Annotated in this window: 64 protein-coding genes and 6 pseudogenes (2 of these 70 only partly in view); 57 read left to right on the top strand and 13 right to left on the bottom strand. The window is 39.2% G+C overall.

Annotation, left to right across the window (positions count from 1 at the left end):
- Positions 1-501: the 3' portion of a poly-gamma-glutamate hydrolase family protein gene (locus tag BK049_RS18600; protein WP_071169166.1), read on the top strand. Its footprint begins 249 nt before the window's first position; 501 of the gene's 750 nt are visible here — the last part of the coding sequence; its start codon lies beyond the left edge, outside the window; it ends in the stop codon at positions 499-501.
- A gap of 164 nt (positions 502-665) precedes the next feature.
- Positions 666-1,814: a Rap family tetratricopeptide repeat protein gene (locus tag BK049_RS18595; RefSeq protein ID WP_008360407.1), complete on the top strand. Its 1,149-nt coding sequence runs from the start codon at positions 666-668 to the stop codon at positions 1,812-1,814.
- Between the two features lie 91 nt (positions 1,815-1,905).
- Here the strand turns inward: BK049_RS18595 and BK049_RS18590 are convergent, their stop codons facing one another.
- Positions 1,906-3,228 carry a S8 family peptidase gene (locus BK049_RS18590; RefSeq protein ID WP_071169165.1) on the bottom strand — a complete coding sequence of 441 codons (1,323 nt, stop codon included), beginning with the start codon at positions 3,226-3,228 and terminating at the stop codon, positions 1,906-1,908.
- A gap of 582 nt (positions 3,229-3,810) precedes the next feature.
- On the opposite strand from BK049_RS18590, the gene BK049_RS18585 reads away from it, so the two are divergent.
- The gene (locus BK049_RS18585) at positions 3,811-4,545 is read left to right on the top strand and encodes a poly-gamma-glutamate hydrolase family protein (RefSeq protein ID WP_008360402.1); all 735 of its coding nucleotides are present in this window, start codon (positions 3,811-3,813) and stop codon (positions 4,543-4,545) included.
- A 76-nt stretch (positions 4,546-4,621) separates the two neighbouring features.
- Positions 4,622-5,071, top strand: a complete 450-nt coding sequence (locus BK049_RS18580; protein ID WP_008360399.1) for an OsmC family protein — start codon at positions 4,622-4,624, stop codon at positions 5,069-5,071.
- Positions 5,072-5,117: 46 nt separating this feature from the next.
- Here BK049_RS18580 and erbB read toward each other — a convergent pair whose 3' ends face one another.
- The 4 genes from erbB to BK049_RS18560 all read right to left on the bottom strand — a co-directional run bounded on the left by erbB (position 5,118) and on the right by BK049_RS18560 (position 6,717).
- Complete coding sequence (gene erbB, locus BK049_RS18575) at positions 5,118-5,486, bottom strand: SMR family multidrug efflux transporter EbrB (RefSeq protein WP_071169252.1); 369 nt, start codon at positions 5,484-5,486, stop codon at positions 5,118-5,120.
- Positions 5,487-5,502: 16 nt separating this feature from the next.
- Positions 5,503-5,820 (bottom strand): SMR family multidrug efflux transporter EbrA, encoded by a 318-nt coding sequence (gene erbA, locus BK049_RS18570; RefSeq protein ID WP_071169164.1) that lies wholly within the window; start codon positions 5,818-5,820, stop codon positions 5,503-5,505.
- 2 nt (positions 5,821-5,822) lie between these two features.
- Complete coding sequence (locus BK049_RS18565; RefSeq protein WP_071169163.1) at positions 5,823-6,365, bottom strand: TetR/AcrR family transcriptional regulator; 543 nt, start codon at positions 6,363-6,365, stop codon at positions 5,823-5,825.
- Positions 6,366-6,477: 112 nt separating this feature from the next.
- A complete protein-coding gene (locus BK049_RS18560) occupies positions 6,478-6,717 on the bottom strand; it encodes a hypothetical protein (protein WP_008360390.1) in 240 nt (79 codons plus the stop codon).
- Between the two features lie 104 nt (positions 6,718-6,821).
- Here BK049_RS18560 and BK049_RS18555 point away from each other — a divergent pair, with 104 nt between their 5' ends.
- The 9 genes from BK049_RS18555 to BK049_RS18515 all read left to right on the top strand — a co-directional run bounded on the left by BK049_RS18555 (position 6,822) and on the right by BK049_RS18515 (position 13,693).
- Entirely contained in the window at positions 6,822-7,223 is a 402-nt protein-coding gene (locus tag BK049_RS18555; RefSeq protein ID WP_008360388.1) for a YmaF family protein, read from the top strand.
- A gap of 69 nt (positions 7,224-7,292) precedes the next feature.
- A complete protein-coding gene (gene miaA, locus BK049_RS18550) occupies positions 7,293-8,249 on the top strand; it encodes a tRNA (adenosine(37)-N6)-dimethylallyltransferase MiaA (protein ID WP_071169162.1) in 957 nt (318 codons plus the stop codon).
- Positions 8,250-8,274: 25 nt separating this feature from the next.
- Positions 8,275-8,496, top strand: coding sequence for an RNA chaperone Hfq (gene hfq / locus BK049_RS18545; RefSeq protein ID WP_003211269.1), 222 nt, complete (start codon positions 8,275-8,277; stop codon positions 8,494-8,496).
- Between the two features lie 160 nt (positions 8,497-8,656).
- Positions 8,657-8,980, top strand: a complete 324-nt coding sequence (locus tag BK049_RS18540; protein ID WP_071169161.1) for a YmzC family protein — start codon at positions 8,657-8,659, stop codon at positions 8,978-8,980.
- A 79-nt stretch (positions 8,981-9,059) separates the two neighbouring features.
- Positions 9,060-9,272, top strand: a complete 213-nt coding sequence (locus tag BK049_RS18535) for a hypothetical protein (protein ID WP_003212415.1) — start codon at positions 9,060-9,062, stop codon at positions 9,270-9,272.
- 265 nt (positions 9,273-9,537) lie between these two features.
- Positions 9,538-9,930 carry a class Ib ribonucleoside-diphosphate reductase assembly flavoprotein NrdI gene (gene nrdI / locus BK049_RS18530; RefSeq protein WP_008360380.1) on the top strand — a complete coding sequence of 131 codons (393 nt, stop codon included), beginning with the start codon at positions 9,538-9,540 and terminating at the stop codon, positions 9,928-9,930.
- Complete coding sequence (gene nrdE / locus BK049_RS18525; RefSeq protein ID WP_071169160.1) at positions 9,890-11,992, top strand: class 1b ribonucleoside-diphosphate reductase subunit alpha; 2,103 nt, start codon at positions 9,890-9,892, stop codon at positions 11,990-11,992. Before nrdI ends, nrdE begins: the two co-directional genes overlap by 41 nt.
- Positions 11,993-12,009: 17 nt before the next feature.
- Positions 12,010-12,990 (top strand): class 1b ribonucleoside-diphosphate reductase subunit beta, encoded by a 981-nt coding sequence (gene nrdF, locus BK049_RS18520; protein ID WP_008360375.1) that lies wholly within the window; start codon positions 12,010-12,012, stop codon positions 12,988-12,990.
- Positions 12,991-13,075: 85 nt separating this feature from the next.
- On the top strand, positions 13,076-13,693 hold the full coding sequence (locus BK049_RS18515; RefSeq protein ID WP_071169159.1) for a hypothetical protein: 618 nt from the start codon (positions 13,076-13,078) through the stop codon (positions 13,691-13,693).
- Between the two features lie 67 nt (positions 13,694-13,760).
- On the opposite strand, the gene BK049_RS18510 is transcribed toward BK049_RS18515, so the two are convergent.
- Positions 13,761-14,519, bottom strand: a complete 759-nt coding sequence (locus tag BK049_RS18510; protein ID WP_008360371.1) for an N-acetylmuramoyl-L-alanine amidase — start codon at positions 14,517-14,519, stop codon at positions 13,761-13,763.
- 320 nt (positions 14,520-14,839) lie between these two features.
- Between BK049_RS18510 and spoVK the strand changes: the two genes are divergently transcribed.
- From spoVK to BK049_RS19225, 25 genes and pseudogenes are all read left to right on the top strand, one after another.
- Positions 14,840-15,799 (top strand): stage V sporulation protein K, encoded by a 960-nt coding sequence (gene spoVK / locus BK049_RS18505; RefSeq protein WP_008360369.1) that lies wholly within the window; start codon positions 14,840-14,842, stop codon positions 15,797-15,799.
- A gap of 121 nt (positions 15,800-15,920) precedes the next feature.
- Complete coding sequence (gene hflX / locus BK049_RS18500; RefSeq protein ID WP_071169158.1) at positions 15,921-17,183, top strand: GTPase HflX; 1,263 nt, start codon at positions 15,921-15,923, stop codon at positions 17,181-17,183.
- Between the two features lie 18 nt (positions 17,184-17,201).
- Positions 17,202-18,482: a methionine gamma-lyase family protein gene (locus BK049_RS18495; protein WP_008360365.1), complete on the top strand. Its 1,281-nt coding sequence runs from the start codon at positions 17,202-17,204 to the stop codon at positions 18,480-18,482.
- A 91-nt stretch (positions 18,483-18,573) separates the two neighbouring features.
- A complete protein-coding gene (locus BK049_RS18490; RefSeq protein WP_007499423.1) occupies positions 18,574-18,984 on the top strand; it encodes a MerR family transcriptional regulator in 411 nt (136 codons plus the stop codon).
- Between the two features lie 60 nt (positions 18,985-19,044).
- Positions 19,045-20,379, top strand: a complete 1,335-nt coding sequence (gene glnA, locus BK049_RS18485) for a type I glutamate--ammonia ligase (protein WP_071169157.1) — start codon at positions 19,045-19,047, stop codon at positions 20,377-20,379.
- A gap of 424 nt (positions 20,380-20,803) precedes the next feature.
- Positions 20,804-21,010 (top strand): XtrA/YqaO family protein, encoded by a 207-nt coding sequence (locus tag BK049_RS18480; protein ID WP_008362239.1) that lies wholly within the window; start codon positions 20,804-20,806, stop codon positions 21,008-21,010.
- Positions 21,011-21,090: 80 nt separating this feature from the next.
- Positions 21,091-21,930, top strand: coding sequence for a hypothetical protein (locus tag BK049_RS18475; protein WP_071169156.1), 840 nt, complete (start codon positions 21,091-21,093; stop codon positions 21,928-21,930).
- Positions 21,931-21,974: 44 nt separating this feature from the next.
- Entirely contained in the window at positions 21,975-22,358 is a 384-nt protein-coding gene (locus BK049_RS18470; protein ID WP_071169155.1) for an ArpU family phage packaging/lysis transcriptional regulator, read from the top strand.
- Positions 22,359-22,458: 100 nt separating this feature from the next.
- Positions 22,459-23,427, top strand: coding sequence for an HNH endonuclease signature motif containing protein (locus tag BK049_RS19230; RefSeq protein WP_083381149.1), 969 nt, complete (start codon positions 22,459-22,461; stop codon positions 23,425-23,427).
- An 11-nt stretch (positions 23,428-23,438) separates the two neighbouring features.
- Positions 23,439-23,924 (top strand): SMI1/KNR4 family protein, encoded by a 486-nt coding sequence (locus BK049_RS18460; protein WP_071169154.1) that lies wholly within the window; start codon positions 23,439-23,441, stop codon positions 23,922-23,924.
- 277 nt (positions 23,925-24,201) lie between these two features.
- The gene (locus BK049_RS18455; RefSeq protein ID WP_244887360.1) at positions 24,202-25,797 is read left to right on the top strand and encodes a ribonuclease YeeF family protein; all 1,596 of its coding nucleotides are present in this window, start codon (positions 24,202-24,204) and stop codon (positions 25,795-25,797) included.
- Between the two features lie 21 nt (positions 25,798-25,818).
- Positions 25,819-26,280, top strand: a complete 462-nt coding sequence (locus tag BK049_RS18450; protein WP_046343238.1) for an Imm30 family immunity protein — start codon at positions 25,819-25,821, stop codon at positions 26,278-26,280.
- 763 nt (positions 26,281-27,043) lie between these two features.
- A complete protein-coding gene (locus BK049_RS18440; RefSeq protein WP_071169152.1) occupies positions 27,044-27,388 on the top strand; it encodes a structural protein in 345 nt (114 codons plus the stop codon).
- A gap of 133 nt (positions 27,389-27,521) precedes the next feature.
- Positions 27,522-28,220, top strand: a complete 699-nt coding sequence (locus tag BK049_RS18435) for a hypothetical protein (protein WP_071169151.1) — start codon at positions 27,522-27,524, stop codon at positions 28,218-28,220.
- Between the two features lie 251 nt (positions 28,221-28,471).
- Positions 28,472-29,182: a hypothetical protein gene (locus BK049_RS18430; protein WP_145939422.1), complete on the top strand. Its 711-nt coding sequence runs from the start codon at positions 28,472-28,474 to the stop codon at positions 29,180-29,182.
- Between the two features lie 152 nt (positions 29,183-29,334).
- Complete coding sequence (locus BK049_RS18425) at positions 29,335-29,736, top strand: hypothetical protein (protein ID WP_071169149.1); 402 nt, start codon at positions 29,335-29,337, stop codon at positions 29,734-29,736.
- 171 nt (positions 29,737-29,907) lie between these two features.
- Positions 29,908-30,627 carry a phage terminase small subunit gene (gene terS, locus BK049_RS18420; protein WP_008362206.1) on the top strand — a complete coding sequence of 240 codons (720 nt, stop codon included), beginning with the start codon at positions 29,908-29,910 and terminating at the stop codon, positions 30,625-30,627.
- Complete coding sequence (locus BK049_RS18415) at positions 30,627-31,931, top strand: PBSX family phage terminase large subunit (RefSeq protein WP_071169148.1); 1,305 nt, start codon at positions 30,627-30,629, stop codon at positions 31,929-31,931. The genes terS and BK049_RS18415 overlap by 1 nt, the downstream gene beginning before the upstream one ends.
- Positions 31,928-33,457 (top strand): phage portal protein, encoded by a 1,530-nt coding sequence (locus tag BK049_RS18410; protein ID WP_071169147.1) that lies wholly within the window; start codon positions 31,928-31,930, stop codon positions 33,455-33,457. The genes BK049_RS18415 and BK049_RS18410 overlap by 4 nt, the downstream gene beginning before the upstream one ends.
- A pseudogene (locus tag BK049_RS18405) lies at positions 33,454-34,372 on the top strand (phage minor head protein). The gene BK049_RS18410 and the pseudogene BK049_RS18405 overlap by 4 nt, the downstream one beginning before the upstream one ends.
- 42 nt (positions 34,373-34,414) lie before the next feature.
- Positions 34,415-34,996 carry a hypothetical protein gene (locus BK049_RS18400; protein WP_071169146.1) on the top strand — a complete coding sequence of 194 codons (582 nt, stop codon included), beginning with the start codon at positions 34,415-34,417 and terminating at the stop codon, positions 34,994-34,996.
- Between the two features lie 46 nt (positions 34,997-35,042).
- Positions 35,043-36,008 carry an XkdF-like putative serine protease domain-containing protein gene (locus tag BK049_RS18395; RefSeq protein ID WP_342341897.1) on the top strand — a complete coding sequence of 322 codons (966 nt, stop codon included), beginning with the start codon at positions 35,043-35,045 and terminating at the stop codon, positions 36,006-36,008.
- Between the two features lie 51 nt (positions 36,009-36,059).
- Positions 36,060-36,203 carry a hypothetical protein gene (locus BK049_RS20045; protein ID WP_155887886.1) on the top strand — a complete coding sequence of 48 codons (144 nt, stop codon included), beginning with the start codon at positions 36,060-36,062 and terminating at the stop codon, positions 36,201-36,203.
- A gap of 23 nt (positions 36,204-36,226) precedes the next feature.
- Positions 36,227-36,316: pseudogene (locus BK049_RS20210) on the top strand (hypothetical protein); the annotation flags it as partial.
- A pseudogene (locus BK049_RS19225) lies at positions 36,311-36,542 on the top strand (peptidoglycan-binding domain-containing protein); the annotation flags it as partial. The pseudogenes BK049_RS20210 and BK049_RS19225, both read left to right, overlap by 6 nt.
- A gap of 283 nt (positions 36,543-36,825) precedes the next feature.
- Here BK049_RS19225 and BK049_RS18390 read toward each other — a convergent pair.
- Together BK049_RS18390 and BK049_RS18385 are read right to left on the bottom strand one after the other, a co-directional pair.
- Entirely contained in the window at positions 36,826-37,470 is a 645-nt protein-coding gene (locus tag BK049_RS18390; protein WP_232532042.1) for a TetR/AcrR family transcriptional regulator, read from the bottom strand.
- Positions 37,471-37,556: 86 nt separating this feature from the next.
- Positions 37,557-38,375, bottom strand: coding sequence for an oxidoreductase (locus tag BK049_RS18385; RefSeq protein WP_071169144.1), 819 nt, complete (start codon positions 38,373-38,375; stop codon positions 37,557-37,559).
- A gap of 493 nt (positions 38,376-38,868) precedes the next feature.
- On the opposite strand from BK049_RS18385, the gene BK049_RS18380 reads away from it, so the two are divergent.
- From BK049_RS18380 to BK049_RS18365, 4 genes are all read left to right on the top strand, one after another.
- A complete protein-coding gene (locus BK049_RS18380) occupies positions 38,869-40,794 on the top strand; it encodes a T7SS effector LXG polymorphic toxin (RefSeq protein WP_071169143.1) in 1,926 nt (641 codons plus the stop codon).
- 5 nt (positions 40,795-40,799) lie between these two features.
- The gene (locus BK049_RS18375; protein WP_071169142.1) at positions 40,800-41,282 is read left to right on the top strand and encodes an immunity protein YezG family protein; all 483 of its coding nucleotides are present in this window, start codon (positions 40,800-40,802) and stop codon (positions 41,280-41,282) included.
- A 153-nt stretch (positions 41,283-41,435) separates the two neighbouring features.
- Positions 41,436-41,645, top strand: coding sequence for a hypothetical protein (locus tag BK049_RS18370; RefSeq protein WP_071169141.1), 210 nt, complete (start codon positions 41,436-41,438; stop codon positions 41,643-41,645).
- A gap of 32 nt (positions 41,646-41,677) precedes the next feature.
- Positions 41,678-42,025 carry an SMI1/KNR4 family protein gene (locus BK049_RS18365; protein WP_244887359.1) on the top strand — a complete coding sequence of 116 codons (348 nt, stop codon included), beginning with the start codon at positions 41,678-41,680 and terminating at the stop codon, positions 42,023-42,025.
- 9 nt (positions 42,026-42,034) lie between these two features.
- On the opposite strand, the gene BK049_RS18360 is transcribed toward BK049_RS18365, so the two are convergent.
- Complete coding sequence (locus BK049_RS18360) at positions 42,035-43,051, bottom strand: hypothetical protein (protein WP_071169139.1); 1,017 nt, start codon at positions 43,049-43,051, stop codon at positions 42,035-42,037.
- 50 nt (positions 43,052-43,101) lie between these two features.
- Here BK049_RS18360 and BK049_RS19620 point away from each other — a divergent pair, with 50 nt between their 5' ends.
- From BK049_RS19620 to BK049_RS18350, 5 genes and pseudogenes are all read left to right on the top strand, one after another.
- Positions 43,102-43,239, top strand: a complete 138-nt coding sequence (locus BK049_RS19620) for a hypothetical protein (RefSeq protein WP_167358867.1) — start codon at positions 43,102-43,104, stop codon at positions 43,237-43,239.
- Positions 43,240-43,300: 61 nt separating this feature from the next.
- A pseudogene (locus BK049_RS20205) lies at positions 43,301-43,489 on the top strand (YolD-like family protein); the annotation flags it as partial.
- A 41-nt stretch (positions 43,490-43,530) separates the two neighbouring features.
- Positions 43,531-43,662: pseudogene (locus BK049_RS19215) on the top strand (UV damage repair protein UvrX); the annotation flags it as partial.
- A gap of 259 nt (positions 43,663-43,921) precedes the next feature.
- Positions 43,922-44,326: pseudogene (locus BK049_RS18355) on the top strand (DNA/RNA non-specific endonuclease); the annotation flags it as partial.
- 5 nt (positions 44,327-44,331) lie between these two features.
- Entirely contained in the window at positions 44,332-44,817 is a 486-nt protein-coding gene (locus BK049_RS18350) for an immunity protein YezG family protein (RefSeq protein ID WP_071169137.1), read from the top strand.
- 235 nt (positions 44,818-45,052) lie between these two features.
- Here the strand turns inward: BK049_RS18350 and BK049_RS18345 are convergent, their stop codons facing one another.
- On the bottom strand, positions 45,053-45,424 hold the full coding sequence (locus BK049_RS18345; protein WP_071169136.1) for an iron chaperone: 372 nt from the start codon (positions 45,422-45,424) through the stop codon (positions 45,053-45,055).
- Between the two features lie 386 nt (positions 45,425-45,810).
- On the opposite strand from BK049_RS18345, the gene BK049_RS18340 reads away from it, so the two are divergent.
- The 5 genes from BK049_RS18340 (at position 45,811) to BK049_RS18320 (ending at position 49,558) form a co-directional block, all read left to right on the top strand.
- Positions 45,811-46,464: a CotZ-related putative spore coat protein gene (locus tag BK049_RS18340; RefSeq protein WP_071169135.1), complete on the top strand. Its 654-nt coding sequence runs from the start codon at positions 45,811-45,813 to the stop codon at positions 46,462-46,464.
- A 74-nt stretch (positions 46,465-46,538) separates the two neighbouring features.
- The gene (locus BK049_RS18335) at positions 46,539-46,883 is read left to right on the top strand and encodes a DUF3992 domain-containing protein (RefSeq protein ID WP_071169134.1); all 345 of its coding nucleotides are present in this window, start codon (positions 46,539-46,541) and stop codon (positions 46,881-46,883) included.
- A 44-nt stretch (positions 46,884-46,927) separates the two neighbouring features.
- Positions 46,928-47,515 carry a BclA C-terminal domain-containing protein gene (locus BK049_RS18330; protein ID WP_071169133.1) on the top strand — a complete coding sequence of 196 codons (588 nt, stop codon included), beginning with the start codon at positions 46,928-46,930 and terminating at the stop codon, positions 47,513-47,515.
- Between the two features lie 240 nt (positions 47,516-47,755).
- Positions 47,756-48,868: a response regulator aspartate phosphatase gene (locus tag BK049_RS18325; protein ID WP_071169132.1), complete on the top strand. Its 1,113-nt coding sequence runs from the start codon at positions 47,756-47,758 to the stop codon at positions 48,866-48,868.
- Between the two features lie 456 nt (positions 48,869-49,324).
- Positions 49,325-49,558 (top strand): hypothetical protein, encoded by a 234-nt coding sequence (locus tag BK049_RS18320; protein ID WP_008361894.1) that lies wholly within the window; start codon positions 49,325-49,327, stop codon positions 49,556-49,558.
- Positions 49,559-49,598: 40 nt separating this feature from the next.
- Here BK049_RS18320 and BK049_RS18315 read toward each other — a convergent pair whose 3' ends face one another.
- On the bottom strand, positions 49,599-50,294 hold the full coding sequence (locus tag BK049_RS18315; RefSeq protein ID WP_008361892.1) for a YoaK family protein: 696 nt from the start codon (positions 50,292-50,294) through the stop codon (positions 49,599-49,601).
- A 34-nt stretch (positions 50,295-50,328) separates the two neighbouring features.
- A complete protein-coding gene (locus tag BK049_RS18310) occupies positions 50,329-52,194 on the bottom strand; it encodes a DNA ligase D (protein ID WP_008361890.1) in 1,866 nt (621 codons plus the stop codon).
- 115 nt (positions 52,195-52,309) lie between these two features.
- On the opposite strand from BK049_RS18310, the gene ku reads away from it, so the two are divergent.
- Complete coding sequence (gene ku, locus BK049_RS18305) at positions 52,310-53,158, top strand: non-homologous end joining protein Ku (RefSeq protein ID WP_071169131.1); 849 nt, start codon at positions 52,310-52,312, stop codon at positions 53,156-53,158.
- Between the two features lie 166 nt (positions 53,159-53,324).
- Here ku and BK049_RS18300 read toward each other — a convergent pair whose 3' ends face one another.
- Complete coding sequence (locus BK049_RS18300; RefSeq protein ID WP_071169130.1) at positions 53,325-53,768, bottom strand: DUF2188 domain-containing protein; 444 nt, start codon at positions 53,766-53,768, stop codon at positions 53,325-53,327.
- Positions 53,769-53,928: 160 nt separating this feature from the next.
- On the opposite strand from BK049_RS18300, the gene BK049_RS18295 reads away from it, so the two are divergent.
- The 4 genes from BK049_RS18295 to BK049_RS18280 all read left to right on the top strand — a co-directional run.
- Complete coding sequence (locus BK049_RS18295; protein ID WP_008357884.1) at positions 53,929-54,402, top strand: VOC family protein; 474 nt, start codon at positions 53,929-53,931, stop codon at positions 54,400-54,402.
- A 48-nt stretch (positions 54,403-54,450) separates the two neighbouring features.
- Positions 54,451-54,864 carry an Rrf2 family transcriptional regulator gene (locus tag BK049_RS18290; RefSeq protein ID WP_071169129.1) on the top strand — a complete coding sequence of 138 codons (414 nt, stop codon included), beginning with the start codon at positions 54,451-54,453 and terminating at the stop codon, positions 54,862-54,864.
- Positions 54,865-54,999: 135 nt separating this feature from the next.
- The gene (locus tag BK049_RS18285; protein WP_071169128.1) at positions 55,000-55,851 is read left to right on the top strand and encodes an SDR family oxidoreductase; all 852 of its coding nucleotides are present in this window, start codon (positions 55,000-55,002) and stop codon (positions 55,849-55,851) included.
- Between the two features lie 314 nt (positions 55,852-56,165).
- Positions 56,166-57,671 carry the 5' portion of a M48 family metalloprotease gene (locus tag BK049_RS18280; protein ID WP_071169127.1) on the top strand. It continues 90 nt past the right edge of the window, so only the first 1,506 of its 1,596 coding nucleotides appear in the window; it begins with the start codon at positions 56,166-56,168; its stop codon lies beyond the right edge, outside the window.

Raw genomic sequence — 57,671 nt, 5'->3', positions numbered from 1 at the left:
CACGGCGGAGAAATTGAACCAGGAACAAGTGAAATCGTAGAAGCATTTCAAGGGAAGTACTCTACGTATTTGTTTGAAGGGACAAAACAAGAAAACAATCGTGATTTGCATATTACCAGTACAAAGTTTGACGAACCCATTTTGGTTCAAATGATTAAAACGTATCCCTTTTCTATTTCGATCCATGGCTATAAAAGTGATAGGAGACATACGCTTGTTGGCGGGACCAATGAAAAAATGAAAAGAGCTGTTGTGCGAGAATTAAAAAATCGAGGCTTTTCTGCAGAGATCGTGCAAGAAGGAAAGTGGCTCTCTGGTACAAACCCCAAAAACATCAATAACCAAAATGCGAGTGGTGAAAGTGTTCAGCTAGAAATTAGTACGGCGCAGAGAGAAGCTTTTTTTGACAATTTTGATACGAGAAAAGGAAAGAAAAAAGCATTTAGACGCTATATAAGTGGTTTAAAAGAAGTCCTTAGAGAATTCGATCTTTCTTCGTAGAAAAAGGTTTTGATGGGCAAAAGTGCTCCATTTAAACTTGGTAAAAAAGATAGAAATATGCAATTTCAGCATAAAATATGCAATAAATGACAATTTGCCTTAAAATCATAAATTATGTAAAATAATAGTTATCAGTTTGATATGATAGAATGGGGCTGAAGTGGATGGCACACAAAATACCATCTTCCGAAGTAGGTGTAAAGATCAACCAATGGTATACGCATATTTGCAAATTTGAAGTCGAACAGGCAAACGATATGAAGCGCCTTGTTGAAGAAGAAATTCATGATATGGAAGAGGATCAAGATTTATTACTCTATTATTCTCTTATGGATTTTCGCCATCAAATGATGCTTCAGCACTTAACGCCAGTCCATGCAGGCAGTGAAACGCTTCAAGTTGTTTCCTTTCCTAAAGGAATTGAAGAGGCAGAAGATGAGATGACAGGCTTACTGGGCTATTACTTTCATTTTTTCCATGGAATGTATGCATTTATCCAGCAACGATATATCGAGGCCATTTCCTATTACAAGCATGCGGAACATCAACTGATTTTGGTGACAGATGAGATCGAAAAAGCGGAATTTTACTATAAAATTGCTGAAGTATACTATCATATGAAACAAACCTATTTTTCTATGCACTATGCTAAAAAGGCGAGAGACATCTATAAGAAACATCAGCTTTATGGGAAAAGAAGCATTCAATGTGATTTTGTCATGGCAGGTAATTGGATAGATGTGAATCAGCACCAAAAAGCGTTACCTTATTTAGAAAAAGCGTTAAAAGTCTGTGAAGCGATGGAAAGGCAAGAATGCACATCTTATTTTAAGGCGATGGCCCTCAATAACTTAGGGACTTGTCATTATAGCATGGGAACATACCATACAGCGACTGTCTTCTTTGAACAAGCCATTTCACTTTATCAAAAAGATCAAGTAGCAACGATGATCAAATCATTGTTTTCACTTGCTCTTACTTATTTCAAACTTGGAGATATGAAGCGAGCGAGTGAGGCTATTATGGAGGGGACGCATCAGGCCTCTTTATTGGGAGATGAGATTTATCAATTAAAATTCCAATTTTTGCAGGCACTTTATATTGAAAAAGACAGCTGTGATCAATTGAGATCCGCCCTGTTTGGTCTAAGAAGCAAAAAAATGTTTGCTGATTTAGAGGAATTAGCACTTGATGCGGCTAATTATTATAAGGAACGCGACATGTACAAGGAATCTTCCACTTTTTTTGAAATGGTGATTGAAGCGCGTACGCACATTCAAAAAGGAGATGAGATGTATGAGAACGAAGCATAACATGTCAGCTGCTCAAGTAGAAGAAAGACTTCACACATAAAAACACACAAACAACACCCTTTACGAAAAACGTAAAGGGCTTTTTTATTGCTTATTTAATTGCTTTTTCTGCGTCAATGGCGCCTGCTCCGTAAATCAGCGGGTCATCTTCAGACCACTTGCCTGTATTTTCTTTTAATAGGGCTTTGACTTCATCAGGCGTTAAATCTGGAGAATGCTCAAGTAAGAGAGCGCAAATACCGGCGCAAATCGGTGTGGCCATCGATGTGCCAGATAACGTCGTATAATCATGATCGACTCTGTTTGATTTATCTAGTTTATCTAGGAAGGATCTTGGTGATCTAAGAGAAACGATATTGACTCCTGGTGCAAGGATATCGGGCTTTACTTCACCATAGACCGTTGGACCTCTGCTCGAAAATGGTGCCACGACATCGTCACTTGATTCTGGTGTATTTCGATCATCATAGGCTCCGACCGTTATGACCTTCTGGCTAACGGCAGGGCTTGCAATCGTTTGGCTGTTAGGGCCAGAGTTACCGGCAGCAACACATACAACAATGCCTTGATCCCAAGCTGCATTGACAGCGCGCACCATCGGATCATCTTGCTCGTCATCATAACGCTGTGCATCGCCGCCAAGGGACATGCTGATAATGTGAATCGGGTCATCAGGATGGTCTTCATTAAACTGCATGCACCACTCAACGCCTTCTATAATAGTAGAAAGTGATCCAGCACCTTGTTTATTTAATACCTTTACGCCAATGACATTTGCTTTTGGAGCAGGTCCTTTGTATAAGCCGTCTGAGGCGGCTCCATCTCCAGCTACATCCCCAGCGCAGTGAGTTCCGTGTCCGTTATCGTCATACGGTTTCTTTTTTTGTTTGACTAAATCCACAAAATCGCGAATTCTTCCATCTAAATCTTCATGGGGATAAATCCCCGTGTCAATGACAGCGACTGTGATGCCTTCACCGGTTAATGTTGTGCCATTTCGAATGACTTGTTCAGCATGACTTGCTTGTGTGGCCACATCCAGCAGTGCATGAACTTGCCGATCTAAATAAATTTTGCGAATGTGCTCGCCATTGGTTAGCAGTTCCTCTAAAGCAGCAGGGGTGAGATCAGCTGCGCAGCAATTGATGTGGGAAAAGTGTTTTTTTATGTTTGTTTTTCTCCTTTTTTTCATTAACCGTTTTGTGCTCTGAAGACCTGCTTCGACTGCATCTTCCTTAAACTCAATGATGACCCGAAGCTTCTTTCTCTTTTTTAACCTTCCTTCAAAAAAACGATGAAGAAAACAAGGCGTCCATTTAAAAGGTTTATAGAGGTGAAGGACGGTCTCTCTTAAAGGCTGATCCAGCTTACTAGCATGTGTTCTGACCATTTGCACCATGGAAAATCCAAACATGTGATGCCCTCCATTCTAGCTATCCATTCTCGTACACTCTTACATTATGAGAATGAAAGCATCTTCGTTCGGATTCTTGTCCCTTCTTTTCTTCAAATTGGCGGCTTGCTCATCTCCCTAAAAAGAAAAGCGCTTACATTTTGTAAAATAATAGAAAAAGGTGGAAAATATGTAGAATCTGCCGATGATAGGTGGGAGAGTTCTTCTTAGAGAACCAGTAAAACAATGGATTTTGCAGAAAAAAGGGGGTTCTAGACAGGGTCAATGCTCATACAAATATGATTCGAGACAAATGAAAAAAATCGAATCCGCATAAAAAAAAGCGGAATTAAAGAAAACAGACTGGGTAGGACTAGGTCATATTAAACATAACTTCATTTGTTTGTCATACTATTCTAACTCTGTTTTCAAACAAGAGAGGCGTTTCTGTGTATATAAATGCAATTATCTTATTTTTGAGGAATCTCTTGATCTAGAGTGTTATGATCAGATTTGAAGAAAGAATGTGGAAAAAATGAAAAGAAATGATGATTCAATTTTAATCATAGAAACGGCTTAGAAATCTGTTAAAGGAGAACGGAAATGAAGAAGTTTTTTGCTTTGCTTCTCCTGCTTGTGATTGGATGGGGCGTCTATTATACCATGCAATCACAGGAACATGATGAGCCAGTGTCATCAGGTGGGGAAGACGAAAGCGGTTCAACTGATATTTATCGCAATTTTAAAGAGCTGGAAGAGAACGAATCAACCAATAATTATCAAATTACTTCCAATCCAGTGACTGGCAGCCGGCTGCTTGTGATGTCGCCTCATGGCGGGAGAATTGAAGGCGGCGTTAGTGAGATCGTCCATTTTTTTGATAACGAATTTTCTACGTACTTATTTGAAGGTTTTAGAGAAAATGCATCAGAACTTCATATTACAAGTACAAACTTTGATGAACCAATCGGAGTTGCACAGGCAAAAGCACATGATTATGTATTAGCTGTGCACGGCTATAAAGGTGAGGAAGGAATTGACCACACCCTTGTTGGCGGGACAGACTACGACCGTGCAGAGAAAATTGTGAACTCATTAGAGCGGAATGGATTTTCTGCTGAACTTGCTGTTGCACACGCAAGCCTAAGTGGAACGAGCAATCATAATATTAATAATCTTACAAAAACAGGGCAAAGTGTTCAGCTTGAGATTAGTAGAAGTCAACGTGAAGCTTTATTTGACAGTTTCGATTTTCGGCGGCGGTCAAGTACAAAAAATGAGACGTTCTACCGGTATGTCAGAGCGATTCGCACGGTGCTGGATGAAGAATACACGTAAGAAGTATGCACATATTAAGACAGCAGGGCGAATTCTTGTTACACTATAAAAAGTGATAACAAAAGGAGAGACGGATATGGTGCGTCATTATTTTCACCTTCAGGCAAGCTGGCCTGGTCTGCGGAACGATGTGGGTACAATCGAATGTGAACAATTAAAAACAAAAATTTCAATTCCAAAAGAAATGGACGGCCCAGGCATTGGAACAAATCCAGATGAGATGCTTCTAGGTGCAGCGGCCACCTGTTATATCATCACACTTGCAGCCATGATGGAACGAAGTCAATTAGAGAAAGAGGATTTATCCATGAGCTCTGAGGCTGTTGTAGATGTGACAAACGGTATATTTACATATGAAAAAATCATTCACCGGCCAGTCATTATCCTCAAAGAGTCCGCCACAGCACAAGACATTGCATTGGCTCGCAGGCTTGCACATAAAGCGGAAAGCTCATGTATGATCTCTAGAGCTGTTCAAGGGAATGTCGATATTTCCTTAGAAGAAACCATCAAAACCGCCCAGTAAGATAAAAAAGTCATTTTCTCTTTTTAGATGGAGAAAATGACTTTTTTTATGCTGTCCATTCGGATTGATCCATTGGTTCTTTGATTTCTTTCTTTTGTTTTTTGGACTGATTTAAGACAATCACGCCGCATATCACAAGTGCAAGACCGATGAAGCCTTTTGTATGAATGGTTTCGTTAAAGAGAACGAGACCCACGAGAGCGGTAAGGGCTGTCCCGACGCCAGACCAAGTGGCATATGCGGATGACAGCTCAATTGTTCTCAGTGCCAAACTAAGGAACGTAAAGGCGCATCCAAATCCGATCAGCACGCCAATACTTGGTAGCACCTGTGTAAAGCCTTGCGAGAGCTTCAGCATCGTACTGCCAAAAACCTCCGTCAAAATGGCTCCTGTTAAATAGAGAATTCCTTTCATCATCTCCTCACATCCTTTAAGACATATTTAATAGAACAACCCCTGATACAAGCATGGCCATTCCAATGACTGCTTTACGGTTCAAGGTTTCTTTGAAAAAGAGCACGCCAAAAAAAGCCGTGAGGACGGTACCTACCCCAGACCATGTAGCGTAAGACATGCTAAGTGGAATCATGTTAAGCGTGAGTGACAGCATATAAAAGGCAAGTGTATAACCCGCGACAACAACAGCGCTAGGTTTCAAGCGTGTGAAGCCATTGGAAAGCTTCAGCATTGCTGCCCCGATCGCTTCTGAAAAAATGGCAACAGCCAAAAAAAGATATCCGAGGATCATCATCATCCCTCCTGTAAAATGTGTAAAATTCGATGAAGTAAAAGGTTTTTTTCCTCTCTCGTCAATGGTTCAAGCTGAAACATTTCTGAAAACCATATCCCATCACATGCTAGGCGGATCAGCTGGCTAATTGCAGGATCGTTTATTTCCTCTGCTGCTTTTTCTTTGAATTCTGCATAAAAATCGCGCCAAGGATTCAATAACGCTTCATCAAATGACATGGTGGCCAGCATGCTTGTACAAAGCTGGGTGGTGTTCTGCATATCAAGATCATGTAATGTGGCCAAAATATATGCACGTACATAAGGCGCTTTTTCGTTTTTGAATGTTTCCTGATACGTCTCGAGCTGCTGACGAAAACAGGCAATCGCATGCTCATTCATTTGTTGGATAAGCTCTTCCTTGCTTGAAAAATGATACAGCAGCCCGGCTTTGGTCATATTTGCATATTCTGCCACCTGCTGAAGGGTGAGCTGACTTAATCCTTCTTTTAAAATGGTGTGAGCAGCAGCCTCAAAAATTTGTTCTTTTTTGGTTTTAGACATAAAAAAAACACCTACTTTACTGAACGGTCGGTAAAGTAAATGTTAACCCATAAAAAGCAATTGTGTCAATCGATTCATTTCAATAGAGGATGTTTTCACTAAAAAGTCACATTTAATAATACGGGTATGGTCCATATGGCGGGTATGGTGGATAAGGATAACCATAGCCATAGCCCGGAGCAAGAAGCGATCCAGCAAGAAGTCCTCCAGCAAAACCACCTAAAAATGGAGGCCCAAAAAATCCAGGTCTCCCATAGCCAAAACCAGGTCTTCCGAATCCAAAACCAGGGCGCCCAAATCCAAAAGGTCTTCTCATATCTTCTTGAATAAACGGTGTTTCAAAATAATTCATAAAAAAAGGCTCCTTTCACATAAAATCACTGTAACTGACATCAGTGTATTCGAATGGCCCACAAGTGTTTGGGGGAATGCCTATTATAAGGAGGAATGTCGAAAATGGGCCTGTATCCATCTGATTGGGCAAAATGCCCGCCTCATGCTCATGCCTATAAAGCACGTACGGAAGTAACAGAACAGCATTATCATTTAATAGAAGGGATTTCTCAACCTGTGAATGGAAGCAGTACCGATCAGCATACTCATTATTACCGCGGGATCACATCTTTTGAAAGGGGGCATTTCCACAGATACTACGGCATCACAGGGCCTGCTATTCCAAGAGTAGATGGGACGCATTATCATGAGATTCAAGAAGTCACGTTTGCAGCCTACAACGAATCTGTCCCCATCCCTTACGGAGGAGTCGTTTACAGCCCAGAGCAGGAAAGGCCAACGCATAAGCACCGCTTAAAAGGAAAGACATATGAAGTGGTCGGAAATGAACCACTTGGCTGGTGATGGTTAGTATATAGGAGAGACAGAGAAGTTATGCTATACTGTAGGCAGTTTGTAAAAGAGAGTGATGTTATGAAAAAAGCAAAACAACCAGTGATTGTTCTAGTAGGTCCGACAGCTGTCGGAAAAACAAAGATGAGCATTGATATAGCTAAAGCATTTAATGGAGAAATTATCAGCGGAGATTCCATGCAGATTTATAAAGGAATGGATATTGGAACAGCCAAAATCACCCCGGAAGAAATGGATGGCGTTCCGCACCATTTAATTGATATTAAACAGCCGGACGAATCGTTTTCAACTGCTGAATTTCAGCAGCTTGTCCGTTTGAAAATCAAAGAGATTGCTGCTAGAGGGAAAACGCCAATGATTGTTGGTGGAACAGGTCTGTATATTCAATCTGTTCTATATGATTACACGTTTACCGATGAGAAAAGTGACCCTGCTTTTAGAGACGAAATGACGCTCTTTGAAAAGCAGCATGGACCGATTCAGCTGCATGAAAAGCTAAAGGCAGTAGATCCTGAAGCTGCAAAAGCGATCCACCCGAATAACGTCCGCCGCGTGATCCGGGCACTTGAGGTCATACATACAACAGGCCAGAAAATGTCCGAGATGCAAAATGGGCATCAAGAGGTTCCTCTTTATAACACAGCCTTCATTGGGCTGAAGATGGACCGAGAGCTTTTGTACGAGCGCATTCATCAAAGAATTGATATGATGTTAGATGAAGGCTTAATAGAAGAAGTGAGAGCACTATATCAATCTGGTTTGAAGGACTGTCAGTCTGTCCAAGCGATTGGCTATAAAGAATTGTACGCCTATTTCCAAGGCGACTGCTCACTGGATGAAGCCATCGAGCAATTAAAGCAAAATTCCCGTAGATATGCGAAGCGTCAGTTCACGTGGTTCCGTAATAAAATGGATGTCACTTGGTTTGATATGACACCACCTTGCCACTTTTTAGACAAAAAAGAGGAAATTTTCGCATATATAGCAGGAAAGCTCGGACTTAAAGCGAAACTGTAGTTATCAGAATCAAGGAGGACGAAACATGAAACCGATTAATATTCAGGACCAATTTTTGAATCAGATCCGCAAAGACAATACATTTGTCACTGTATTTTTACTGAATGGCTTTCAGCTTCGCGGTCAAGTAAAAGGATTTGACAACTTCACCGTGCTGCTTGAGACAGAAGGAAAGCAGCAGCTTATTTATAAACACGCCATTTCTACATTTGCACCTCAAAAAAATGTGAATCTAGAATTAGAATAGAATCATTTTGTCAATAGCCCCATGCAGCTGCGAATAAACCGGCCGGAACCCGCTACGTTTTTTGTCAGTGCAGAGGGGCTATTTTGCATGCCATGAAACTTTTCTGCCCATTTTGCGTATAATTCCTTATTGGACATTTAAAAGGGATGAGGGGATTTATATGGAAAATGCAGAGCTTGAATTAAGAAGGATTAGAGTGATTCTTCTTTTAATTGGGATCGTTGTCTTATTTGGATCGTGCGCCATCTCAAACATCGAAACGAGACAAGAAAGTTGGCACGACTATTCTGATCAAGATGATGAAGATCATGTAGACGGCCTTTTACAATCATCTGTTGCACTAAAAAATAATCACTTTGCTGTTGTGAAAGACGATGAAGTACATGTGTACCGGTTTGATGAAAAAGCAGGGGAGCTGACCCTCATTACGACGACATACATAGATGAATGGGATGAAGAATATGATGATGTCCTTGAAGACTAAGCACGTAAATTTACAAATGAATGTGAAGTCGCTACACTATAATCATGCATCAGACATCTAGACAGAAAAGGATGAGTTCATGACACACAAAATTAAAATTAATCATTGGGAACAAACTTGTGAAGATGACTCCTGTTTCGAATATGGAACAAGCGTGTCTGTAAATGGGAAAGAATTAGTAAGAGAGGCTTCAATCGTCTCTGCGCTTGAAGCTGTGCTAAAAGAATTAGGTGTTGAAGTGGAAATAACAGAAGTGTCAGAAGATTTACAGTGCGATGCCTACAAAAAATAAAACAAAAAGTCTAGTCTACTAAGCGATTTTTTTTCGTGTTATGATAGATTTCGGTTTCAGTTGAATAGGGAGTAGGGCAGTCTATTTTTATATCCTGCTCTGCTCTATTTATTTGAACGTACGAGTTCGGCTATGAATGTTCGGCCGGGTTGGTTGATTTTTTTCGTTTCGAACAACTATATATTGTGTTTTAAAAAAACATAGTATACTATATATAGTGAATAGCGAAATGATCAACAATACTAAAAACTAGGTCGTGATGGAATTGATTCAAATCGTATTTGATTCAAAAACAGGAAATGTTCAACGCTTTTTGGACAAGACCCCTTTTACAGACAAACGAAAATTGACTGGAGAAGAGTTTTTGGATACGCCGTTTATTCTCGTCACCTTTACGACAGGATTTGGACAAGTCCCTAGTACCACTCAGTCCTTTTTAGAGAAAAATGCTCACCTTTTACTAGGTGTAGCAGTGAGTGGCAACAAAGTGTGGGGAGATAATTTTGCAAAAAGCGCCGATACGATTTCTAAACAATATCAAGTTCCTATTTTGCACACCTTTGAGCTAAGCGGAACAAAAAGGGATGTTGAATTGTTTACACAGGAGGTAGAAAGAATTGTCACAAAATCAGGTTCCAAAGTGGATACAATTAAATAACGAGATTATGATTCAAAAAGAAGGAAAGTTTCAGTTCGACAAGGACAAAGAAGCTGTACATAGTTATTTCGTAGATTATATTAATCAAAACACGGTTTTCTTTCACAATTTAGAAGAGAAAATTAATTACTTAATAGAAAACGATTACTATGAGGAAGAATTTTTAAGACAATATAGCATGGCAGATATTAAAGAAGTATTCGATGCTGCCTATGCCAAAAAATTTAGATTCCCATCATTTATGAGTGCGTTTAAGTTTTACAATGACTATGCACTCAAAACAAATGACAAAAAGAAAATCCTTGAACGCTATGAAGACCGCATTTCAGTTGTGGCTCTTTTCTTTGCGGGCGGAGACAAAGAGAAAGCACTTGAATTTGTAGAGCTGATGATCAATCAAGAGTACCAGCCAAGTACACCAACCTTCTTAAACGCAGGACGTAAAAGACGCGGTGAGCTTGTGAGCTGTTTCTTGCTTGAAGTCAATGACTCATTAAACGATATTTCAAGAGCCATTGATATTTCCATGCAGCTTTCTAAACTAGGCGGCGGCGTCAGCTTGAATCTTTCAAAGCTCCGTGCGAAAGGTGAAGCCATTAAAGATGTAGAAAATGCGACAAAAGGTGTCGTAGGCGTCATGAAACTGTTGGATAATGCATTCAGATATGCAGATCAAATGGGACAAAGACAAGGATCAGGAAGTGCCTACCTGAATATTTTCCACAGAGATATCAATGATTTCTTAGATACGAAAAAAATCTCTGCCGATGAAGATGTTCGTGTGAAAACACTCTCGATCGGTGTGGTCATCCCAGATAAATTTATCGAGCTTGCTAGAGAAGATAAAACAGCATACACATTCTATCCTCACACAGTCTATAAAGCATATGGACAGCATCTTGATGAGATGGACATGGAAGAAATGTATGACGAGCTTGTTGAAAACCCAAAAGTCAAAAAAGAAAAAGTGAATCCGAGAAAGCTTCTTGAAAAATTAGCTGTGTTGCGCTCAGAGTCAGGCTATCCATATATCATGTTCCAAGATAATGTGAATAGAGAGCACGCACTGAACCATATTTCACGTGTGAAATTCTCAAACCTTTGCTCAGAGGTACTTCAGGCTTCAGAAGTTTCTTCATACACGGACTATGATCAAGAAGATGAGATCGGACTTGATATTTCTTGTAACCTTGGTTCATTAAATATCATGAACGTGATGAAAAACAAATCCATTGAAAAAACGGTCAAGCTTGCAACTGATTCACTAACACTTGTGTCTGAAACAACAGATATCCGCAATGCACCGGCCGTTAGAAAAGCAAACAAAGCGATGAAATCAATTGGACTTGGTGCGATGAACCTTCACGGGTATTTAGCTCAAAACCAAATCGCTTATGAAAGTGAAGAAGCAAGAGATTTCGCTAACACATTCTTTATGATGGTGAACTATTACTCCATTAAGCGTTCAAGTGAGCTTGCAAAAGAAAAAGGAGAAACATTCCATCGTTATGAGGGCTCTGGCTATGCAACTGGTGAGTACTTCAATAAATACCTGGAAAATGATTTCACTCCAAAAACAGAAAAAGCGGCAGCACTATTTGAAGGCATGCACATTCCAACAAAAGAAGATTGGGCAGCACTCAAAGAATTTGTAGCGGAAAATGGCATGTACCATAGCTATCGATTATGCATTGCACCAACAGGATCCATTTCTTATGTTCAATCGGCAACAGCATCTGTGATGCCAATTATGGAACGTATCGAAGAAAGAACATACGGCAACAGCAAAACATATTACCCAATGCCAGGTCTTTCAGCACAAAACTGGTTCTTCTATAAAGAAGCATACGATATGGACATGTTTAAAGTGGTAGACATGATCGCAACCATCCAGCAGCACGTCGATCAAGGAATCAGCTTTACATTATTCTTAAAAGATACGATGACAACGCGTGATTTAAACCGCATTGATCTTTATGCACACCATAAAGGCATTAAGACACTTTATTATGCAAGAACGAAGGATACAGGGCAGGAAGGCTGTCTTTCTTGTGTTGTTTGATTAAAGGAGAGTTTAACGTGACAAAAATTTATGATGCAGCCAACTGGTCAAAACACGAAGACGATTTTACACAAATGTTTTACAACCAAAATGTAAAGCAGTTCTGGCTTCCTGAAGAGATTTCCTTAAATGGGGATCTCTTAACGTGGAAATATTTAGGTGAAGAAGAGCGAGATACGTACATGAAGGTACTTGCTGGACTCACTTTACTTGATACAGAACAAGGAAACACAGGGATGCCGATTGTGGCAGAACATGTGGACGGCCATCAGCGTAAAGCCGTGTTGAACTTCATGGCGATGATGGAAAATGCAGTTCATGCGAAGTCATACTCAAATATCTTCATGACGCTTGCACCAACTGAAACCATTAGTGAAGTATTTGAATGGGTCAAGAAAAATAAATTCTTGCAAAAGAAAGCAGATATGATTGTAGGTCTGTACCGTTCGATCCAAAAGGATGATCCTCTTTCCTTGTTTAAAGCAATGGTTGCTTCTGTTTACTTAGAAAGCTTCCTATTTTATAGCGGCTTTTACTACCCGCTTTATTTCTATGGACAAGGAAAGCTAATGCAAAGTGGTGAAATCATTAACTTGATTTTGCGTGACGAAGCAATTCACGGAGTGTACGTTGGATTATTAGCACAAGAAATCTACAACAAACAAACACCTGACGTGCAAAAAGAGCTCTATGACTTCTCGATCGACCTGCTCAATGAGCTTTACGAAAACGAACTTCATTACACTGAGGATATTTATGACCAAGTCAACTTATCTCATGATGTGAAAAAGTTCATTCGTTACAATGCCAATAAAGCGTTAATGAACCTTGGATTTGCCCCTTACTTTGAAGAAGAAGAGATTAACCCGATCGTCTTAAACGGACTCAATACAAAAACAAAGTCACATGACTTCTTCTCTATGAAAGGGAACGGCTACAAGAAAGCAACCGTTGAGCCGTTAAAAGATGACGACTTCTTCTTTGGAGATGAATCATAAGTAAAACGCGAAAGTCAAAACGCATCACTCGTTTTGGCTTTTTGCCATTTCTTAGCAGCGAGCTACATACTGGAGGTTACCGAACATGGGAAAAATGGATGAAATCATTTTAGTCGCACCGCGCAAACGTGTGTTCCAAAACGAAACACTTACGTTTAATGGTGTGAATAGTGAAGAAGAAACAATTCGAACGATCATGAAAGAAATCGAAGAGCACTTTGAGCAAATGCGAAGAGGCGATGCAGAGGAAAACCCTGACTTTAAGCAGCCGATTCCTTATGTCGTCATTAAGCGTGAGGACGAAGTGTATGTATATGAAAGACTTCAAGGCGGGGGAGAGGCAAGATTACATCACAAGCTATCTCTTGGTTTTGGCGGTCATATGAATTTTATCGAAGGAAAAGATTTTGCTGAGATTCTAAAAGAAAATACAGATCGTGAGCTGGACGAGGAACTTTCGATTCAAGAAGAAGACAAACGTGAGATGAAAACCCTTGGATTAATCAATGATGATGACAACAGTGTCGGACGTGTGCACATTGGCCTGTTATCTGCACTTGAATTATCACCGGGTGCTCATGTAGAAGTAAAAGAAACAGATCAAATCTCAGGGAAATGGATGAAAGTAACAGACCTGAAAAAGCCTGAATACTTTGAGCGCCTTGAAACATGGTCTCAATTTGTCGTGAACATCTTAGCATAAATGAGTAGACAACAAACCGGCTCTAAAGACAACTTGAGCCGGTTTGTTTTGTTATGACAACTTCAATTTATTGGAAAACAAATGCGTCGTGACCGGCCTGCTTCAATCGAGCTGCTAGTTTATCCGCATTTTGCTTGGAACGGAAAGCGCCAGCCTGCACTCGGAACATGCCGCTTTCTAGCATGACCAATGCTTCAAATCCTTTAGATTTAAGTGTGGCTGCGAGTTCATCCGCATTGGCTCTGACCTTGAAAGCCCCTGCCTGCACCTTATAAAGATTACTTGCTTTTTTTTTCAATTGAAAGGCCTTCTCTAATCCAGTGGCATGAGCACGAGCGATGCCTTGAAGGAAGGTAGCGCTGCGAAGTTTATTGGCATCAGCTGCCGTATCAATAAAACCGTTTTCTGTTAAAATGGCGGACATAGAAGTTTCTCTAAGAACGTGGAAGTTCGCCGTTTTCTTGCCGCGGTCGGCAAAATCAACGGAGCGGACAATCTCATCATGAAGGGCATTGCGATACGTGGTTGTTGGTGCGGAAACGCCAGGGTACACATAGCTTTCAAAACCTGTGCCTCCGCCAGCATTAATATGAATAGACACGAAATAGTCAGCTCCCCAGCTATTTGCCGCATTCGTACGCTGGGATAAAGTGACGGATTGGTCAATTGAACGACTTAAGCGGACGGAAACCCCATCATATTCACTAATCAACATATCTCTCAGAAAAAGCGCGATTTGAAGTGTTATATTTTTCTCCAAAAGTCCATTGGCAGCAGCTCCAGAATCTGTTCCTCCGTGGCCAGGATCAATAAAAATTTTCACCATCTATTCATCACCTCGTCTTTATTTTATGGGGAAATAGAAAAATTGCCTGTACCAAATGCGGAAATCATTAAGACTCTTTTCTGCACAATTTGTGATGAAAAAGCTACATTTTTCTAAGAAAAAGCAAATTGTTGGTTTGTCCGCCCAAAATGGATGAATACAATAGAAATAGCACATCATTTCCTGGGAAACCGCACAATCCCCTACAATAACCTGTATCTCGGGTTATTATGACAGCAAACCTATGCTAAAGCGGGCGATTGTCACGATTACAGCTCCACCCGAATAGAATAAAGAGAGAAGAGCGAGAGGTGAATACGTTGGAGCGAGCTGTCACATATAAAAACAACGGCCAAATCAATATTATACTTAATGGACAGAAACAAGTATTGGTTGATGCAGATTCCGAGGCAGAATATCTGGAAGCTCTGCAAAAAAATGAGGCGAAACACAGCATCCTGCGGGAAATCGAGCGTGAAATGAACAGCCTTGTCGGTATGGATGAAATGAAACGAAACATAAAAGAGATTTATGCCTGGATTTTTGTCAATCAAAAAAGGCAGGAACAAGGATTAAAGGTAGGGAAACAAGCGCTTCATATGATGTTCAAAGGAAATCCCGGCACAGGAAAAACAACGGTGGCAAGGCTTGTCGGTAAGCTTTTCTTTGAAATGAATGTTCTCTCAAAAGGGCACTTAATTGAAGCCGAACGAGGAGATCTTGTCGGAGAATACATTGGGCATACGGCTCAAAAAACAAGAGACTTAATTAAAAAGTCACTGGGCGGCATTTTGTTCATCGACGAAGCCTATTCTCTTGCCCGCGGAGGAGAGAAGGATTTTGGAAAAGAAGCGATTGATACCCTTGTGAAACATATGGAGGATAAGCAGCATGAATTCATTCTCATCCTTGCCGGTTACTCCAAGGAAATGGATCATTTTCTCTCTTTAAACCCAGGTCTGCAATCGAGATTTCCAATCAATATCAACTTCCCTGATTATACGGTCGATCAGCTTATGGATATTGCGAAACGAATGATGGCCGATAGGGAATATGTCTTTACCCAAGATGCAGAATGGAAGCTGCGGGACTATTTAATGCACATTAAGAGCACAACAAGTCCAGCAAAATTCAGCAACGGCCGTTTTGTGCGAAACACCATTGAAAAGGCCATTCGAACTCAGGCGATGAGGCTGCTGCTTGTGGATCATTATGATAAAAAAGATCTACTTACGATTAAAAGCCATGACCTGCAAATGAAAGAGGATACGCCTTCTTAAAATGGCGTATCCTTTTTGTAAAGAGACGCGAAAATAAACCTTCCGAATAGTGGTATACGTGAGATGTGTTTGGTATGATGGTACTACTGAAAACTTAAGTACAGAAAGGAAACAACTGACGTTGAATGAACATGAAATGATCGAAAAAGCGATCCTTGTCGGCTGTCAATTGCCGCATATAACGGATGAACGCTTTCAATATTCTATGGAAGAATTAGCTTCCTTAACCAAAACAGCTGGCGGTGAAGCTGTCAACGTAATGACGCAAAAAAGAAATAGACAGGACAGCGCGACTTACATCGGGAAAGGGAAAGTGGAAGAGCTTGAAGTGCTTTGCGACGAGTTAGCCTGTGATGTCATTATTTTTAACGACGAGCTTTCACCGAGTCAGCTAAAAGCATTGGCGACTGCACTAGATGTGAAAATTATTGATCGTACGCAATTGATTTTAGACATTTTTGCTAAAAGAGCCCGTACAAGAGAGGGGAAGCTGCAAATTGAGCTTGCCCAGCTTCAGTATGCCTTGCCGAGACTGAGTGGACAAGGGATCAGTCTTTCAAGACAAGGAGGCGGAATTGGTGCAAGAGGTCCAGGTGAAACAAAACTTGAAACAGACAGACGTCATATTCGAAACCGCATTCACGACATTCACAGGCAGCTATCTGCAGTCAAAGAACACCGCACGAGATACCGGGAACGACGGAAGAAAAATGGGGTGTTCCAAATTGCCATTGTCGGGTATACCAATGCCGGAAAATCCACTTTGTTTAACCAGTTAACAGATGCTGATAGTCATGAAGAAGATTTACTGTTTGCAACGCTTGATCCGATGACACGTAAAATGACATTGGAATCTGGCTACAGTGTGCTGATTTCAGATACAGTTGGTTTTATTCAAGACCTTCCAACCACACTCATTGCAGCCTTTCGTTCCACCCTTGAAGAAGTGAAAGAGGCAGACTATTTGCTTCATGTGATCGATTCTTCTAATGAGGATTATGAAGGGCACGAACGAACGGTTCATGAGCTTTTAGAAGAATTAGAAGCAGACCGTATTCCGATGCTGACCGTTTATAACAAACAAGATCAAATCAGAACGGATTTTATTCCGTCTTCAAAGCAGCGCCATGTTTTAATCAGCGCGAGACGCGAGGAAGATGTGAAGCGGTTAAAAGCAGAGATCATGGCTGAGTTGAAAAAAGACTTTTTAACACCGTATCATGTGAAGATTCCAGCATATGAAGGGAAGCTTATATCTGCACTAAAGTCAGAAACCCTCGTGGAATCACTGGAATTTCAAAAAGAAGCAGATCTTTATGACATCACCGGCTTTAGTGGTGAGGAGCAGACCATATTAGGTCAAATCAAAAAGTATATGTTGTAGGAAAGGAATTAAATCACGATGTTTCACACTTTAAAACACGGCACCATTTTAGAAAAAATAGCAGCAGAAGCAGAACAAGAAATTTCACTCGTACATCAGCAAATTGATCAAAGAAGCGAACAAAACGAGTGGCGGGTTCTTGAAAGCTATCGGAAACATCAAGTCAGTGACTCTCATTTTAACCCGACAACTGGCTATGGCTACGATGATATGGGGAGAGACACGTTAGAAAAGATCTATGCGGAAGTATTCGGAGCGGAAAGCGGTCTCGTACGCCCGCAGATCATTTCCGGAACACACGCCATTTCCATCGCCTTATTTGGTGTGCTCAGACCTGGCGATGAATTGATCTACATGACAGGGAAACCGTACGATACCCTAGAAGAGATTGTCGGGATTCGTGGGAAAAAAGGGACAGGCTCATTAAAAGACTTCCAGATTGATTACAAAGCCATTGATTTGCGACAAGATGGATCAGTGGACTTCGACAAAGTCAAAGAGTCTATTTCCTCTAAAACAAAAGTCATCGGCATCCAGCGTTCAAAAGGCTATGCTTCAAGACCATCCTTTACAATAGAAGAAATTGAACAAATGATTTCATTTGTGAAAGACATCAATGAGGACATCATTGTGTTTGTTGACAACTGTTATGGTGAATTTACTGAATTACAAGAGCCGTGCCATGTGGGCGCAGACCTTATGGCAGGTTCTCTCATTAAAAACCCAGGCGGCGGCCTTGCCAAAACAGGCGGCTATATTGTCGGAAAAGAAAAATGGGTAGAAGCTTGCTCTTATCGAATGACATCTCCAGGCATCGGAAGTGAAGCGGGTGCATCGCTCTATGCGCTCCAGGAAATGTATCAAGGATTTTTCTTAGCGCCGCATGTCGTTGCCCAAAGCTTAAAAGGCGCCGTGTTTACGGCTCGTTTTCTTGAAAAGCTCGGGTTCCAAACAAACCCGGCGTGGAATGCGAAAAGAACCGACTTGATTCAATCTGTAGAATTTGGAGACCCTAAAAAAATGATTGCCTTCTGTCAGGCCATTCAATACGCATCTCCGATTAACAGTCATGTCACACCGCATGCGAGCTATATGCCAGGCTATGAGGATGATGTCATTATGGCGGCGGGCACATTTGTCCAAGGAGCCAGTATCGAATTATCAGCCGATGGCCCAATCAGACCGCCTTATACGGCCTATGTTCAAGGCGGACTCACCTATGCCCATGTGAAAAATGCGATTTGCAGTGCGGTAGATGCCTTATTGGAGCAAGGTTTTATTGAAGTCCCTGCTCGATAAAAAAATCCATGTTAATATTCCTAACATTTCGTTGACACATAATATAACATGACATATAATAAATTTAAGCAAAGAGGAGGAGAGAGTTGAGATGAGTGATAATATTCGCCGCTCAATGCCTTTATTCCCAATTGGGATTGTCATGCAGCTAACAGAATTATCTGCAAGACAAATTCGCTATTATGAGGAAAATGGTTTAGTATTTCCAGCAAGAAGTGACGGAAATCGCCGATTATTTTCTTTCCATGATGTTGATAAATTACTAGAAATTAAAAACCTCATCGAACAAGGTGTAAACATGGCAGGAATCAAAAAACTTTTTGCCAAAGCTGAGGCAGAGAATCCATCGTCTGAAACAAAGACAGAGGAGAAAACCACAGCGAAGCACAACTTGACAGATGATGAACTCAGGAAGCTACTGAAGAAGGAACTCATTCAGGCTGGACGTTTCCAACAAGGAACAACCTTTAGGCAGGGGGATATGTCAAGGTTCTTCCGTTAACCAATTAGCAAAAGCATTGCTATACACATTTTACCTTTTGTAGGGGAGGAGTTTTACGAAATGGCAAAGTACACAAGAGAAGATATCGTAAAATTAGTAAATGAGGAAAACGTAAAGTACATCCGTCTGCAATTTACAGACATTCTCGGAACAATTAAAAATGTTGAGATTCCTGTGAGCCAGTTAGAAAAAGCTCTCGATAACAAATGTATGTTTGACGGTTCATCTATTGAAGGGTTTGTACGTATCGAAGAATCAGATATGTACCTATATCCAGACCTCAACACATTTGTTATTTTCCCTTGGACAGCAGAAAAAGGTAAAGTTGCACGCTTTATTTGTGACATTTATAAGCCGGACGGGACACCATTTGATGGAGACCCTCGTAACAACTTAAAGCGTATCTTAAAGGAAATGGAAGAACTAGGATTTAGTGATTTCAACCTTGGACCTGAGCCAGAATTCTTCTTATTTAAATTAGACGAAAAAGGCGAGCCAACGCTCGAACTAAACGATAAAGGTGGATACTTCGACCTTGCACCAACAGATTTAGGTGAAAACTGCCGCCGTGATATCGTGCTTGAGCTTGAAGAAATGGGCTTTGAAATTGAAGCATCTCACCACGAAGTAGCACCTGGACAGCACGAAATTGATTTCAAATATGCAGGCGCGATCCGTTCTTGTGATGACATTCAAACGTTCAAGCTTGTTGTGAAAACCATTGCTAGAAAACACGGTCTTCATGCGACATTCATGCCAAAACCATTGTTCGGTGTAAACGGATCAGGTATGCACTGTAACCTATCATTATTCAAAGATGGCAAAAACGCATTCTTTGATGAAAAAGCAGATTTACAATTAAGCGAGACTGCTAGACACTTTATCGCGGGTATCGTCAAGCACGCAACAAGCTTTACAGCAGTCACAAACCCAACGGTTAACTCATACAAACGTCTTGTACCTGGCTATGAAGCACCTTGCTATGTGGCATGGAGTGCACAAAACCGCAGCCCATTGATCCGTATTCCAGCATCACGCGGCATCAGCACACGTGTAGAAGTGCGCAGCGTAGACCCATCTGCAAACCCATACCTTGCACTAAGCGTATTACTTGCAGCAGGTCTAGACGGAATCAAAAACAAACTAGACGCACCAGCGCCAATCGACAGAAACATCTATGTCATGGACAAAGAAGAACGCCTTGAAAACGGCATCGCTGACCTACCTGCAACACTTGCAGAAGCACTTGAGCTGCTGAAGTCAAACGAAGTCATGATCAACGCACTAGGCGATCACCTCTTCGAGCACTTCATCGAATCAAAAGAAATCGAGTGGGATATGTTCCGCACCCAAGTACACCCATGGGAACGCGATCAGTATATGTCTCAGTATTAATAGAGGAACCCCTTGGAGCCATTGGCTTCAGGGGGATTTTTGTTTTTGTGGGTATTTCTAATATTTAAAAAAGAAGCAGGTAACACCTACAAATCACCCACAAAAAAGTGATAAAAAATCACTCCATGATCTTGGAGATATACTCTTCATATTTATTCATTGAATCTGTGTCTATTTTTTCTTGTATGAGGTCCAAGCCAACGAAGCTGTACCGATGCAGAAAGATGAGAAGCAGCTGCTAATGATTAGATTCCCTTCTAAGTGTGAAAAACGATTCTGACGGGAATGATCAAAAAGATTAGGAAGACGGGGCTGCATAAGGTGGCACGCAAACGATCAAGACGATGGTTCCTGCTTTATCGCATAGAGGGTAGATAATGCGTCTATCTCGATGAACAATTCATTATAACACGAGGCCTTGTGGATGAATAATCTTTATAAGCATATAGACTCTAACATTTCAATTGATCAGCTTTTTAAAAAAGGAGAAGTTAAAGTTATTATCCTAGATGGTCATTCCAACAATGTGGTGTTGGCTGAAATCCCAATGTACGGTAGAACCGAGATCACTACACGTGACGGCCAGTTCACAAATTTAAATTATACAAGTTCTCACAGAATAGATATTTAGCAGATAGAGTTCCCTAATTACTTGAAAAAATCTAAAAAATGCCGATTCAATAAAGAAGAATATTGAAAAGGTGTGTATTTATGGAGTATTTTGGATTTCTCGAAAAAATGGGGATACCAAGTAATTTGGCTGCTGCAATAATAGTGTTATTAATCATTTTCAAATTAATAAGACCTATTAATTTATTATCATCAAGTATCTTTGAACAAAAGTTGTTAACTAAAGATATGGTTATACTATTATTAAGTATTAAATATCTTGGACAGACTTTATGGTGGGTATTGATTAATCTGTCTATACTTTATACTTTTGGTGTACCGTCCTGGACTGGGGATCCAAATTTATCTCCCATGATAGGATCAATTTTTTTCGCAATTGGTGCTCCAATTTTCACTATAATTTATGTTATAAACAGTCAATCCTCTTCAAAACTTAATCGGTTTGGGGTAAGAGTATTATTAGCAATACTGTTCATGGTTTGCTTATTGTGCTATTATTTTCCGTTGAATGGAACAGTTGTAACAAATGTATTCGTAGAAAATCCAATTGGAAAATTAGCAATTATAATAGGATGTATGACCGTTCTATGTCTCCCTATACCAGCTTTAATGAAGCAAATTTCAAAATTTTTATATTGGACAAAAGAAAAATATATACTCGTTTCTGACATTGATTTAGCTAATGAACAAAATAATCTTGAAAGTGATTTAAATAAAAAATCTTGGTATGTACTACACGCTATAAACAAAGAATTAATTTTATTAGGAAATAACCCTAAGCCAAAGTTATGTACAGAAACAAAAATTATCAAATTAGAAGACTTGTGCAATATAAAAATGTCGATTGAAGAGGTCGATCAAGATTCTACAAACGAGGAATCTACGAACGATAGTACTTCAAACAATAATTCAATTATATAATTAAACAGTCTGCTTATAAGGTTTTTTAGAGGGAGGGTATAAATTTGTTAACCAACCAATTATGCCTTATTCCTGAGGTCAATGAAAAGCAGGTCCGTCAGACATTAATAAATGAATTGAAGCTTTATAAAGCATTAAAAGTTAAACAAGAGAACTTAGATGAGCAAAAAGCAAATGGCATCTTAACTTTGTTTCCAAGATTAAAAGATCAAAATGTTTGTTCGGAGCTGAAGGTACGACAAATAGAAAGAGCACTAGAGTACAGCTTGGATGAAATTGAACAAGACATTATTCGCATGAAGTACCTTACTTCACGAATAGTTAAAGATCTTGAGGTATGCGAAGAGTTAGGATTAAAGAAAGATCGATATTACAAATTGAAAAAGCAAGCTACGTTTAAACTTTCGACAGCACTCGGAATCATATGAGTGCTGTTTTTGTATAAATGGTATTTTAGGATCATTTATAAATAGATACATATATTGTATATTGGATTTGTTGTAAATAAATTGGAAAAGGAGTATCAGAATGAAGAAATTTGCTTATTCGATTTTCTTTATGGCTTTTCTGTTGACGGCATGGTTATGGACAAGTGATGCTGAAGCTAGTCAATCAAAGGACGGTATCACAACATACAAAGAGACACATGTACTAGAAGTTGACGAAAATGGACATGCAAAAGAAATACAGAGTAAATCTGATATAATTGACCAAGCAAGACAACAATTTAAAAACCAACCTCATGAGCCACCTCAAAGAAATATGCCACAGGGTGACACCGTAGTGCTGCAACCATCCACTAAGAATAAAAATACTAATAAGACTCCAGACGCTAATACTAAAGTCGCGAATACAATTGTCATTGATACATTGTTTAAGTTAGATCAATCGAAAAAGGCAATTACTCATAGTTCCACAATTCGTAGCATTATAGGCAAAGCAAAGCCGATTATTGTAATTGTAGGTAGCACTCTATTTGTAGGAGATGATTATGCGGGGAAATATAACGCAATTTCAACGTATACTAAAGAATTTACAGGTTCTCAGATAAAAGTTGGTGCTACAAAATCAAAAACGTATAAGATGGTTAAAACGAAATTTGTGTACAAATCCGACATACTAACTGCCGGTTGGGTCGGAAGTGCCCCAGGTACTAAACAGAGTACAACTGAAACATATTTAGTTAATAAAAATGCTTATCAATATCCGCAAATTCATAATAGTCATAGTGGTAAATCATTGCCTGCACCAACAAAAGCAAATATGAAATGGTATAAGCCTGAAGATAGAGTGAAGAGAGATAAGGATATCCGTAATAAATATATCAGATGGTATATTGGTAAATACGGCGATCCTAAATGGGATTGGTCTGGTTTAGACATACACCATGTTATACCTTTAGAATATGGTGGAGATAATAAAATGGGTAATTTATATGCACTCACAAGAACGCTGCATCAACAAGAGGTTTCTCCTTGGTGGAGAGGATATAGATAGAAGGTGAAAGATTGAGTAGGATCGTGCAGATATTAGAAAAGCTTGAAAATCAATTAGATGAGAAGAACATCATCAAATTCTCGGTAGACGGTGAAGTCTATGAAAAGTGCTGTACCTTCAATGCCCCAGCCGATCAAGAAAATATAAAACAATTTGAAAAGAAACATCATGCATTGCCTGACGATCTCAAAGAGTTTTTATGTCTACATAATGGAGCAAGAATATTTGAAGACATAGTTTTTGGGAACAAGGTGGGTGGAGGATTACACGTTTTCAGTTTAGAAGAAATCGAATCCGAGTTGTCTAATGATTTTTTTGATCAGGTTGATGGAACAGCTATTGCCGCTCTTTTTGAAGGATGCTACTTGATACTAAATCAGGAAAATCCCAACCTTTATCTATTTGAAGACGGTTTAGAATATAGGCTGCTTGATGTAGATTTTACAACTTTTCTTCAGAAGTATATTGATTCTGAAGGCGATGCGTTTTGGGAATAATAGAACCAAAGTGTCCATGTTTATGGGCACTTTTTTTATTTGCATTGCCGAGATAAAGCAATCATGAATATTTTATTTTGTCCAGAAAGAAACCTGCGGACGCTGATCATTGGGCACTTTAAGTGCCTCAATGGGTGCCCGCTTTTATATTGTGTTTTTGTATCTTTATTCCTATTTAATGACAAACTTTGTGTTGGTAAAATTGACCTTGTCAATGAATAGGAAGGAGTGAACTCTGCTGGGGAAGATACTTGATGCTAAAGCACTAACAAGTGCCATGGACGCAAGGGCGAAACATTATCAGGAACTCCGCGAACAAATGGTTGATTTAAAAAAGGCACTTCAAGGCGTGGCAAACCTGGGTGATGATTTCACTGGGAAAGGTGCGGATAACATAAAAAGTTTCTACAAAGAGCTCGCCGGAAATGTAGACATGTTTATCAGCTTCATCGATAAGCAGAAAGCCTTTCATGAAGGTGTTTCTGGGACACTTGATGATACAAACTTTGGCGGCGACACCTTTGTAGAAGAACACTTTTTAGACAACGCAGTACATATGGGCATCAAGAATGCCAAAAGCATTGTGAAGGATCAAAAAAATGCTCTTAAAACGATTTTTGAAGATATCGATGACCTCATTTCACTGGAGGTATTCGATAGCCAAACCTTTGATGAAAAGATCGAAGATGCGGAAGACGAACGAAAAAAGACGGTTAAAGATTTAATAGAGCTTGATCAAAATCTAAAAGATGAATATGCTTTGTCAGAGACTGAGGAGAAGGCTACAATGGCATTGTATGCAGAAATGATCAATGCTACGAATGACGGGAAATCCATTTCACCTATGAATTTTGATAAAAAAGCATTTCAAGATAGTAAAATCTATAAGGCAAAAAGTGATATTGAGAAGCAAACTGCTGAATATCTCAAAATCAAAAAAGAACAAGAAGAAGCTCGTGAGATCGCAAAGGAACAAGAGGCCCTCGCCAACCGTTCTTGGTATGAAAAAGCGCTCGATTATGGTGGAAACATCGTAAATGAACTGACTGGCGTGAACGATGCAAAACGTGCCGCTACAGGTGTTGACCCGATCACAGGTGAAGAACTAACGTCAGGCCAGCGTGTCGCCGCAGGCGGCATGGCGGCAGCCGGCTACATCCCAATTGTCGGCTGGGCAGGGCGCATTTTTAAAGGCGGAAAAGCGATATATAAAACTTCTAAAGCCACATCAGCTGCAGTAAGAGCGGTCGATATTTACAAGACATCACAAAAATCCTTTGACGCCTTAAAAACATCTCAAAAAGGCTTATATGGACTCACCGCAACTAACGGTTTCAGCGAAGCGATTACAGGCCGAGACATGTTTGGAAATAAGATCTCAAAAGAACAGCAGGAAGCGAGTATGAATGCGGCGCTAGGGATGCTTTTACCGTTTGGAACAAAAGGATTTCATGGTAAGATGGGGGTTAAGGATACTGGGAAAACTCTGCTTCCTAACGAAGGGAAAGTTGGAACGTATAAAGAACTAATTAAGCAAGGAACCGCTTTTGATAATATTACTCCTCATCACATGCCGGCCGATGCAAAAATGAAACAGTCGGGTATAAAAAGGAACAATGGTATCAGTATGAATATGGAACAACCACATCCTGGTACTGGTGGTAGACACCGTGAGACATATACATATGGTTTATCCGGGCAAAAACTGAAGGATTATCTAGAACTCAATTATCGCGATGCATTAGCTCATGATATTTGGGATGCCCGGAAAATATATATAAAAGATGGTTTATACAATTCTGAGATAAGACAAGGTTTAAAAACCGTAATGAATAAAAATAGAGAACAGTATCCTGATTTGTTCAATAAGTAAATATGGAAGGGTTGAATTCCTTTGAATCTTAAGCAGGAATTAAAAAGCTTATACGATAATCGACTTTTAGAAAACGAAAATAACATAAAAGAGTTTGAAGAGTCTTTGGCAAAAGTACTTGATTATGGAAGTGTTTCGGTTATCCCGGATTTATGTTTAGTTTTTGATGACGATACTGAACAATTTGAAGTTATGTTTGGTTTAGTTCATGGAATAGAAAGGTTATATAAAAATAATACAGAAGAAGGGCTCAGTTACATTGCTAAGGCGATTCCCCAGATTCTTAACCAAGCTTCAGAATGGATTGAAATTCTGCATTATAGGATTCTAAACCATCCTGAAGTGAGATTAGTTTATCGCAATGTACTATCAAAACAAGATCCATTCATAGTAGATAATATTAAAGATCTACTAATTGAAATAAAGAATGAAGACCCTGATATGTTTAGTAAATCTGTAGATGAAGTAATAAATAATATCTAGAAAATGATTTAAACCTTGATTGGCCTCTGGCTTCCAAGGTTTTTTTGTGTTTATTTGGCTTTAAGCCGAGAAAACCCCGACAAAAAGGGGGATAAAATGGGGACCTTTTTTCCTCTGTGGATCATCGTATGATAGAGACAAGCAAAACGAACGTGAATATTTTGTCCAGAAGGAAGAACCTGCGGACGCTAATCATTGAGCACTTTAAGTGCCTTGATTGGTGTCCGCTTTTTTTATGGGAGACGCGCCTTTCCCTTATCAATGGCGTATCTGGATACGGAACAAAGGTGTTGAGGAATGTTGCCATACGAGAGGGACATTCTGAGCCTGGATAGCAGCTGGTCTGCGGCGGCCGTATCGAGGACAGTTTTTCATTTTACTTGATGATTGACTGTACTTGGCATCCTCTCGGAGTGTAGTCATCATTGCAAAATCTATTTAAGCGAATAGCGTAAGGTGGTGCTTATTCGGCAAGGAGCGAGTGAAATGAAGATCAGAGATTCTGTTTCTAAAGAGGCATTAAATCAATTTAAAAGCATTGCTCCTGGTTCTAATAGAAAGAAGGAGAACGATGCTGATCCGATAACGACGCGCGATTGGGAAGAAATAATGGGCACGAGACGCGAAACGTACCAACGACAAGGCGGCCGTATCCGGAGGAAACGATGCTGATTTGATGGGAACAGTCGTCTTTTGGGTGTATGGCTGCAGGTGCTTTGGTGAGGGATAGGAGCGCAAAAATATAAAAAGGGAGATGATGAGCATGGCATCATTAAAAGGTGTATCAGCGAATCCGACAAAGGCGAATCATTTTTTAGGAAAGGATAAGGTTGTTCGTATTGCTGTCAAAAATGACAATGACTATATCGCAGGACCGAATCTTATTCCGCAGCGCAAGGTTAATGGAAAGTGGGAGATGATTAAAACAAATTCCCCGAACCCGCTTAACCCAGGCGAAAAACTTTATGATCAATTTGACATCAAAGAGTCGTTTGGTAACAAAAAAGGTACTTATCGCTTTAGAGTGGATGTAGAACGTTACGACAAAAAGGGTAATCATGTTGAAACTGTTGGTACATTCTACACAAACGAATTTTATATTAAGTGAGGATTTAAGCACCGTCTTTCATGGCGGTGTTTTTCAATTTGCTGTAAAGCGTCCCTGTCTGTTTTCAAAATAAAAATGAAGTTTAATTAGATTAGATGCTATACTAAAAAAAGTAATAATATGGAGGTTGCTAATGAAAAAATTTCTTCTTGTTTTATTTGTACTTATAGTTGCTTTATTCGGTTGCTCTAATCAAAGTGTTTCAAAAAATTTAAAGTCCGGTGAAAATGATCTAAAAGAAGAGCCGAGAAAAGAACAAGAGCCTCAAAAGAAACATGACATTTCTAGTGAAGACAAAAAAATTATAAAATCAATTAAAAATAAAGATTATGAACAAGTTATCAAAAAAACACGCAACTTAAATAACGAGTTTCAAAAAGATTACTACTTTATAGCTTCTGCTTATAAAAAGTTGGAGCAATTAAAAGACGCTGAAGTGATCTTAGATAATTATGATACATATGCTTATGTTGATGCAATGCTGGATAAAGTAAAGTATAAAAAAAGTCATGAAGATTTAGAATTCCTTCAAACTAAAGAGAATAACAAAAAAAACATAGATGCTTTGCAAAAAGATAAAAATGATCAATTAGAGGAAAATTTTAAGGAAGCTGAAACAAGAGAAAGAAACAAGGCTATACAAGAACGAACTAATAACCCTCAAAGTGTTTCTGGTGGAATGACTAAAGAAGAAGTATTGATTGAAGGATGGGGGAGACCTGAAAAGATAAACAAAACCCAAACAGTAGATCATACTTTGGAACAGTGGGTTTATAAAGGAAATAAGTATTTATATTTTGAGAACGGTATTCTAACTACTATATCAAATTGAGATAGGTGTCTAGAGTTAATTGAATGTCCTCGATTTTGAAACGGGCGCTTTTTTAGATCTTTTTCATCAACTAACCTTATTGAGTAAATTTCCTACTCATTTTAAGGAATTTACTGAAAAGTAAGAGGGGAATAGGGTTAAGCGATTCCCTGAGTTAGACACAATAATAGATAAGGTGAATTAGTGAACTGTGTGGATAAAATGAATACTCTAGTTATATAATGTTTTTAAAAAGAGAATGGGGAATTATGGTGTTAGATAAAAAAATAAGCATTGGACATTTTGTATACACTACTATTATTGCGCTCTTAATCATTACTTTTACATTAGTGTTCGCATTTGGTGGTAATAGAGATGCCGGAAACCAAGTAAATGTTATGGCTACAGGAATTTCTATAATCTTAGCAGTTATAGCTATTTTAATGACATTAGTTGATGTTGCTGGACAAAGGCAGTCAATCATTGATATCAAAGAAACTGCTGATAAGTTAATGGAGAATCAAAAAGCTTCAGATGAAGCTTTAGAAAAAACAATTGAAACATTAGATTTTTTAAGCAATTTTAGAGAAGAAATGTTAGCTTCGGTTTCTGAATTTAAAGATATGACTGAAGAAAATTTGAAGCAATTACTTGATAAGGAAAAAATTGAAAAAGATGATTTAGCTACCGTTTTAAAAGAAATCCAAAGTAAAACTACACAATTAGATTCTAAACTAAAGATTACACCAAATAATATTATAAATAAAAGTAATCCTAATATTTACAAGAGATGGATCATGAATAATTATCCAGATAGAATAAATGGTTCGATTGAACTTACTGAATTTAGAGACAGACTTAAACAAAGTTATAGCCATCATATTATTAGCCACTTTATAAAATTCTTAGATAGAAATGGTTTTATATATGAAGAGAACGGAATAGAATATGTAGATATTAATTCTGCTAGAGAATTTGAATAATAGCGAGGCATGATATTGGCAATGAATTTTGTCTAGTATAGGTGATAAGTTGAGAGCGGCTTCTATTGAGGAGGTCGCTTTTTCGTTCGACAAATTTTGCGAATAGTTCTATATGCTCATTTTTTGCCGATATAAAGGGGGGAGGTGATACTATGGGTTATAGATATGATATGAGGAACTATAGTCCTCAGCAGAAAGCAATTGTACGTCAAAGAGATGAAGAAGAAAAATTTCGTCGAGAAGAAGCTGAGCGACAAAAAGTCAAATGTGAGGAAAGCCCAAGAAACGGTGATTATGAGGGTGTCTATTTCAATAAAAACGGAAACTGTTTATTGGAATTAAGAGTATCTGGAACTGCTATTGTAAATGCTCCTTGTGGATTAAAGGATATTGACATAAAAAAATGGTTGTGTGAAACAGGGAGAGAATATCTTGATAAGGTTAAGAAATTTGAGATAGTTACTATTCTTTCTCATGACATAGAAAATCAAAAGATTATTACAGAATGGGAATCCCTTCGCAGAGAGGATTTACCCGAAGAATTTGATTCATAAGAACTATTTAGAAGCGCTTTCCATTGGAGGGCGTTTTTTTGTTCCCTGTAAACTGCTTCCGGTGAATCTTTACATCAAGCATCGGCTTAAAGGTAGAGTGCGGTGGCAGTTTAGAGGAAATAATAATCCCAAAACAAACACGAATCGGAAGGAGGCGGCAGGTGAATGTAAATGGTAGACAAGCACATTCAGGCTCAGAAGGATTACGTCAAAGGTATGAAATACAAGGACCTTGCCGAAAAATACGGAGTGTCGATCAACACCATAAAATCGTGGAAAAAGCGGCATGGTTGGGAAAGGAAAAAGGGTGCACCCAAAGAAAAAAAGGTGCACCCAAAAAAGGGTGGTCAACCGGGTAATGTTAATGCGTTAGGCAATAGCGGGGGAGCAGCACCAATACAAAACCAAAACGCAAAGACACACGGCTTTTACTCAAAGCACATGTCAGCTGAAGCGTTTGAGATCATGCAGGACATTCAGGAGTTTTCGCCCGTTGATCTGCTGTGGGAGCAAATACAGATTCAATTTACCGCTATTGTGCGAGCACAGAAAATAATGTTCGTTGAAAGCAAAGATGAAATGATTAAAGAGTTGAAAAAGAAAAAGTCAGTCGTTTCAGATTCTACTGATATTGAGGAAGAAGAATACGAGTTTCAATTTGCTTGGGATCGTCATGCTACATTCCTAAACGCTCAATCAAGAGCGATGGGAGAGCTGAGAAGCTTGATAAAACAGTTTGAGGGGTTAGCGCATGAGAAAGATGAAAGACGGCTTAAATTGAAGCAGATGAGGCTTAATATTGACAGAACAAAAGCTGAAGTGGAACGGCTTACAGATAATAAAGAAGATCAAACGTTTGAAATCATCATCAAGGATAAGGGGGACCGTTGATGGAAAAAGAAGTGAATCCCCACTTTAGAAAATTTCTTTTTGATTGGGATCAAAAGTTTCAGTTCCTAGTGGGTGGTTACGGTTCATCTAAGAGCTATCACATTGCCTTGAAACTCATCTTAAAGTTACTGGATGAAAAGAGAACAGCCCTTGTGATTCGTGAAGTCTATGACACACACAGGGATTCAACCTTTTCGCTGTTTGAAGAGATCGTAAATGAACTTGGGCTCGATCATGTGATCCAGTGTAGAACATCACCGCTCATGCTTAAATTCCATAATGGGAGCCGGATCATCTTCAAAGGGTTGGACAAGCCAGCCAAATTGAAGTCGATCAACAACATCTCGATCATATGGATTGAAGAATGTTCAGAAGTGAAGTACGAGGGATTCAAGGAGCTGCTTGGTCGTTTGCGTCATCCAACATTGCAACTGCACATGATCCTATCAACGAACCCTGTCGGCCAGGATAATTGGACATACCGTCATTTCTTTAAGGACGATCAAAACAACCGCTTCATCCTAGATGATGAGAGGTTATACAAAGAGCGAACGATCGCTATCAATGATACGTACTATCACCACTCGACGGCCGAAGATAACCTATTTCTACCTGTGAGCTATATCAAGCAGCTGGATGAACTGAAAGAATACGATCCCGACCTTTATCGAATAGCCCGAAAAGGTCATTTTGGTATTAACGGTATTTGTGTTCTTCCTCAATTCGAGGTGCAGCCACATGAAGATGTGATGCTGGCCATATCAAATATCAATCGGCCTTTGCTTAGAGCGGGCATGGACTTTGGTTTCGTTGATTCATATAACGCAGTTGTCAGGTTGGCTGTGGATCACGAGAAGAAGTATCTATATATCTATTGGGAGTATTACGATCGTGGTAAGACCGATGATGTTACTGTCGAGGATTTGAAAGAGTTCGTCGAAACAAAAGAGCTGATCAAGGCTGATAATGAGCAGAAGACAATCGCATATTTCCGCAAGATGGGATACAACATGGTGGCCGCTCATAAGTTCCAAGGATCACGCTTGCAGTACACCAAGAAGATCAAGCGGTTCAAGAAAATCATATGTTCTGACTCATGCAAAAACACGATCTATGAGCTTCAGCCGCTCACGTACAAGACAGACAAGCGCGGCAATATCATAGAGGACGAGTTTCAGATTGACCCTCATACTTTTTCAGCCATCTGGTATGCGTTAGATGATTATGAGGTCACCGATCTGAAAGAGCAGCCTAAAGAGCGGACACGTCCGAACAGAGATAGGAGGTCGATGAGAAGGCTATGACAAAACATGTGAAAGCTACTGTGTTTAAAGCAGACATCTCTCAAACTACGAAACAAATTCATGATGATAGTTTTAACTATGAGGCTGATGGATTGATCGAGCCGCCGTACAATATCACAGAGCTCAAACAAATAGCTGAGTATTCTACCATTCTTCAGCAATGCATTGATGCATATAAAACAAATATTCTAGGTTTCGGCTTAGGAATTGAATATGTCTTTGATTTCAACGCTGAGAATGCACCAGAAGGAAAGAAAGGCGCTGCTGAAAAAGAATGGACGAGGCTTGAGGAGTTTGTGCGATACATGAACTATGATGAATCAGCCGAAGTGGTTCTAGGATATGTGATAGAAGATCGGGAGCGGACAGGGAATGGCTTTGTTGAAGTTTTACGTAATGGCACAGGGCAACCGGCAGGGATTGAATATTTAGATGCTCAACACATGCGAATATGTAAGATAGGTGATCCTGTCGAGATCGACTTTAAATATACCGATTATGGTCAAGTCAAATCTCTCAAAAGAATGAAGCGGTTCAGAAAGTATGTGCAGCAGGTCAACACTAAAAAAGTTTTCTTTAAGGAATACGGAGATCCAAGAACAATGAACGCTGCTACGGGAGAATTTAGCGAAAAAACTCCCCCTGAACTTGTAGCAAGCGAAGTCATCCACTTTAAGATTGGCAGCGGTACATATGGTGTTCCTCGTTGGATTGGTAACATCGTCAATATGTACGGTGCGCGTAAAGCTGAAGAGCTGAACTATCTGTATTTTAAACAAGGTCGTCATGTGCCGGCTGCAATTACTGTAGAGAATGGAATGCTATCTGAAGCATCATATGAACAGCTGCAAGAGTACATGAATGGCATCGAGGGTTCAGATAATGCACATAAATTCCTTTTGCTTGAAGTCGAAGGGATTCCTAAAAAGAAAAAGGACGAAGTAAGCAATGACGAAGACCCAGCACCTGTTAAAGTTGAAATAAAATCACTGGCCGAGATTCTCCAGGAGGATGCGCTGTTCCTTGAATATGATGAGAAAACGAGAAACAAGATACGTTCCTCGTTCCGTCTGCCGCCGATCTACACAGGCGAATCACAGGATTATAACAAGGCCACAGCTGACACCGCTCGAAAAACGACAGAAGAACAGGTATTCCAGCCGGAAAGAATGATCATCACTGGCAAGCTCAACACACTCTTTCTTCCTGATCTCGATCTCTGGCATGTGCGACTCATTTTAAATGGTCCTGACTTTCGTGATCCGCTCGAAATTGCAAAGGTTCTTAGACCGTTTATTCAAGCAGGAGCGGTTTCACCGAATGACCTGCGTGATCTGGCTGGCCGTATTCTTGGTAAGACACTTGAAGAATGGCCAGAGGAAGAATATCACCGACCAATTGAAGCAAAGCCAAAGGCATCAACTAGCTTTCTTGATACGGTTCTTCAAAAGTCTGCGGGTACTAACAATGAATTGGTATCTATCCTCAAAGACCTTAGAGATGAACTAGAGGAGATCCGCAAATGAGTAAGATTGATCAGCTGATAAAAAACATCAATACCTTTGTGCAAAAAGCGGAGGAAGATGAGGTCAAAGAACTTGAAGCAGCTTTAGCAGATTTCCCTGAACTGAAAGACATTCCCTCTTTGGTAGAAGAATACGAGAAAGCCATCGCTAGATTGTCAAGATTGCAACGCAGGACGTTTTTGAATGCACTGAATGGTTTTATATCCAAGGACGATTCGGAGACGTTAGAATCAATTCTGGCATTTTTTCAAAATGACTTGTTTGCAGCTGATGAATTTGCGGAGCTATTTGGAAAAGAAACGGCCATTTTCTTGACGCTGACAGTCACGCAGCTGGCTGAGAAGATCATGCATTCCATCGATGCAGATATTCCATTCAAGGTGCTTTCTGAGAAAACTGAACAGTGGATTGAATCATGGTCACAGGAGTTGGCGCAGCTTATGCAGCTGAATACTCATACAGCCATTGAGCAAACGCTGAAAGAGGGTATAAAAGAAGGTCGCTCTATCCAAGAGATTGAACTGGAGCTGAAGGACCTTCCTGAATTCAGCCGCAAGCGCGCACGTGTGACGGCGGTCACAGAAGTGTTGACCGCTTCTTCCGTTGCTCAACATGAATCCTATGTCCAATCTCCAGCTGTGACGGCAAAGCGATGGAAGCACAGTGGCGGGAAGAAGAATCAGTCCAGAGAAAGTCATGTGCAGCTGGACGGCACGATCATTCCCCTCGATGAAGAATTTGAGATACCAGGAAGCGGAGAGCGGTGCATGTTTCCGAGAGATACACAAGCTCACGCCAAAAGAGCGAGTAAATTGTCATTGTGCGGTGGGTCCTGTGGTTGACCCAGTCATTTTAGGTTTGTCAGCTGAGGAAAAAGAAGAGATTAGAAGAAGAGTATTACAGAACATGGAATAAAATAGTATAATATCCTCATTACTTTGAGAATGAGGGGAAATTATGAATGTTTATGAATTAATATCTTCTATTGTTACAGCAATGATATGGCCGATTCTAATAATTATTGTTATTGCCATGCTAAAGAAACCTATTACTAATCTTATTCAAGATATAGCAACCATAAAATATGGAGGCTTTGAACTGAATTTCATTAGGAACAAGTTAGAGGAAATTCAAGAGGGATTAAAATTTGAGAATGGTTCAAATTTAGAAATTGACGAAAATAAAGGTGTTAAAAACATTAAGATGGAATCGTCTGAAAAGAAAATTGAAAAAAATAGAAGTGTGTATGAAAGTTTAAATTCACTTGATATGGAAATTCTTGAATTGTACTTTACTGTTGATCGGAAAGCAGCTCACAAAAAACAAATTGCGGATTTGGATATACCTTCTCTTATTACTTATTTACAAGAACGTAAAGTTATTAATAGTAAAATAGCTAAAATTATTACGGATACTCGAAAGCTTCCTGATTACTTTTCCAAACCGTTGACAAAAGATGTTGAACTGCAATTTACTAAAACATGTGAAGATTTATCTCGCTATCTTAATGCTATAAAACAATTAAAAAGATATAAGTGAGTCTTCTTAGAAAGAAGGCTTTTTCTTTTGAAAGGAGGTGAATGAATTGCCAAGTGAATTGGTAAATGCAAAAATCACACACGTTTCATACGTGGACAAGGCTGCTAATCAAAAGCAGTTCTTTTTTATGAAGTCGGAAAAGCAGCCAGACTTTCAAAAAGAGATTAAGGTCATTGCCAAAGCTGATGATGCACAGCGTCTTGTGTACGGTATTGTTTATGAACCAAACGTAGCGGATGCTCATGGGGATTACATGACACCAGAAATTGAGAAAGCGGCACACGGATTCTTGAAGGATGCACGTGAAATCGACAAGCAGCATGATTTCCAAGGCGGTGTCGGGGAAGTCGTTGAATCGTACATTGCTCCGTCTGACTTTGAAATGGGCGATGAGGTTATCAAGAAAGGATCGTGGGTCCTTGTGACAAAAGCATCTGATGAAATCTGGGAACAGATTCAAAAGGGTGAAATCACCGGATACTCTATGGCCGGAACAGCGGATATAGGAAAACAAGAGGATCACAAGCCAGCTTCTGATGAGAAGGGGCTTTTTTCTTTGCTCAAAAACTTCTTTTTATCAAAAGGAGAAGTGAAGAACAGGTACGACAAAGGCCGCATGCGTCGGGAGTTTTGGGCGGCACAAGATGCACTGAATTCCGTTTTGTTTAAATGGGATTCTTACGACGATGAAGACTTGGAGACTGATCCTGAAAAGGTAAGGGCAGCACTGCAAGACTTTGTGGAAATTACACAAGAGATTTTGCTTACTGATGACTTGGCTGGTATCCAAACTGATCCACCTGAAGAAATCATAAAAGCTGGCCGAAAGTTTTCAGCTGCTAACTTAACTGAATTGAAAAATGCAAGAGCCGCTATCGACAATCTGTTGAGTCAAACGGAAGAGAAGGAGGAGGACGAAGAAGTGAATAAAGAAGATCTGCAAAAGATGCTAGATGACACAATTGCACCGGTTGTAAAGCGACTGGATGACCTTGAGAAGGGAGAAGGCTAAGGTCAGCCTGATCCCCAAGAAAAACAAATTGATGAAGAGGTCGCAAAAGAAATGGCCGTAGCTGTAGAAAAGGCACTGGCTCCAGTTGTTGAAAGAGTCGAAGCGCTTGAAAAAGCACGTCCGCAAGGTAATGGAGTAGGAGATCAACAACAAGACGTACAAAAATCTGAAGCGTTATGGGACGGCTTGCTTTAAGCCGAGAACAAGGAGGAACTAGAGTGAGAAATCAAGAGGTACTTAACAAAGCGGAAGTGACGCTGGCTACTTTAAAGACAGGTGGTCTCATGAATCCGACCCAATCAAGCACGTCAAAGAAGTCATTTAACTTACCATCTGGCATCATTAAAGTGACCAAGCCTTTGACCAAAGGGCGCTGGAGTAAAAGCATTGCAGGAAGCCCTTGCTGCTGTATATTTCTACCCTGATAAAGGGGCGAAAAATAACGGCATTGACGGCTACTATAGTCCAAAGACAGAAAATGCGGTCAAACGATTCCAGCTAACCTCATTTGAACGGCCTCTTCTTTTACACTAATCGGATAACTAACTCTTTTTCCCATACAAAAACACCTCCAAATTGTTCTCAGGTATGCTATACCCGGTTTTCAATTTAATGGTGTTTTTATTTGTCTCACTTTATGGGGTCAGTCCCTTTAATATTGTGTTGTTATGAGAGCGGTTCATTCAAGATAAAAAAGACTTTGCTATAGATGGCGATTCTGCAAATATGTGAGTATTTACAACATCAGATGGAAGTATTCACTGACCATTTCCACAGAATTGTTGCAATCATTTTTGTTATGGAGAAGATTAAAACTTTAAGCCTCAAGGCCTTTTAAATAACCATCAAGGTAACAAGACATTGTATTCATCACATCTGTTTTAAAATCTCGTTTAAAGTCTTGCATAGCATGATTTTCAATAATGGTTATGACTTCATCTGGTAAGGTTGCAGTGAGCTTGCAGCCAATGACAATTGCTGCCTCAGCTTGAAAGATATCCATTACCTGCTCCTCACTGATCACTTGATTTTCACAAAGCAAGTCGGTCATTTCCGTTAACTTTTGAAATAACTTCAGTTTTAATTGAAGCATCGTGTTAGAGTCAACGTTTCTTTCTAACACAGAAGTGCGAATAGCTTCTAATCTAATATACATAGGATTTTGATCTATTATTTCTTCCAATTCTTTCAGAAAAAGATGTTTGATATCCTGAAGGTTTTTGATCTTTGTTTCTGAAATAATCTCAATGAATCGATCCAGCCTTTTTACATATTCTCGACATAATAGTTGAAAAAAAAGGGCTTCTTTCGTTTTGAAATAAACAAACAATATGCCTTTAGATAGCTTTGCTTCTTTGGCGATATCAGACATTTTAATTTGGTTATATTCATGTTTTTCAAAAAGCTCCGCTGCTTTATCTAAAATCGATTGCGCTCTTAGAGCCTTTGCTTCATCTGTCATCGCTCTTTTCATTATTTTTCAACCTCCATTTCAAAGGGTTGTTTTGATTTGGAGTCAGACAAAGAGATGTATAAGGAATCATGTGATTAGCTGAACCTTTTAATGATCTTATCAAACATACGATCACCAAGAAGCTTCTTCATAAATACCATAGGTTTGGCACCAAACCCAACCAAATAACGCGTTTTGGGTTTCGTTACAGTGACAGCTTTCACAATTGTATTTGCAATGACCTCTGGTTTTGTTAAATTACTTCCTGAATACGTTTTTACCATGTTATCTGCTGATTTGTTGGCAGCTTCTTTATAAGCTCCTTTTGCAGAAGCTGCTCTAAGTTTTTCTGCTGCAATGACTCCCCAGTCGGTTGCAATTCCGCCAGGTTCCACCACAATGACATCAATACCAAATGGTTCAACTTCTAATCGTAAGCAATCAGAAAAACCTTCTACTGCAAATTTTGTAGCGTGATACCACCCGCCAAATGATGTCCACACTTTACCACCCATAGAAGAAATATTGACGATCTTTCCATAGTTGTTTTTTCTCATACTAGGCAGAACAAGCTGTGTCATTCTGGCAAGGCCAAACAGGTTTACTTCTACTTGTCTTCGAGCTTCTTCCATAGATACATCTTCAACCGCACCATATGAGCCGTAGCCCGCATTATTGACAAGCACGTCGATTCTTCCTTCTTTGTCCAAAATCTCACGTACACAGTTTACCATAGACTCTTCATCAGTGACATCAAGAGAAATGATGCTAATTCCTTGAGAAGTCAAGTCTTCCATCATTTCTTTTCGCCGAGCAGCACCATAAACAATGAATCCTTTCTTATTTAATTCAATTGCTGTGGACTTTCCGATACCTGCTGATGCACCTGTGATAAGAGCAACTTTTTTACTCATTTGTTATTCCTCCTTGTTTTTTGACCAGAGGTCATTTGTTGATGACTTACGGTCAATTATAAATGACCTGTAGTCAACTGTAAAGGAGAATGATTCATATGTTTTATCATTTATTTGAATTTTGATTAAATGGTTTTCTTTATGAAGTGTGGACAATACATGTCGTATTGTCTTTGTGGAGGTGTTTGAACGACTGAAAAGAAGTTGGCTTATGTTGATAATAAATTAGAAAAAGCTGAATTTTATTATTAATTAGCCGCTCCATTCTATGATTTGAAAATCACTTTCTTATTTTTAAATATCATGCTCAAAAGGCTTTGGTAGCACTAGGTGCACTTTTCTGTATAAATAGTTTCATTCAGGATCTCCAAACAGTCGAATCAAAAGACATCTCTGATGGATTATTGGTTAAAAAATAATAAAGTGGATTAAAGTGTCAGGCTCCTTATGGTATTCTAGTAAAAGAATATTCCATAAAAGGAGTCTTTTTTATATGAAAATATTAGATGCTCCATCTTTACTAACAGCTGTAGAAAAAAGGTCAAAAGCCTATAATGACCTTCAAGAAGAAATGAAACATGTGAAAAAAGCACTAAAAAGTGTGTCGGGATTAGGTGATGAATTTACTGGAAAAGGTGCAGATAATATTAAGGCTTTTTATGAGGATCTTGCGCTTTACACGGACACTTATCTTGATTTTATCGAGATGCAAAAAGCTTTTTTAGATGGGGTGAAAGGAAAGCTTGATGACAAATCATTAGGCGGGAGTACTTTTATTGATGAGCACTTTTTAGACACTCAATTGAAACAAGGGATTCAGAACAATAAAGATATGGTCAAAGAACAAAAAGAAGCCCTGTCCACTATTTTTGATGATATCAGTGATTTGATTGAATTACACATATTTTCAAGTAAAGAGGTCAATGAACATTTAGACGATGCGAACAAAAAAAGAAAAGAGACTATTGATGCTTTACATAAAATAGACCATGATTTGAAAACAGAATACGCAAAGTCAGAAGCGGTTGAGAATCACCTCAACACTTTTTATGCAAAGATGATGGCTGCTACAGGAAAAGGAAAGAACGCCCAGCCAATGTATTATGATGCCAAAACATTTCATAAGACAGATGTGTACAAAAACCATGATCAAATTGATGCACAGGTGAAAGCATATTTAAAGGTGAAAAAAGAAGAAAAAGAAAAACGAAGAATCAAAGAACTGAAAGAAAAGCTCAATGATCCTTCGTGTATATCAGAAGCGAAATACTTTGAGATTGTAGATGAGATAGGCTATGAGAATCTCACATATGATCAAAAAATGTATTACAGCCAGCTTCTCCAAATCAAAGCACAGGAAGAAGCATCAGAGGTATTCGTTGATAGTGTAAAAGGTGCTGCGGTTGGTCTATACGATGTGGCAAAAGATACAGTGACCGGAATATATGATCTTGTCACTGACCCTGGTGGGGCTTTTGAATCAGTTTTGACAGCTGTTTCTCATCCAATTGAAACATCGAAAGCGATTGGGAAATCTATTTCTGATTCATTTCAAAAAGAGGTCATAGATGGTGATGCGTATTCTCGGTCACACTGGTTTGCCTATGCAACTGGTTCTCTAGCAGAAATTGTGTTTGGTTCTAAAGGGGCAGGCGCCATTACAAAAACGGGGACATCCGCAGCCAAAACAACAGTGAAGAAAGGCCTTGAACAAGGGGCAAAATCAATCGATAATGTCACCATTCCGAATCTATTGCCATATTCACCAAAGTTTCAAATAGCAGGTGGAGGGAAACTCCCTTATAACGTTTTTGATGGAGAAAACTTAAAAAATAAACTCCTCTCCATGGCAAAGCGTCTAGACAACAACTCAGGATACGGTATCTCTCAGACAGGCAGACGATTACCAGCACCAAAATCACCACCAACCGTTGTTAGTTACGGAGATCACTATGTGAGGTGGAAACGCAAAAAGGTATTAAAACCAAATGTCGTTTATTCAACCAAACAAGGTTATACGTACACAACAGATCACTACGGACGCATTGTCAAAGTCGAAGCAAGTGATTTAAAATACGGAGAGATCAAAAGAAACCAATATGCCCAATCTAATTCAGGCAAGCCGGATCGATTATCAAAAGATGACGGAGGTCACTTGATTGCCTCTATTTTTAAAGGGTCTGGGGATATTGATAACCTTGTTCCGATGAGTTCACAGATTAATAGAAGTGGCGGGAAATGGTATGAGATGGAACAAAGATGGTTGAAGGCATTGAGGGCTGATCCACCTAAACATGTAGAAGTTAGTATTCGGCCTGTCTATAAGGACGATTCATTAAGACCTGAAAAGTTCGTAGTACGTTATAAAATTGGAGAACATTCAGAACGTGAAGTTATTAAGAATCAACCTGGAGGTTAAAGATAATGGAAGAATTAGAAGTGAATTATAAAAAAATAGCAGAAACAATTGACGAAATGATACCATGTGACTGGGATAAAGTTTGGATGTATGCAGAAATACTTGACGATTCAGCTGGAATTAATTTTTATTTTACTGAACCTAATAATAAAGAACGTATTTATGGTCATGATATTCCTGAGAGATATAGTGTAAGCGACTCTGTTTACGACCATTTATTAGTTGAACTCAGCGAAGCTCTTGAAGAATTGAAAAAGGAATATATAAAAAATAGTTTAGGTGCTTGGACAACAGCTACTCTCGAACTGGAGAGATCGGGAAAATTCTCAATTGATTATGGTTACGAAGATGTTTACTCATTAGGTATTGACCATATACAAAGAAGAGCTGTATGGAAATATGAAACTTTCGGATTCTTACCCAAAGACGAGGAAGATAAAGAAGCTGTGTTGAATTTTATAAAAAATAAAGAAGACAACAATAACTAACACATTACCCTCCTTTAATTTGGAGGGTTTTTGTATTAGATATGAATTGGCTCTAGAAAAAGTAGACTAAGAGGATACAACTTGTTCCGACTGACTTACATAAAAATGCAGCACATATTGGTGTTGCATTAGACTTAACAGGAGGCTAGTAAAATGAGTTTTAAACGGATTAAAGACAAACTTGATCAATACACTATTGATATTAGATCAACCAAAACAAATAACTCTTTAAACGAAATGAAAAAAATAGAAGAAGAAAATGCTTATCACATTTCTCCTGATTATAAAAGTTTTATTAATGAATACGGAGAATGTTGGATTGAGGAGAATGTTGGATTGAGGACAATGTATATACCTATTTAAAAGAAAAACCATTGTGGCTAGTTGGTGAATCAGTGCCAGTCGAATTGTTTTATGGGTTGGAGCAGAATGATTATGATATACGAGAAGCCATAAAAACATATAAAGAGCAATTACCAGAACAAATAATTCCTATCGCAGATGCAGATGGTGGAGACCTAATTTGTTTAGATGTTAGTGAAATAAATCAAGGGAAAATATATTTCTGGGATCATGAGCTAAGAGATGGCGAACAAGACCTATTCCTGATTGCTGATACTTTCACTGAATTTATTGAAGGGTTATTTGTGGTTGAAGAAGATGGTGATGAAGATAGTGATACAGAAGATATTGATATCCAACTTAGTGACGACCTTTTAAAAATGTTAAAGGAAAGAGAATAAAGACACCTTCTATAAGTGTGTCTTATTTTTATTAGCTATTTTCTTTATGGCATTTCTGTAGCCTTCTTGGTCAGCGAGAGGGGCAACTAAAAAAATATTATTAAGTCTCCCAGGATTATTATCAAAATATCCAGCTAAATCTATAACAGTATCGTTCAATAGCTCCTCATTGACCACATCAAAATCATAGCATTCGAACTCACCAAATCTCGCTTTATATAGGCAAACCTTATTGAAACAAATTTTATCATAGTTTAAGCTGCCAATAATTAAGTGATTGTCTTCAATCTCTCTAAGAAATCGGTTGAGCAAAAAGTATCCACTTAATTGAAGACTATCTTTAGAGTCATACTTAAAGTTTCCTGTGGTTTTGAAATCGTATAAAACGCCATCAATAACAATGTCTGCATCCGCACCGTCTACTAAAAAAGAACTTATCCCAAAGTTTGGATTGAAAACAACCTCACTTTTCTTATTAACAATACCACTAGATATAAACTTTTCTTCGAAAACAGCCATTAACTCTTTCAAATCAGGAATAAGCAGATCTGATCTTTGAATAGTTAAAAACTCGTTCTTATCAAAACTTTTAGGCACTCTCATTCTAAAAAATTGTTCTAATTTACCTAATCTAAGAGCAACTAAAATTATATCGTCTGTTAATTCTTGATTGTTTTTTATAAAATCGTAAACTGCAGTGTGAAGAGGTGTGTAATACTCACCCACAAGATTAAAGTTGGCAGTTTTTATCTGAAGCTTTTTCATGCCTTTTAATGCAGTTAAGTATTGTCCCGCATCAGTGTTGTTTATAACCTGACCAATTCTAAATCTTGCTAAATAATCAAAAGCCATACCAACTAAACTGGAATCCCCAGCGTGTGGTAAATTACTTTCCACTAAGCAGGTATATTTTTTTGAAAACGGAAGCTTACCACTGAGAGTGGTGTAATCTTCTTTTAATGGCGCTATTGTTGAAATAATATCTCTGAATTCTTTGTTGTTTTTTATTCTGCTTGTTAATGACATCAATCTATCCTCCTAATTGTTATACATAAATTGTAACAGAAGGAGAGATTTTGTATACCAATATTTACATCGAACAAAAGTTCTCAAAACGCATTGATAAAGAACGTTTGTTCTGTTGCTATTTAATCATTCAAGAAGGAGTGATTAAATGCTTAGAGACAGAGGTACGATTAAATGGACAGCTATGATGTTACCTGAGCGCATGTTGCACGACTTAAACACGACCTAGCATAAACGAAAAAAACAGATAAACCAATTATAATAGATGAACAACAAGCAGAAGAATTTGAATCAATAATCGCCTATGCAATGAGTGTTAACAAGCCGTTGAATTTTTCAATTTTTGATTTGGGAGTTGTCAATCATCTAAAAGGAAGGTTTCACACAATACATCAACTACGAAAAGAAAATGCTACATATAAAGGAATTGTCAGATGATATTCACTTTGTTTTATTAGATGACATAGTGGGTGTTTCTTATGATTGATTACACTAAGTTTCCACGTCACAAAATATTGTGTGTAGACATGAAATCCTTTTATGCTTCCATTTCAGCAGTAATGATGGGGGTAGATCATCTTGAGTGTTATTTTGCTGTTGTAGGGAACACAAAGGAGCTAGAATATCAGACAAGCATGTGCATGAACACTATGCAAAAAGGCGCCACAAGGCGTGGCAAACCTCTTCAAAGGCGGAAAAGCCGTCTACAAAACCACCCAAGCCACATCAGCCGCAGTCAGAGCAGTCGACATTTACAAGACGTCACAAAAATCTTTTGATGCCTTGAAAATATCTCAAAAAGGCTTATATGGACTCACCGCCACCAATGGTTTCAGCGAAGCGATCACTGGCCGAGATATGTTTGGAAATTATACGTACACAACAGATCACTACGGACGCATTGTCAAAGTCGAAGCAAGTGATTTAAAATACGGAGAGATCAAAAGAAATCAATACGCTCAATGCAATTCTGGAAAGCCGGATCGATTGTTAGATGATGATGGTGGTCATTTAATTGCGTCTATTTTCAAAGGTTCTGGTGATATTGATAATCTTGTGCCGATGAATTCGCAGATTAATCGTAGTGGCGGGAAATGGTATGAGATGGAACAGAAATGGAGAAAAGCATTAGCATCTGATCCTCCAAAGCGTGTAGAAGTTATAATTGAGCCGAAATATTTAAACGATTCAATTAGACCCTCTGAGTTTGGTGTGTTTTATAGCATAGAAGGAAAAGAAAAGTATCTAATTATTGAAAATAAAATCGGAGGGTGAATAACATGGAAAATATAACAATTGATTCCATCTATCGGAAAATGGTTGAACTTATTCATGATCACATTCCAGTTGAATGGGAAAAAATACGAATGTATACGGAAGTGGTCAAACACGAAGCAGAAATAACTTTTTACTTTAAAAAAAGGGGTGATGAGGAGTTTATATACGGGCACAATATACCTAACTTATTTAATATCAGTAGATCAGTATATATGGACTTTTTAGTTGAATTAACACGATTATTTAGACAGTTAAAAACATTTTATGAAAAAAATAATTATGGTTCATGGACTAATCTCACGCTTGAGATGGAGCATTCAGGTAAATTCTCGATTGAATATGGGTATGAAGATATTTTCTCATTAGGTATTGATGGTGATCAACGAATTGCAGTTTGGGAATATGAAACTTTTGGATTTTTACCCGACGATGAGGAAGATAAAGAAGCAGTACTGAATTTTATAAAAAATAAAGAGAACAGAATGTAATAGATTATAAAACAAAAAATAAACAAAACCCCTCCTGTCATGGGTAGACTAACCTAGTCAAATGGGACATAAAAAAACACCCTTCAAGTGGTACACTTACGATCCGCCGCTGATCCAAAGGGAAGTCAGCGTCCTTTTGTCGTGCTAAGCAGAGAAATGTGTAGGTAAGAGAACAAAATAAAATACAAGCTCCAAAAACACCCCAATCTGATTTCATGACAGATTGGGGTGTTGATTATTTTCGCCAAAATGTGGAACAATCGGCTTTGTCTTCAATGTTAAATTCGATGATTTTTTTAAGGAGAGGATAGTCAATCGGCAAGCTTTCTTTCATCCGAAACATCTTTTTTCCATGATCATAACCAGCTTGTACAATTTCTGCTGAAAAGTGATCAATTCCTTTTCCTTCTGGTGCGACAGAAATGTGGTGTTTTGCGACGCTAAACCCGATAATAAATGTGCCATGATCTGTGAACATGGGCTGATTCCAAGCAATTCTTGGCTCTAATTGAGGGAATGTGTCTGAAATCCATTGTAAGATATCTTGCGTGCGCTGTTTCAGCTCTGGATGACCGATATTGTTTACATATTCTTCAAAAACCTCCATTGTTTTCATCCTCCATATTCATCAAGCCTCAGACGGGATTCGAACCCGCACTCCTTTCGTAAGCATAGGCTAGGGGGCAACACGCTTCCCTACGGAATTTCACCGACAGGAGTTTCACCTGTCTCAGCTCATTTGCTTTTCGGTGCTTCTGAAACCCTTGCCTTGCGACCCGCCAGCTACAATTGTTTTACGGCGCTCTTCCCTTCTAGAGCTACTGAGGCACGGAAGTTCTTGTTCATATTATATAGAGAAACTTGAAAAATGAAAAGCTATGCTCATCATCTAATCCAATCGCGCACAAAATAGTCAAAGGCACATATGATAAAAGACCATATAGATATGTATACAGCATGGAATTGGGCTGATTGTAAGTGACAAACCTGTTGATGAGTAAACTAAAAGAGATAAACAATCAAACAAAATTTGAAGGATTTACTCACAAACGTTCGATGAGTTCTCCCTTTTTGCTCACCATGGAAGATGGGGAACCTTTTGACTCATGGGTGTTTTTTGAAAGAAGTGTGTTTAAGACTTGCTATTTTTCTTTGAGCTCTATCAATGAAAAGCAGAATTGTGTAGTGTTAGAGCTTCTTGTACCGTGCTGCAATAGATCAACATGCCGTCAAAAAGTTTTATATCGATCCAGTTCGAAAATTTTTGTAGATCTTTCTTTTTTATGTGGAATGATGAAAGTAGAGCTTCCTGTATATGATGCGCTTATTTTAAAAAACATAGAATCACACCACATATTTCTTTGTTTTTCCACATCGCCCAGTTCGGTGGAAGTATGGCGGAATGGAACAAAATTTCTCAATACGGCAACTGTTGTGTTGCATCATCAAGATCATCAGGATGTACCAGTCGCAATTAGGATTCAAACTGGTTCATTTTGTTATGATCTTCTTGTCCAAAAAGGAGAAAGCCGTGCGATCACTGTGAAAGATGTGAAATTTATCTTGAACACCCCGTCAACTGAAAATGTGCAAGCACGATTAGACATGCAAATCAACATGGTGCAAAAAAGAAAAATAAAGCTTTAAATCTGGGATAATCGCACAATCTTTAAAGATCACTAGATCATAGTCTATCAAGACTAGGTTGAAGGAGGGTTAAAATGGCTATTTTAGGCGGATGTAGTAATGAACAAGCGGGCTTTGTAAATGATGCAGTATGCTTCACACTTGATTTAGCAGCAGCTGCTGATGCAGTTGTCGTCTGGACAGATGGAACACCTTATGTCATAAACGGAACCATCATGGTGGAAAACAATGGGATTGTGGCTGTAGCTCCTACTGTGACTTTAGAGGTAAACGGTACAGCTGTTCCTGATTTCACGGTACCACCAGGAGAGAGTCGATCCATTACGCTAAGTGATCTGAACTCAATTGGGATTGTAGCTACTGGTGGAACATCGACTGGAAATATTGTCGTTTCGTTTTCTCTCAATTATCAGTATTAGTGTGTATGTCTTGAAGATTCCACAGTTTGAAAGTAGTGAGAGACATGTGCGCCCAACTTAATATGTGTGGAGGAATAACCGGTCCAACCGGAGCCACAGGCCTAACGGGAATAACCGGTCCAACCGGAGCCACAGGCCCAACGGGAGTAACCGGCCCAACTGGTGCCACGGGTTCAACCGGACTAACCGGCTCAACCGGTGACACAGGTCCAACCGGTACAAGTTTAACGACTAATTCGATGTACGCATCCAATACGTCAGGAAGTACGGTACTGGTTGTTTTAGGCGGAACAGCAGTGACGCTGCCTAATAACCAAAGTTTAGATGGATTTACCGTAAGTGGTGGTAATACGGTGTTTACTGTACCTGTTTCAGGGCGGTATTTCATCACGTATCAAATTAATACAAACGCTTCACTGCTTGCAGGAACAAGGGTGATCAACAACGGAACACCCATAGCAGGATCAATTTTATCACCTGCTTTATCTACATCTACCTACAACGTATCTCTCATTACAACACTTGCAGCAGGGAATCAAATCTCTCTTCAAATATTCGGTTTAATCGCAACTGCAATATTACTTGGCGGGGGATCTGTTGGAGCTGCACTAACCATTATTAGATTGGAATAAATCCAAAAAGCCCAATAAGGGATTTTTTCAATTCAATCGTGTCTTTTGGTAGAAAAAACGAATTTTTAGTGTATACACCATTGACTAGGAGAAAGAAACGCCATGACATTGGAATCGGTTGTTGAAGATTCAAGTGATTCATATTAAAATGATGTCAAATGGACTAATTAGCAATTGCTAATAGAAGTTCCATATTTAGTGAAATCATGTCATGTAGCTGAAAGTGATTGGGGGTGTAGAATGAGCAAAGTTCCTGTTGCGGAATTGGCATCATTATTAAATGACTGGAACATGGAAATCAAAAAAGATCATGCAGATGAGGCAGAACGGTTATTTGCCAAAGCGAAACAAGCAGTAGAGAAAATCGACGATGCGGACATCCTGATGTATTATTCTCTCCTTGAGAAAAGACATCACATTTTGATGTACAATTTAAGAGGGCAAAAAGGCAATGTTTCAACGAAAAGTATGGAAGGTCATTATGGAAAGAAAGAGGATGATTTGTCTAATCGCCTTGCTTACTATTTTGATTTTTACGAAGGTGTGTATGAACAGCATCAGGGGAATTATGAGGTTGCCTTACAGATGTATCAAAGTGCCGAAAAGCTCTTAGATAAAATTCCAAGTGAGATCGAACGTGCTGATTTCGACTTTAAAATCGCGTGGCTTTACTATCGCCTTAGTCATATCATGCTCTCATTAAGTTATATTCGCAGAGCCCTGCACGTTTATAAACGTCACAAGCAGTATGAAAGAAGAACTGCACTTTCATACTCTCTTATTGCAGCGAATCTTACAGAGATTGGCCGGTACGAAGAGGCGCTTGAGAATTATCGTTTGGCGGAAGAGGTTTTGACGAATGAGCAGGATGACTTTATGCTGGCTCAGCATCACCACAATGTGGCGATTTTATATTCATTTTGGAATAAACCGAAAGAATCCATACGTCATCTTGAAAAAGCGTTGTCTCATCAAGAGTACTATGATTCAGATTTCTTTTTCCATTCTACGTATCTGATGAGCCGGGAACTCTGTGTGATTGGTGAAAAGCAGCGTGCAAGCCAGTATATAGAGGCTGCATATGCCCGAATAAAAGATGCTTCTCATGAAGTGTTTCAGCTTAAAATAGGCATTGTACATGATCTTTACTTAACGAATGTGCCACAAAGATTTCAGCAAATTGATGAGAAATTAAGAAAGTTAGAAGAGAAGAATGAATATCATGAAGTAAAAGAGCTTTCACACTTTGCGGCAAAATATTGTGAAAAGCAAGCACTTTATGAGCAGTCGGTTTTTTACTTGAATAAAAGTTTAGAAGCGGATTTACATATGAAAAGAATGGGGTTGATTTAAGATGAAAACAGGATTAAAAGTATTATTCGTTGTAGGTTTAGCGATTGCTGCGGCGGTTTTAACTGAAAACGTAGCGGGTTCATTCGAAGTAGCAGAAAAAATCATTGGTGGTTAATCACCAATCTATATTTCGCCCTTGTTGATCATGATCAGCAAGGGTTTTTTGTATGAATAGGCTCTTCTTATTAAACGCTGCAAGAACGTTTAATAAGAAGTATTCGCAACAAAGGGGGTGTGCAAATTTGTTACCTGCTCCATTATTCTAAATAAACATAGGGCAGAGCAACAAGTTAAAAAGGTCACCTTTCTTTGCTTATTTTAATTTTTTGCAGGACTTTTCATTCAAATTTTATCAAATTGGTCTATTGTACATAGAAATTGTTACAAAAGAGGAAACACCGCTCCATTTGTCACGCATATGATGAGATGAGGTGTAAGCTGAAGGCAGGTGATTGTATGGACCCACGGGCATATGGAGGTTTTCATGGAGGCGGTTTTAGCGGAGGGGCAGCACATATCGGGCCGGTTGGCACTCATATTGGGTTTGGCGGGTATTACGTCAGCCCAGGTGTGTTCTCTGGTTTAGGTGGTTTTCCCGGATACGGGGGATTCGGGACATTTTCCGGATATCCGTATGGCTCAACGTTCATTATGGGACGTCCTCCTGGTTTTTATGTGAGGAGTTATTAATGGATGATCAATGTGATTGAAATAGCCAAATAGTGATTGGCTATTTCAATTGATGAAGCTGCTTGCATGCAGCAGTGATAATAATCACACCTAAAATAGCGATAGGAAGCCAAATAATGATAAACGGATCGAAGGTGTCCGCGTATGCAGCTAAAGCGGCTCCTAGGCAGTAAAAGACAATAGATCCAATTCGCATCAAGCTCACATGCTCAATGGGGGCTCTTCTTTTTTCTCGATTTGATAGACGCTGCGCCAAATCTTCAAACAGGTTAGCGAGCGTACTCGTTAGTACGGTTGTAGAAATGCCAGCAACATTTAATTTACGTGCGGCAGCTGTCTGCAGGCCCATCGCCATACTTAAAAGGATAATTAGCATAAAATAAGCACCCTGTGTATAAGGAAAAATGGCCATGAGGGCAAATAAAAGCAAAATGATCACTTCTATGATAAAGATGCGTGTAACGGCTTTTGGCCAAAATGTTTTCTCGTGTTTCCCGCCAATGACAACGGCTAATAAAACACCTAAAACAAATCCGCTCAGTGCTGTGATGGAATGTAAAGCTGTTAGCTGCAATGAACTTCCTGCTGCGATGCCAAGCAGCACAATATTCCCAGTCATATTCGCTGTAAACACATGTCCTAGACTTAAATAGCCAATGACATCTACAATTCCTGCGGAAAGACATAAGAAGATTAGTGCTATGTTTCGAAATGAGTGTGCGGTCAAAATGGTCATCCCTTTCCTTCTCTCTAATGAATAAGTGTAACGCTTAATGACCGCGTATGTCCATTATATGAGCTGGAAAAATATCTTGTAGCTGATGTAAGACTTGTCTAAAAGCAGCATCATTCACATGATGCCTTATTGGCCGAAATGGATCGCCTTTTTCCTTTAGGCGCTCAATGACAGCTGGCATTGTAAACAAAGAAGGGTGAAATTCTTCGCCATTTAATTCATCCCATTCAATCGGTGTCGCAACAAGTCCAAGCTCGTTTCCTCTTGGGGAATACGGGGCGATGATTGTTTTTCCAGCATCGTGCTGAAGGTAGTCTAAATATAAACGATTGCCGCGTTTTTTCTTTAGACGTTCCAAAGTAAATAGCTCTGGTGATTGTTCACATAAAAATTGGCATATAAAAGCGGTGAATTGTCTAGTTTCTTCATATGTGAAGGCATTTTTCTTTAATGGAATATAAACTTGCAGTCCTTTCCCGCCGCTTGTTTTAATAAATGCGGTGAGAAAGAGTCCATCTAAAATGGCCTTGATTCTTTTGGCTGCTTCTACCGCTAGGTGAAACTCTTTAACTGATGGCGGATCTAAATCAAACACAATATCCACCGGTCGATCGGTATCTCTTGTTTCAAAAGGGATATGAAATTCCATTGCCAGCTGGTTGCCGAGCCAAAGTAGCGTATTAGGATCATTACAGACCGTGTAAGAAATATCATGAGCTTGATCTATCTCAACGAAATCAGGCGCATAATCGGGCGTTGACTTTTGATAAAAAGATTCTCCTCCAATGCCATGAGGAAACCGAATTAAAGTAAGGCGTCTTTCACGTAAAAAGGGTAATAAATAGGGAGCTGCCTGTCTCAAATAAAGTAAGTAATCTTCCTTGGTGATATGAAGGAGAGGTACTATCGGTTTCTCTGGATGAGTGACGTCAATGATGGCTGGCAGCGGATATAGCTGTTTGAGCATGTGCTGAAATGTACACGTGGCTGGATCTTCATCAAGTAAAAACGAAGAAAAACGGGGCTCTCGTAAGGCTGAACCATCAAAGGAGATACAGGCAATACTTGCGACAATAGATGGCGGGAGTTCATATTGTGATGCCCCTGTCAAATGGCCTTTCGTTTGAAATAACGCGCGCAGGGTTTGTGCTTCTTCTTTAGAAAAACCATGCTTGAATTGGACAACCTCTTTGAGAGCCGTTTCATGATAAAGACATCCTTGAAAATAGCCATTGTCTTGATTAAATCGGGTCACTATCACAGATACATACCGCCAATTTTTGATTTTCAGCCATTCCTTTGAGCGGATATTGTCCTGCCATTGACTCGTCTTCTTTTTCGCTACAAGCCCCTCTGCTAAATACGTCGTCATTAGCTCTTTTGCATATTCAGCATGCCTTTCAGTTTTAATGATCTGAAGGAGGGAAGGGTGAGTCAATTGAATAGATGGTGGAAGTTGTGCCGTTTGGAATACTTTCTTCAGAGCTTCTTTTCTGTCAATCAGCGGTAAATGGACGAGGGGTTTGCCTTTAAATCTCAATAAATCAAACGCAAGAAAGTGACACGGAAAACGCTCCGCCTGCATTTGAATGGTTTTTTTGCATTTCAACCGGCCTCTTTGCTGAACCTTTGCAAAATCGCTTTGCTGTTCACTCAGTAAAAAGACCAATTCGCCATCCAGAGTGAGCGGTAACAAAGGAGCAAGCGATTCCTTTAATCGCTCGCATGCATCCATCACCTCAGGAAACTGTTCGTTTAAACGTTTTCCAGCTCTACTCTCTAAATGGATCTCGTCTTTTTCCCATACAAGAATAACCCTGAAGCCGTCATATTTTAATTCATACAGCCAGTCTGCACCAGCAGGAACATCTTGTGCGGACGTTAATCGCATCGGTTTCATTGTGCTTTTCACTTCCTTGACTCATGTGTTCTTAGAGTGGGATGAAATTTTCATAAACATACATAAGTCTGATGAAAACATTACATAGTAAGGAGAAAAGAACGGAGGCGTCACGATGCATACAGTTTGGAAGGGCGGAATTAGCTTCGGATTGGTCAATATTCCAGTGAAGCTGTTTACCGCTACAGAGAACAAAGATATTAAATTAAGGCAGCTGCATAAAGAATGTCATACACCGATTAACTACAAAAAGGTTTGTGCCAATTGCGGCGAGGAGGTAGCGCCAGAGCAAATTGTAAAAGCGTACGAGTATGCCAAAAATAAGTTCATTGAATTGGATGATGAAGAGCTCGAAAGGCTGCGAAAAGAAAATGAAGAAAAAGCCGTCGAAATCATTGATTTTGTGAAAATAGAAGAAATCGACCCCATCTATTATGAAAGAAGTTATTTTCTATCTCCAGATACCGGCGGAGCGAAGGCTTATTCATTATTAAGAAAGGCTTTACAAGAATCGGGGAAAATCGGAGTAGCCAAGATCATGATCCGCTCAAAGGAGCAATTAGCAATCGTCAGGTGCTATGAGCATATTCTACTAATGGAAACCATTCATTTCCCCGACGAAATTAGACAAGTATCAGACGTTCCGAATATCCCTCAAGAGGAAAACATTGTGAAGAAAGAGTTAGATACAGCGCTCCTTTTAATTGAGCAGTTAACCACAACGTTCGATCCAGCCGCATATCAGGATGAATATAGAGAGCAGCTGATGAATGTAATTGGAGACAAAATCTCTGGAGAGCATACGGTGCAGCCAGAAACGACGGGCAAAAAAGATGCTTCAGCCAATGTCACCGATTTGATGGCCGCTTTGCAGGCTTCGATCGATCGATCAAAACCGGCAAAAACGAAAAAAGCAGCACCTAAGAAAAGAAAAGCACCCGCTAAAAAAGAAAAGAATGCATAAAGCAAAGAGCGCCCTTTGTCTTCTCTCCAGCGTGATAGAAAACCTTTGAAGTCTAGGAAAGACGAGTACCGGCGCGGAGCGAATTTGATATTCGTGAGCACAGGCACGCAGGACTGACAAAGAATGCGAGGGTTTGTCTACACGCTAAGACCGCCCTTTGGCGGTCTTATTTTGGCCGAATCACATCCTGAATCGTCCCGTCTTTACGGTGGATGACAACAGATGTGCCTTTTTTCGTTGAGATGTCTTTCGCTCGGTCAATTGCTTCTTGTTTCGTGTCTTTCACCTCACTTGCACGCTTCGCTTTTTCAGTTTGAACCGCCCAGCCTTCATCATGTTTCACGACATGCTGCGCATGGTCCATGAGCTCTGGTCTTGCAGAGGTGCTTTTCTTTGAAGGCATCACAGAACCATGAGAGCAAAAATCTTCCATTTCTTTCTTCGCGGCATTCTTTTTCCACTCTTTTGCTTGATTGATCGCAATTGGAATGGCTCTATCTTCTTCATAGCCCTCCTGCATCATTTTATTGGCAATCTCCAGCGCCTTCTTTCTTACGACTGTTTCCAGCGATTGAAATGAATCAGGATCATCGTTCATTGTCCAAGGCATAGCGGACGCTCCTTCCTTTTAATTGAGCAATTTCCCGCATCACGATTGAACCAAACATACAAGTCATTTCAACCAAATGGCTGGGATAAAATACATCGTTTTGCTGAGGCAGAATGTTTTCAATTCCCGCAAAATAGAAGGGAGTAAAGGAGTGATAGAAATGATGATGAAAGGCTTGTATGAAGCACATTTACCTGTCAGTGATATCAAGGCATCCATTTCTTTTTTTGAAAAATTGGAATTAACGCTTGCTTATGAAAATGAAAGAGTGGCATTTTTATGGATTGAGAAAGGAAAGACCTGGCTTGGCATATGGAAGGCCGATATGTCCACTATCCCATATCATCCAGCGACTCGACATGTAGCTTTTCAAATTGAAACATCCAGCATTGAACAGATCAAAGCTTGGCTGATAGAAAAAGGGATCAGCATTCATCCGATGTTTGGCTTTTCGGAAGAGCAGCAGCCTCTAGTTCTCGATAATCCGCCACAATTTCATGCTGCTATTTACTTTCTTGATCCAGATGGAAATCTGCTTGAATGCATAGCACCGCTTGAAATTGATGCAGTAGAAAATAACGACATGATGACATATAAAGATTGGGTAAGAAAGAAAAATCCGTTTATTGATTGACAAATCCCTTCATTGTAACTATATTGATTACAACGGTGGTGAAGGATTGTGAAACAAATTAGCAGCAGGTATACGATTGCTGTTCATATTTTGTCATTTATTGCGGGTGTTCCAAAGGAGTGCACAGGAGATTTTATTGCAGAAAGTGTCAATTCAAATCCTGTGATTGTGCGAAAGATAATGGCTATGCTGAAGCGAGCAGGTCTGATTGAGATTCGCCGCGGAGTAGGCGGTGCTTATTTAAAAAGACCGGCAGAGGCTATCACATTGCTTGATGTGTACCGGGCTGTGGATGTAAGCGCAGATGAACAGCTATTTAACTTTCATCAGCCAGTCATTGCATGTCCAATTGGTCAAGCCATGGATACGAGACTGCGGCAAGAACTTAAAGAAGCACAGTCAGCCCTTGAGAAACACCTAAAGCAAGTGACGATTAAGCAATTATTGACGGAGGCGGAATAAAAAAGCTCATGCAACGGAGCTTTTTTTACACCTTTGTTGTAACCATTCTGATTATAACGGATGTTATCATTTAAGACGCTGCATGTTCCTTTCATGAAACATCACCGCCTAAAGAAAAATGAGGAGGTCAAACAAATGAAATTATTAGTGACAGGTGCAACAGGACAACTTGGATCGCTCGTCGTCAAACATTTACTGGCGAAAGTACCAGCTGAACAAATTGCGGTCAGTGTTCGAAATCCAGAAAAAGCAGTGCATTTAAAGGAAGCAGGGGTGGATGTACGTAAAGGTGACTTCACTCAGCCGGACACACTGCAATCGGCATTTGAAGGAGTTGACCGTCTATTGATCATTTCAACGGCTGATGGAGATCGCGTCAAGCAGCATACAGCGGCCATCGAAGCGGCAAAAGCAGCAAATGTTTCATTTATTGCTTATACAAGTGTGGCGAATGCTAGAGAGAGTCAGCTTGTCCTTGCAAGTGATCATGCAAAAACAGAAGAAGCCATTTTGGCCTCTGGCATTCCTCATGTATTTTTAAGGAACAATTGGTATTTAGAAAATGAAAAAGACACGATTCTGGCGTCAGTCAGCGGTGCGCCATTTTTAAGTCCTATTGGCGAAGGAAAAGTCGGCTGGGCTACGAGAAATGATTATGCAGAAGCGGCAGCCAATGCGCTAACACTGCCGGCACATGACAAAGACATATATGAATTGTCAGGACCGCTTCGGACGCACACTGAACTTGCACAAATGGTCAGTAAGGTGAGCGGTAAAGACATCAAAGTAGAAAAAATAGATGTAGACACATTTGGAGAATTTTTAGCTTCAAATGGTGTACCGAAAGAAGTTGTTCCATTTTTCAAAGCCATTCAAAGTGGAGTTCGTGATGGTGCCTTAGCGGTCGAAAGCAATGATTTCGAAACATTATTAGGCCGCTCTTTAACACCTATTGAAGAAGCAATCAGTGAATTGATTTCAAAATAAACATCAAAAAAACGCCCGGTCAAAAGGGCGTTTTTTTCATTCAACTTCCTTAATTAAGTTTACTTGAGAATCTTAAGAATTTTCAGGTCTATTAAGCGATGAGACAGCTCTTCTATAACTATTTTTTAGAAAATATAGATGTATTTGTCTGTTGATGGTGTATAATTATGTATTTAGATGTTAAAATTCTGATAAGTAATTCTAGCAAATGGATGACCATAATGATCCCTTTCTTACTAAATAGTTGAATACCAGAATGATTAGCTTCAGTCATTTAACTTTTTTAATCCTTTAAATCAGCAGGATGTGATGAAATGTTACGAAAAGCCTCCCTTTCATATCTTATTGCAAGCATTATGACAATAATCGTCATTTTGATTGAAGTTGGTGCCCGTTCAGCAATTGTTTCGCCATTTGTTCTACTTGACTCGAACAAAGTAAACACTCCTAAAGTATTCATCTCCCATTCTCTTTTTCAGGGTGAGTTTTTGTTAACCTATCAAGAAGGTGACTCCAAAGGTCGTTCAGAAGCAGCCTTTCAATTGGGGGGAAAGCAAATAAATTTCACAGAGATTCCATCTGAAAATGGACTCAGCACGATTGAAAAAGGCAAAATAATGAAGGAAAATGCAGTGGTTTTTTTAAGAAGGGGTTTTGCCCCTATTCATGATGATATGATCAAGATGGAACAGGTATCGCAAAATCCTTTTTTCTCTCAATATCGCCTAACCAATCTAACAGAAACAACTAAAGTAAAAGCTGAATTTAAGCATAGTGCTATATTTGTGATTTTTATGACTTTGCTTGGAATCCTTTTGCCTGCTCTATTATTTTTATTTTTTAACCTTCATGAATCTATGAAAAACCTATTCACACTATTTATTCCTTTTGTTCTAGCCATTTTTCTTCCCTTGGGATTAAATTATTATTTCTTAATGGGGTACGTGCTATCAATAACAGGATCTTATGTTTTAAGTATCATTCTCTCTATACTTGTGCCTTGTTTCCTGTCAGTCTTATTAACAGCTTATTCATTTGAGTATACGACAAAGGATTCACCTAAAGAATTAGAAGGACATGAAGGCACGTTAGGAGATTCATTCTTCATGAATGGTAGGGAGCAAGTCGTTTTGTTTGGTGCCGTCACATTATCGTTGTTTTATTTCGGGACTTATTTATTCCTTCCTTTGTCGTTTCAAGCGAACATCATGGATAATCTTTTTCTATTTTGTGCATGGTACGTCGCTCTAGTAACCATATTTATTATTGGCTACTCAATCATTCAAAAAATAATCAATAAATATGAAGTATTACATACGGATGAATTTATGAACATTCGCAAAGATATTGAGTATAGGACGAACCAAAAGGTAACTATTTGGATAAAAAAAGACTCACAACATGATGTGAATGCCTGGGTATATTCATTTCAACTTCCATTTACAAGAAGAGTCAATCTGTATGTGACCGAAGGGTTATTAGATCAGTTTGAAACAGAGGAGATTCGTGCTATCTTATATCATGAAATGGGACACGTGAAGTTAAAACACGCGCATTTTACCATTTTCCTAACTTTAATGGTTACCTTACTGATGGGAATCAGTATGTATTACGCCAGACAGGTTATGCTTGCCAATGGATGGTGGCAATATATATTTATTTTCCCAATAGGGATCATTATCATGATTTTCATAACGGAATGGCTGCCAAAGAAAATCAGCCGGTTATTTGAGATTCAGGCTGATAAGTTTGCTGTTTCCCACCTTCATAATAAAACGTTGTATCTCCATACTTTGATTAAATTAAGCACCCTTGTTGAA

The sequence above is a fragment of the Bacillus xiamenensis genome, assembly GCF_001857925.1.
GTDB classification, from domain to species: domain Bacteria; phylum Bacillota; class Bacilli; order Bacillales; family Bacillaceae; genus Bacillus; species Bacillus xiamenensis.
The sequence above is the reverse complement of the archived record's forward strand: the minus strand, read 5'-3'. Positions and strand labels throughout refer to the sequence as shown.

Coding starts and splice junctions, on each gene's coding strand:
- BK049_RS18315 (WP_008361892.1), bottom strand. CDS start 50,294: ATGACCATTTTGACCGCACACTCATTTCGAAACATAGCACTAATCTTC.
- BK049_RS19230 (WP_083381149.1), top strand. CDS start 22,459: ATGAAGAAATTTGCTTATTCGATTTTCTTTATGGCTTTTCTGTTGACG.
- BK049_RS18580 (WP_008360399.1), top strand. CDS start 4,622: ATGGTGCGTCATTATTTTCACCTTCAGGCAAGCTGGCCTGGTCTGCGG.
- BK049_RS18300 (WP_071169130.1), bottom strand. CDS start 53,768: ATGCCTTGGACAATGAACGATGATCCTGATTCATTTCAATCGCTGGAA.
- BK049_RS20045 (WP_155887886.1), top strand. CDS start 36,060: ATGGCCGTAGCTGTAGAAAAGGCACTGGCTCCAGTTGTTGAAAGAGTC.
- BK049_RS18285 (WP_071169128.1), top strand. CDS start 55,000: ATGAAATTATTAGTGACAGGTGCAACAGGACAACTTGGATCGCTCGTC.
- BK049_RS18475 (WP_071169156.1), top strand. CDS start 21,091: ATGGAGTATTTTGGATTTCTCGAAAAAATGGGGATACCAAGTAATTTG.
- BK049_RS18375 (WP_071169142.1), top strand. CDS start 40,800: ATGGAAGAATTAGAAGTGAATTATAAAAAAATAGCAGAAACAATTGAC.
- erbB (WP_071169252.1), bottom strand. CDS start 5,486: ATGAAAGGAATTCTCTATTTAACAGGAGCCATTTTGACGGAGGTTTTT.
- BK049_RS18540 (WP_071169161.1), top strand. CDS start 8,657: ATGGAAAATGCAGAGCTTGAATTAAGAAGGATTAGAGTGATTCTTCTT.
- BK049_RS18295 (WP_008357884.1), top strand. CDS start 53,929: ATGATGATGAAAGGCTTGTATGAAGCACATTTACCTGTCAGTGATATC.
- BK049_RS18325 (WP_071169132.1), top strand. CDS start 47,756: ATGAGCAAAGTTCCTGTTGCGGAATTGGCATCATTATTAAATGACTGG.
- BK049_RS18435 (WP_071169151.1), top strand. CDS start 27,522: ATGAAAAAATTTCTTCTTGTTTTATTTGTACTTATAGTTGCTTTATTC.
- BK049_RS18310 (WP_008361890.1), bottom strand. CDS start 52,194: ATGAAACCGATGCGATTAACGTCCGCACAAGATGTTCCTGCTGGTGCA.
- BK049_RS18330 (WP_071169133.1), top strand. CDS start 46,928: ATGTGCGCCCAACTTAATATGTGTGGAGGAATAACCGGTCCAACCGGA.
- BK049_RS18350 (WP_071169137.1), top strand. CDS start 44,332: ATGGAAAATATAACAATTGATTCCATCTATCGGAAAATGGTTGAACTT.
- BK049_RS18455 (WP_244887360.1), top strand. CDS start 24,202: ATGGACGCAAGGGCGAAACATTATCAGGAACTCCGCGAACAAATGGTT.
- BK049_RS18535 (WP_003212415.1), top strand. CDS start 9,060: ATGACACACAAAATTAAAATTAATCATTGGGAACAAACTTGTGAAGAT.
- BK049_RS18515 (WP_071169159.1), top strand. CDS start 13,076: ATGGGAAAAATGGATGAAATCATTTTAGTCGCACCGCGCAAACGTGTG.
- BK049_RS18385 (WP_071169144.1), bottom strand. CDS start 38,375: ATGAGTAAAAAAGTTGCTCTTATCACAGGTGCATCAGCAGGTATCGGA.
- BK049_RS18425 (WP_071169149.1), top strand. CDS start 29,335: ATGGGTTATAGATATGATATGAGGAACTATAGTCCTCAGCAGAAAGCA.
- erbA (WP_071169164.1), bottom strand. CDS start 5,820: ATGATCCTCGGATATCTTTTTTTGGCTGTTGCCATTTTTTCAGAAGCG.
- BK049_RS18440 (WP_071169152.1), top strand. CDS start 27,044: ATGGCATCATTAAAAGGTGTATCAGCGAATCCGACAAAGGCGAATCAT.
- BK049_RS18590 (WP_071169165.1), bottom strand. CDS start 3,228: ATGTTTGGATTTTCCATGGTGCAAATGGTCAGAACACATGCTAGTAAG.
- BK049_RS18560 (WP_008360390.1), bottom strand. CDS start 6,717: ATGAATTATTTTGAAACACCGTTTATTCAAGAAGATATGAGAAGACCT.
- hfq (WP_003211269.1), top strand. CDS start 8,275: ATGAAACCGATTAATATTCAGGACCAATTTTTGAATCAGATCCGCAAA.
- BK049_RS18555 (WP_008360388.1), top strand. CDS start 6,822: ATGGGCCTGTATCCATCTGATTGGGCAAAATGCCCGCCTCATGCTCAT.
- BK049_RS18335 (WP_071169134.1), top strand. CDS start 46,539: ATGGCTATTTTAGGCGGATGTAGTAATGAACAAGCGGGCTTTGTAAAT.
- BK049_RS18415 (WP_071169148.1), top strand. CDS start 30,627: ATGGAAAAAGAAGTGAATCCCCACTTTAGAAAATTTCTTTTTGATTGG.
- BK049_RS18370 (WP_071169141.1), top strand. CDS start 41,436: ATGAGTTTTAAACGGATTAAAGACAAACTTGATCAATACACTATTGAT.
- BK049_RS18585 (WP_008360402.1), top strand. CDS start 3,811: ATGAAGAAGTTTTTTGCTTTGCTTCTCCTGCTTGTGATTGGATGGGGC.
- BK049_RS18400 (WP_071169146.1), top strand. CDS start 34,415: ATGAATGTTTATGAATTAATATCTTCTATTGTTACAGCAATGATATGG.
- BK049_RS18320 (WP_008361894.1), top strand. CDS start 49,325: ATGGACCCACGGGCATATGGAGGTTTTCATGGAGGCGGTTTTAGCGGA.
- BK049_RS18480 (WP_008362239.1), top strand. CDS start 20,804: ATGAATAATCTTTATAAGCATATAGACTCTAACATTTCAATTGATCAG.
- glnA (WP_071169157.1), top strand. CDS start 19,045: ATGGCAAAGTACACAAGAGAAGATATCGTAAAATTAGTAAATGAGGAA.
- ku (WP_071169131.1), top strand. CDS start 52,310: ATGCATACAGTTTGGAAGGGCGGAATTAGCTTCGGATTGGTCAATATT.
- BK049_RS18340 (WP_071169135.1), top strand. CDS start 45,811: ATGAGTAAACTAAAAGAGATAAACAATCAAACAAAATTTGAAGGATTT.
- BK049_RS18490 (WP_007499423.1), top strand. CDS start 18,574: ATGAGTGATAATATTCGCCGCTCAATGCCTTTATTCCCAATTGGGATT.
- BK049_RS18410 (WP_071169147.1), top strand. CDS start 31,928: ATGACAAAACATGTGAAAGCTACTGTGTTTAAAGCAGACATCTCTCAA.
- BK049_RS18345 (WP_071169136.1), bottom strand. CDS start 45,424: ATGGAGGTTTTTGAAGAATATGTAAACAATATCGGTCATCCAGAGCTG.
- terS (WP_008362206.1), top strand. CDS start 29,908: ATGGTAGACAAGCACATTCAGGCTCAGAAGGATTACGTCAAAGGTATG.
- miaA (WP_071169162.1), top strand. CDS start 7,293: ATGAAAAAAGCAAAACAACCAGTGATTGTTCTAGTAGGTCCGACAGCT.
- BK049_RS18510 (WP_008360371.1), bottom strand. CDS start 14,519: ATGGTGAAAATTTTTATTGATCCTGGCCACGGAGGAACAGATTCTGGA.
- BK049_RS18380 (WP_071169143.1), top strand. CDS start 38,869: ATGAAAATATTAGATGCTCCATCTTTACTAACAGCTGTAGAAAAAAGG.
- BK049_RS18360 (WP_071169139.1), bottom strand. CDS start 43,051: ATGTCATTAACAAGCAGAATAAAAAACAACAAAGAATTCAGAGATATT.
- BK049_RS18595 (WP_008360407.1), top strand. CDS start 666: ATGGCACACAAAATACCATCTTCCGAAGTAGGTGTAAAGATCAACCAA.
- BK049_RS18565 (WP_071169163.1), bottom strand. CDS start 6,365: ATGTCTAAAACCAAAAAAGAACAAATTTTTGAGGCTGCTGCTCACACC.
- BK049_RS18390 (WP_232532042.1), bottom strand. CDS start 37,470: ATGACAGATGAAGCAAAGGCTCTAAGAGCGCAATCGATTTTAGATAAA.
- BK049_RS18495 (WP_008360365.1), top strand. CDS start 17,202: ATGTTTCACACTTTAAAACACGGCACCATTTTAGAAAAAATAGCAGCA.